We start from the raw sequence: 49,768 nt of genomic DNA, 5'->3' as shown, positions 1-49,768 counted from the left end.
GACGATAGTGGGGAGCGATTTCTCAAGCGAGGCCAGTGCTGTATCGGCTTTTCGCTTCTGGTCGATCGCGGTCTCCTCGCGGAAGCTGCCGTCGCAGGTGACGAACGCGGACGAGTCGACGCGTTGCATCCGCTTGACGAGAGCATCGGGAGCAAACCCCGCGAAGACGACGTTGTGGACTGCCCCAATTCGAGCGCAGGCAAGCATCGTGATCGGCAACTCGGGGAGTTTCGGTAGGTAGATCGTGACGACGTCGTCCGCTTCGATGCCGAGCCCGCGGAGCGCGGCCGCGACGGCCGATACCTCGCGGTGGAGGTCGTAGTACGTATAGGTTCGGCGCTCGCCTCGTTTTCCCTCCCACCGCAGTGCGACCTGATTCTTCCGCTCCTCGAGGTGGCGATCGATGCAGTTTTCCGTGGCGTTCAACCGGCCACCGACGAACCATCGGTAGAATGGCGCATGTTCCTCGTCGAGGATGCGCTCGTAGGTGTCGCTCCACTCGAGCAACGATGCGGCGTCACCCCAGCACGCTGGCCACTCGCGATCAGAGCGGTTACTGGCGGCCAGGTCCGTTGGCGTTCTATCGCGACCGAACGCTTGCGGAGTCCAGCGACGAACCGTTTGGTTCTCGAGGAAAGGATACGCTGGTCTCTCTTCGGTCATCGATTGCCCTTTCGACGTCGATTCTTTTGTAGATTCCGTTTATTGAAGGGTTCCGCGGCCACGATAGGAAGATTAACGAGAATTACGGCGCGTATCCCCGTCCTTGAAAACGCAAAGCGTTTTCAGTTGCAACAAGACGCATAATGAATTAGCTAAGTTCTGGGAATGGGGTCTACCCCACTTATCGGCAGCTGGGGCCTGTAGTGGTACTCCCTCGTACAGCTGTTCCCAATACTTCTCTCGATCATTAAGCGTCTTGCCATGCCCCTGAAGGGCGAGGCTTTGCGCCTGTTTCACGTAACAACCGGCAACTGCCACACATCAGTCGCACAGTCCGTCGTGTGATTGAATGCATTGACTGTCAGTGGCTACGATAGTACCGGTCAGTTTAACAAGGATTCATCACTCTATCTTGCTTAACTATCGATTTTAAATACTGTTAGAGTTCTCGAGGGAATCAGTGTCAAATGAGATCAATGGACTATCCATAGGCCCTGAATCCGATCGGGGCCCGAATCAGGTCAACGCCCGGATCACGTCGCAGGCGACGAAACCATGATCCGACTCAACGGTGGGCAGTATTGGCTGTTCGCCACGGTTGACCCTAACTCGAACAAACCCTATGTACATAGCTTAAACCGACTCGAGCAAAGTAATATTAAGCGTGTTTTTCAGGGACTTGCGTGAGAATCACGATGTCTCAGACGCTGTGTTTCTTATTGGGCGACGAATTACTGAATTATGTCTGTCAACGATACGGCCTCGATTTTAGAGATGAACGACATGGAAATCAAAACAATGTTATAATTATCTATGGTCTGATAATAAGCCGAAGGACCTTCTTTCCAAACTATATGATTCTCATGCCATTGTGCAAGATCCATAGCGCGAATGTAACACACGAGTAAAATTCATTAAACAAGTTAAATCCTGTGTGGAAGCGATAGATTATTGTAATATTACACTTTTCTCAGTAATGACCGATGAGCGACACACATCGACAAGACGTAAACGCTCAATCGCAGGATTCGATAGCGCAGCGGCTGCAAGTGACACTACCCTGGTTCAGGATCCTTTTCGGAGGTCTCGGACTACTGGCTCCACGGCTGTTAGGCCGGTTGTATGGCATTTTTGGTCTCGAGGGCGATGGGCCAAACGAGGTTGCAATTCGCTATGCGTGTATCCGGGCTTTCGCACTTGGGATTGGGGAACTCACTGCCCCACCCGCCCATCAGCGGCAGTGGCAGCGTATTGGTCTGCTGGTAGATACGGCCGACACCATCATGGTATTGCACGCCGGACTGACTGGTCGTATCTCAAAACGGAAGGCGTTGGGGATGCTGAGTGGCACTACATTCGGAATGGTGGTCGGCTTGCTCACCGCATCACAGCGAGAATCACGTTCTGCTCGGCCGCACCGACGCGACGATTGAGAGCCGGTTGATGTGTGTGCAAGCGCCGTCCTTGTGATTCAACCGCTGCCCTATATTGAAGTGCTGAATACAACCTCTATGTTGCACAGTTTTTGGTAAGAACAAATATATTTTGGCTTGCACTAGTATGTGAGTCTGCTGTACTGATAGTTGATTGAATTCACGTGACTAGACTCGATGCACAACGGGTCTAGACCAGGAGCTGGATGTCCGACTCGGCCATGTGCTGGAGCGCGGTTGCTGCGCCGACGCCGGTGGTAACGCCGTCGTAGAAGTCGTCCTCGTCGTAGTCCATCAACTCGACCGTCATCTGGCAAGCCTGCAGATCGACGCCCTGCTCGAGCGAGAGGTCGATCAGTTCCTCGATCGTCGCGGTCCCGTTCTCGTCGATTTTCTTTTCCATCATGCGCGTGGCCATCCGATCCATGCCGGGGAACGCAGCGAGCGCGTTCGGGACCGGCATATTCGGGTTGCCGACGGCGCTCAGCTTGAGGTTCTTCGATTTTTCCTCGTGGAGGATGTCGAGCCCCCAGAACGTGTGGAAGACGACGACATCCCACCCGAAGGCGGCCGCTGTGCTCGCGAGGATCAGCGGCGGGTACGCCATGTCGAAGCTCCCCTGGGTGGCGACGATGGTCATCTTCTTCGGTCCGTCGCCGTCGTCCAAGTCGGCCAGCGACTGCTCGAGTTCGTCGACGCGCTCACGGAGTGCCTGTAGTTCGGCGGCGTCGAGCTCGGGTTCGACTTCGCTGTCATCGGCCGACGTCGCGGGAGTATCTGCACTCATGTTACGCCGCCTTCTTGACGTAGTGTGTGTAGCGGTCGCCATCCTCGACCTGATCGAGGAGTTCGACCCCGTCGGTACCATCCGCCCAGCCCTGAATGTCACTTATGCTGCCTGAATCAGTCGCCACGACTTCCAGCACGTCCCCAGCGTCGAGGTCGTCGATCGCCTGTTTGGTCTTGACGATAGGCATTGGGCAGGACTGTCCTTTCACGTCGAGCGTGTCCGTGATATCGTATTCTGAACTCATAATTGATCTTTGTGCTCTGTATTGGAGCTATCATACAATATCGGAGCCACCAATAAAAGGATGTCGATTATTGTGCTACATACAAACATCCAATAGTTAATCAGACTTCATAGATGCGTCTAGAGGCAGTTTTATGGGCCAATAACAGAGCATAACCAGATATCCTTGAAACCTATATTGTACGAATGAGGAACTACTATACAAATCCTTAAGTGGCCGTACCCAGTACTGGGCAGTGTACAACATGAACGACATGGACTTTCCAACGCCGGACGCGGACATCGAATCGGTGACGCCGGCCGAATTAAAAGGACGTATCGATGCGAGCGAGGACGTCACGCTCCTCGACGCTCGAATGGAGTCGGATTACAATGAGTGGAAAATCAACGGCGAGACCGTTGAATCGATTAACGTCCCGTACTTCAACTTCCTCGACGAGGAGGTCGACGACGATATTCTTGCACAGATACCGGACGATCGCGAAGTCACGGTCCTCTGTGCGAAAGGCGGTGCCAGCGAGTTCGTCGCCGGCTCGCTCAAGGAACGCGGCTACGACGTGAACCACCTCGAGGACGGGATGAACGGGTGGGCGCGAATCTACGAGGCCGTCGAGGTTGAGCGCTACGACGGAAGCGGGACGCTTTACCAGTACCAGCGTCCCTCCTCTGGCTGTCTCGGCTACCTAATCGTCGACGGCGACGAGGCGGCCGTGATCGACCCATTGCGCGCGTTCACCGACCGCTATCTCGAGGACGCCGCAGAACGACGTTCTGCGAGCCCTGCTTCGCAATCCCAGCAGGATGCGAAGGGTCTCGATGTCGAGCTGAAATACGCGATCGACACACACGTCCACGCGGATCACATCTCGGGTGTTCGAACCCTCGCCGAGAAGGGCGTCGAAGGCATCATCCCTGCGACTGCCGTCGACCGCGGAGTCACCTACGACGACGAGGTGACCCGCGCGGAGGACGGCGACGAATTCCAGGTCGGTGACGCCACGATCGAGACGGTCTACACGCCCGGTCACACCTCCGGGATGACCTCGTACCTGATCGACGGCGAGTTACTCGCGACCGGCGACGGACTGTTCGTCGAGAGCGTCGCTCGCCCCGACTTAGAGGAGGGGGATGAGGGCGCCGAAGACGCCGCCAAGCAACTCTACGAGTCGCTCCAGAATCGCGTGCTGACCTTACCCGACGACACCCTGATCGGCGGGGCCCACTTCAGCGACTCGGCCGCGCCCGCCGACGACGGTACCTACACTGCACGAATCGGCCAACTCACGGAGGACATGGCTGCCCTGACGATGGAGAAAGCCGAGTTCGTCGAACTGATCCTCTCGGACATGCCGCCCCGTCCGCCCAACTACGAGGACATTATCGCGATGAACCTCGGCCAGCGGGACGTTGACGACGAGGAAGCGTTCGAACTCGAGCTCGGTCCGAACAACTGCGCCGCCAGCCAGGAATCGCTGGCCGGTGACTAACCCCACCACTTTCCAGTCGAATGGTAACTGAACTCTTCGCACCCGCACTGTACGAGTCGCTGTTCCCGAACGGGATCAGTCGGTACGCCGTCGGGGGACTGCTCGTCGGCCTCGGCGCCGTCGTCATCTACCTCGGCACCGCGATTTCGGCCGGCGCGAGCACGTTCCTCGAGTCGACGCTTTCCTACGTCTCGGACCAGTCGCGGTTTCAGCAGTACCGGGGCTCGCGCGACTGGCGGATCGTCTTCACGCTCGGGATTATTTCCGGCGCGGCAGTCTACGCGCTGACGTTTCAGTCTGGACTGGTCTCGAGCGGCCTCTACGAAGCAGGGACGACCGGCCAGTTGCACGATATCGGCGGATTCACGGTTTGGTTGACGGACGTCCAGCCGTGGCGACTGTTCCTCGGCGGCATCCTCGTCGGGATCGGCACCCGGATCGGCAAGGGGTGTACCTCTGGCCACGGCGTCTGTGGCGTTGGATCGGCCTCGAAAACGTCGATCGTGGGCGTGATCACGTTCCTGATCGTGGCGATCGGGACGGCACAGGTCGTGATGGCACTGGGGGTATCACCATGAGCCAGAGCCGACATCCCCTGTTCATGCCGCTGATCTTCGTCGGCGGCTTGATCTTCGGTTTCGGTCTCGGCTTTAGCCACATGGCTCGTCCCGAAGTCGTACTGAACTTCCTGCAGTTCGAGGACTTTGGGCTGCTGTTCGTCATGGGCGGTGCGGCAGTTATCACCGGCATCGCCTTCGGGCTGGTGCCGCGACTGTTCGACCGCGCGCCGCTAACCGGCGACACCTACGGCCGGCGGCTGAAATCCTTCGACCGCAACGTCCTGATCGGCGGCGCAATCTTCGGCGTCGGCTGGGGTCTGTCGGGGATCTGTCCCGGGGCGGCCTACGCCAGCCTCGGTGTTGGCAACGTCACGATCCTGTGGGCGCTCGCTGGAATGTTCGTCGGGGCCTACCTGCAGGGCTACTGGCGCAGCCAGCATGCCGCGTCCGAGGTCGCGCCCACGAGTGCTGACTGAATTCCTTCGACCGTCTAGTAACTGTTACGGAAGTTCAAGGAGAAAGCCTCATGCTTTAGCGCGCGGATGAATCCGACAACCCCTTCACGAACCTCGTTCGACCTGCTGAACGGATGTTTTAAGGAACCAGATCTTGTACCAACAGGTATCCGAAGCGGTCTATCTGCCCTGCTAATCGGACAATATCTGGATTCCCTGATTCCACGTGGAAAGCACTGTGCTGGAACTCAGGGGTGCAGTCAACAAAAGTATCTCCGAATCCCATGCCGGGATAGGAGTAACGGCTTGTTGGCACGGCGCTGTTCAGATTAGAGTTTGAAGGAGTGAGGCGGTGGAATTCGTGGTTACCATCCCGAATTCAGACGCCTCACGCTACCTAGTAGCGACATTCAGTTAGGATTTGTGGAGCGAGAAGCGACACCGCGCGAGCTGATGCGGCTCAGTATCCACCTTCATCCTGCCGGTCTCTCGCTTTCGGATACTGTTCGTATTTTAGAGAGGTTCGGTGTTCGACCGTGCTCGATCTACCGTTCACAACTGGTGCAAAAAGCGAAGTTACAGCCCGAGAACGGCAAGTCACCGGATCACGTTGCGGTTTACGAGACTGTGATCCAACTCACTGACGAGCGGTACTGGCTATTTGTGGCGGTTGATCCCGAAACGACCGAATGTCTTCATGTTCGGCTGTTCCGACGAGAAACACCGGTCTCACCGAAATCCTTCTCGACGAACTCCGCGAGAAACACAATATCGACGGCGCTGAGTTTCTTGTCGATGGAGATAAGTCGCTGAACTTTGCCTGTCAACGACATGGCCTCGATTTCAGATACGAACGACACGGAAATCGGAACAGTGTCGAACGAATCTTTCGTGAGATAGAACGTCGAACTTTATCTTTCTCAAACTGCTTTAGCAACGCTTACGCAGAAACTGCTGATCAGTGGCTCAGATCGTTCGCCTTCGCATGGAATCCGCTAATCTGAACACTACCTCAGTATCAAGCGAAGCCGGCCGCTTCAGAACGTATACTTCGATACCGCCGTTTCCGCTGCTACCAACGGCTATTCAACCGTTACGACGACTTTCCCCTGATGCTCGCCCGCCTCGAGGTGTCGGTACGCCTCGCGGACCTCGTCGAAGTCGAACGTGCGGTCGATCACCGGTTCCATCTCCGTCGCGGCCATGGCTCGATTCATCCGGTCGAACATCGCGCGGCTGCCGACGCCGATTACGCCCTCGACCGTGAGCGCCTTCTGGAGGATCGGACCAGGGTGGACCTGTCCGTCCTGTCCGGAGAGCACGCCGATGAGGTGAACGTGCCCGTCGACGGCGGCCGCTTCAAGCGACCGCTCGAGCGTTCCCGGCCCGCCGACCTCGACGACGTGATCGACCCCGCCCATCCGTTCCTGTACGGCCTCGCCCCAGTCGGGGGTCTCCTCGTAGTTTAGCGTCCACGCGGCACCGAGGTCGCGGGCGCGCTCGAGTTTGTCGTCACTCGAGGAGGTGACGAACACCTCCGCCCCGTGCATCGTGGCGAACTGGAGCGCGAACGTCGAGACGCCGCCCGTTTCGAGCGCCAGGACGCGTTCGCCCGCGCCGATGGTTCCATCTTCGACGAGCGCTCGCCACGCGGTCAGACCGGCACATGAAAGCGTTGCGCCCTGTTCGTAGGAGAGGTGTTCGGGGAGTATCGCGAGGCTCTCGGCGGGGAACACGGTGTACTCGGCAAGCGCCCCGTCGACGTTCCCTCCGGTCATCCGTCCCATCTTCGCCCGCGTTCCGGGGCCGTCGATCCAGTCGGGCGCGAACGGCGTTGCGACTCGATCGCCTTCCGAAAGCCGCTCGACGTCGTCACCAACTGCAACGACCTCCCCGGCCCCGTCGGAGAGCGGGACGACCGGCAGCGCCGCGCCGGGATAGACGAGATCGTTGTTTGCGATCGCCAGATCGCGATAGTTGAGCGATGCCGCGTGGATGCGGACGAGCGCCTCGTCCGCGCTCGGCGCGGGGCGTTCGCGGTCGATTTGGACGACTCCGTCGTAGTCGGTCGTGGCTTCTTGCACTTCGTAGGCTTTCATCGGGTGAGAACAGGGAGGCTCGAAACTTTGCTCCTTGGACTAACAATCGTATTGCTGGTACTTCCAATAACCGGTAAATCCCGAACACACCGTCTTGTCCGGAGCTTTTTCCCGGAAAACGTCGACGTCGTCGGCAGCATCGTCGTAGGTCCACATAGAAGACATTCCCTGTCGTATGATCGGCGCACGAAGTTCGCTAATACTGTCGAACAGACCTATTTGAAGATCGGTCGTCTCTGAATGCGACGGCCGGAATTTCGCGACCGACTTCCCACTGACTTCTGTCCGACAGTATGAAACAGGAACTGCATCGGGTCGATCGGACGGGAGTTTCTTGTCTCAGGGCGGTAGAAACCCAGAACGGGATCGAAACACGTGGTGGACTATCCGTGTTCGGTTAACAGGCTCTGTTGAAACACTCAGAAGGTGACACATACGGAATACAGCGAACCGGGGACGGAGGACGCTCGTCTGGAGCAAACCCGAAGATCACACGAATCCATGGGTCGAGCGCCACGCTCAGTGGCGATCCAAGCCAGAACTGATGAGTGAATCCGATAGCGGTCGACCGGCTTTGCTCATCAGTCGACGCTTGGATCGGTACTCAGACGGAAATCTGCGCGACTGTCGGCCCCTCTCCGTACAGCGAAGGCAACCAATAACCGATCCGGTCTCGACTCGATAGCGAAGCGTCCCACGGCGGACCAGCCGGTACTCGACTTATACCACCTTTTCGCGGACCTCGGCTCGATCTCGTAGCTGCTAATGCACTCCCGCCGCACGCGCCGAACGAATCGGCTAGCGCGAGAGTTCGATCCGAACCGTCCCGTATTCCGCTCGCAGCGAGCGGTGCGTTCCCCTCCGAGTTCGAAAACGAGCTCCGAACAGTACGTTTATGTTGCTGCACGATAGTAGCTCGCATTTGAGTGTCATACATGAGCAAAGCTTAGTAAATGCGGTACGAGCCGCGGGGTTACCGTCAAGATGTTCAGACCGGTGGACGGTGGCGCGTTCGGCTTCCCGGTCGTTTCCGATGAGTACACGCACTAGATCGAGGAACAACAAGCTTGAACGGAGAGTTGCGCGTTCACCGACCAATCACACCACATGGTCGATATGTGGGTGACAGGTCCGGACGCGCTCGAAGTCTTCGCCGACTACGCCGTCAACGACTTCGAAGCGGGAGAAGCCAAACAGTTGGTCGTCGGTAACCCAGACGGCCACTTCATCGGCGACGAAATCTGTTTCGCCTCACGGCGGACGAACCACCCTCGTCGGTCCACTGCAAGCGCTCAACTCGTGATGACGGTACCTCCTGGATTGTCTTCACGTTTGTAGTTAGTGATAGCGATAACGAGACGCAGACACAGCGCAAGCGAACGGAAGTTCGCGTGGTGCATTCGATATCCACGGTCCTCGTCAAAGAGCTTCTACTCCCGCTTCGGTCGTGTTTAGTTAAGGCTGAAGGATGAGGAGAGACGATCTTTTGAGTGTCTATGACAGAAATCGCTCGCCTCAGTGGCTGTAGCGACTGGATCGACTTGGATTTTGTGGAACAAGAGCGGACACCGAGCAAACTGATGGAGCTCGGTATTCGACTCCATCTGTCAGAACTATCACTTTCAAATGCAGTTATAGAATTATAGAAGTTCGGCGCCAATAGGTCACGGAAAGCCGTTCACGATTGGGTGCAGAAAGCCGATTTACAGCCGGCCAACGACGAGAGTCCGGATTACATTGCACTCGACGAGACGGTGATCCGAATCAATGGTCAGCAGTTCTGGCTGTATGCCGCCGTCAATCCTGAAACGAACAAATTCCTGCATTTACGGCTGTTTAAGACGACTACAACAGCACTCACGCAACACTTTCTCCGGGAACTTCGGAAGAAACACAATGTCTCCGACGCCGTGTTTCTCATCGATCACGCACAGCATTTAGCACCGGCGTTGCAGCAAGCATGGCTCCGATTTCAGCCCATTCGACACGGAAATCGTAACGCCATCGAGTGTATCTTTAGAGAGATAAATCGACGTACTTCCTTCTCAGCACTAGTTTCTGCCATGTCGATCCAGCAACCGCCGAAACGTGGCTGCAAGCCTTCGCCGCCTGGTGGAACTCGCTTAACTAAACACGATGCCCACTTCGCGCCAAAGACTTGTTACTCCGCGTCGGAAACCGCCTGGAATCGGCGTCCATCGGGATCACGGAAGTTGCAAATGGTTCGCCCCGTCTTATCGACGTAGTACGGATCGACCACTGTCTCGACGCCTGATTCACGGAACTCCTCGGCGATGTCCGCGACGTCGTCAACTGTGAAGGCGATGTGGTTGATCCCGGGGACTTCCTCACCCTTGACAGTGTGGACCTCAAAAATTGGTCCGTCGCCGTCCGCAGGTTCGAGTTCATACGACGTGCCGTGATGTTCGGTCTGTCGCACCTCCTCGTAGCCGAGTTTCTTGAGGAACTCTGCCATCTCCTCTGCATTACTCGCTTCTATCTCGATGTGGTCTATTTCACCCAGCACAGGAGGTATTCCAACGTAATATGATAAATACCTTTCGATTGGTATGTCTCATCAGTCGATTGAACAGTTGAGTCAATAGCACAGAGGATTTCTCCTCGATAATCCACCAATCTCCGACTGATAGAAGCCTGCAGGAACTCAGTTGTCGTGAGCCGCCGCTAAATACCCGTTAACGACCGTCTCGCCCCGAAGGGGTGGACGTGTTCTCCGAGAGTGTGTTGATAGCCTCCTCGGAGTTAATTCACGGGGATTTGCTCTTACTGTCCTCGTCAATGCCCTTTTCAGGGGATTGTTCTCACTCGCAGAAATAACGCTCAATCAGATGTCGGAGGTTCCCAAATACTGGGAATACATTGTGGAGAACTAGCATGGTGTTATAATTATAAAATATAAAACAGGAAGAGTATTACAATAATACTATTGTAATTATGGACTGCACCTCATAATTTGATTATTCACCTGACAGTTTGACATAGCGCCATCTATCTTTTATTCTCCACGACTTCCGAAATACTGGGATCCTCAAGGTTGCCCATTAAGTTCTAAGGGTATTTGACCCACGGGAAGTTGAAAGACCCTACTTGCAATCAGTTGTTAATAACTTCATTTGTGATGGGATCCCATGTTATTTGCTGATCGAATTAAATCCCTCGTATTAAATACTTTCTAATCTGTTGAATACCGGTTGAATCAGCCAATACCACTAGAAGGGTGAAGTCGAGAAAGTCGATTTCTTCGAATTCGCTTAACAGTGTCGATACCTAGCCAAACAAGCGCTGGGGAAGCAGGCGGGCGAACCCGCAGTAGAGTATAGTCTAGCGTAAGCTATTGACATCGAGGAATCGGTCGAGCCAAGCAGCAGCAAAGCTGAGTCGTTGTGTTAGATTGAGGAATGCTTCTTCGACAAGAGCGCGGAAGATCCGAGCTCTCGGTCGATACTGGCGAGGGATCATGTTTGAGTTTGCCCCAGATCGGTTCGATTGGCTGGAGATGTGGTGAAGCGACCGGAAGAAACACTAAGACGATTCCGAGTTCAGCGGCTTTCTCGCGTGAGTATTCACAGGATGGGTGAAGAGAAGTTGTCTAAGACGAGCAGAATCCGTCCCCGCGGATTTTGCTCACGAATCGCTTCGAACATCTCCCCAATTCGCTCTTGTTCGAGCGATTCTAGCGATCTGAGAACACTTGTTCCGTTGACAGCGTAGAAGGCAGCAGCAGTGGTTTTGACGTCTGGTATGTCCTTCACCAGCCCTGGAGTGGTGAAGCCTCAGAGTCGATGTCGGCATCAGCCAAGACTCACCGAAAGAATCCCAGGACGGTCTCGCCGGGATCAGCGGCCTCCGATGTATGGTTTGCGTCGATCTCGCCGAGGATCTCTTCAGCGTCGTCCGGTCGGCTTGGCGTCTCTGGGCGGGGAATCGCGTAGGACATCCCGTAGATATGACGAAGCATCCGAGAGACATGGCTCGGATGATAGCTGATGTCAAACTCATCTTCGATGAACTCGACGACTTCGTTAGTCGTCTGCGGCTGACCGTCTTCGAGTAATCGCTGGAGGTCGCACGATTCTTGGTGGGAAAACTTTGGGGGACGCCCGCCCCCCGAAGCGTGGAATCAATCCATCGGGACCATTATCGTTCCAGCGTTCAAGCCACTGGCTACCGATGCTCCTGCTTGCACCGACTCGACTTGTTGCCTCTTTGAGCGTGTTTCCGGCGTAGAGATTGCCAACGAAACAGAGTCGGCGGACGACCTGCTGTCAGTCTCCGCTGACAAAGCCTTCCACAACTGGCAGACCAAGTGCGAATTCTACGCACTCAGTGTCGAACCGCTCATCTTACAACGTGGATCGAGACCACTCAAGGTAGGATACAACGCGCTCATCTGGGCAAAAGGTTACTCGCAGCCTGGATGGCCGAAACTTCCTACTCGACAACGAAGCGCTCGCTCGGCGACGCCGTGCGAGTGCTGGACCGATATCGACAGTTCCGTGAGGTCGTCCTCATGGTCGCTATCTGCAATATAGAACCGCTCTGTGAATCCTTCTAACTGTGGCTCGGCATCTATTCAACGCGACACAACATTTATTATTAGGTAGTCCAATAGGTGGACTGTAGATATGGTACTCAAGTCCAGGCGAAGGTATCTAACAAGCATTGGTGCCGCAGGGGCAATAGGAACAGCTGGTTGTCTGACCAACTTACGTGGAGATGATGGGTTTCCGTCGCAAGACCTACGGTTTATTGTTCCCTTGGGTGAAGGGGGTTCATTCGATTCATATGCGCGAGCGATTGCGCCTGAGTGGGAAGAACGTTTCGACGGAGACGTTGATATCGAAGTCGAAAATGTAACAGGTGCAGGCGGAATTGTCGGAACTGAAGAGTTGTACAATGCAGAGCCTGATGGATATTCCGTAGGATTCCTTAATGTCCCCGGAATTAACTTCAGTGAGGCTTTTAGAGATGTGAATTATGTTGTCGAAGAGTTTGAACCCTTAGCGCGTCTCACGACAGAGAGTTGGGTTTTGAACGCTTCCGCAAACCGAGAGCCAGATACGTGGGAAGACTTAGTTGGGAGCGACATGAGTTGGGGTTCTACTGGTATCGGGGGAACCATGTTTTTCCTGACAGCTATCTTGGCTGATGCAATGGATGCTGAAGCAGATATTATCCCAGGATACGATCCATTGCCGGAAACTCTTACTGCCATTATGCAGGAGGAAATCGATGTTACAATTACTAGCCGTCCGCATCCTCTTGAATTAGTTGAAGACGGAGAGATAGATATCCTCCTTGCATTCGCAGACGATCATGAAGAAGTGATGGAAGGATACGACGGTGCCATCACTGAAGAAATTGAGGAATTTGAGGGCTTTACGGCATTAAACAGTAGCCGCATTATTGGGACGCCACCCGGGACACCGGACGATATCGTATCAACACTTGAAGAGACCCTCTGGGAAACGATTCAGTCGGAGGAAATTCAGGAGTGGTCTGAAGAAAGTGAGTGGCCTATCACTAACCCGGCAGAAGCAAGCGAGTCCGCAGACGCTATCGCCGAATCGAATGAAGCGATTCAGGAGTATTCCGACGTAATTGAACAGTACATGGATGAGCATGAGGAATAAAGCGCTCAGCTTTGATTCAAAACGACAATAAATAATACTGGATAGTTGCTACGCCACGCCGACTTCGACCCGTTCGTTGAGTTGGAAGTCGAGGTCCTCTTGGAGCCACGCGTCGTGTTTCTCGACGTTCTCGCTGGGGTCGTTGACGTGGACGTGGTCGATCCGGTGCAACGCGATGCGATTGGCGATCGACTCGCTGTATACCCGGTTGTAGAACCCGGAGCAATGTCCCCTCGAGACATCCGTTTTCTCGACGTTCTAGTAGAACTCGTAGTTGTGGCCGAACTTCGTGACTCGGACGGCCTCGTCGATGCCCGCCTCCTCGCCGACGTTGACGCGGGTCACGTCCTCACCGTCTTCCTTGAGTTCGGCCGCAATGGCGTCGAGTGTGTCCTGATTGGTCGTCCGAAACGCCATAGTCGACGCCCGTCTGGCCGCTCTCGACGAAATTCAGGTGTGGTGTTCTCAGTTGCGCATCCCGCGCAGTAGGCGATGTCGTTGTCTCGTTCGGTTGTCTGGAGTCCCATCACCTTGTTGAAGAACCAGAGGGATTCCTCGAGGTCGGGTGTGAAGTTAAGGGTGGGAAACACACAATTCTCAAGATAGCTATCGAACGAAACGTCCCGGAATAAAACGACCGGTAGGGACCAATCACAATGCTTTTGTAATGAACATAAATACTCTGTATCGGTCGCTTGATTTGGCTGTGGGCGCCGAACCACAATAGTAATACTTATATACTCTCCTCAAAACAGAGAGTAGTATGTTAGCTGGAATCATGGAGGCAGCAATAGCAGGAATGGCCACTATATTTTCTTGGCCAACTATTTTGTTTGTCCTGGTTGGTACTCTGCTAGGAATGTTTTTTGGTGCGGTCCCTGGTTTAGGGGGGGTGATTATACTCGCGCTGCTTTTGCCGTTTACCACTGGGCTTGATGCGACCATGACCATGGCACTTTTCGGTGGTGCACTAGGGGGGGTTGCATTTGGAGGAAGCATTAGTGCGATTTTGATTAATATTCCAGGAACTGCTCCAAACGCGGCAACATGTCTTGATGGATATCCAATGTCTCGCAACGGAGAAAGTGAAAAGGCAATTGGAGCCAGTGCAACGTCAAGCGCGTTAGGAGCAATTTTCGGGATTGGAGTGTTAATTCTCCTAATACCCGTTGCTCAAGCTATCGTTCTCTCATTTGCTTCACCTGAGTTTTTCATGCTAGCAGTGATGGGTATCTGCGTCATTGCCTTTATTACAAAAGGTAATTTCCTCAAAGGAATTATTGCTGGGTGTCTTGGTATGCTGCTAGCTTTTATTGGATATTCACCACAAACCGGCCACGTAAGATACAACTTTGTTGAATCGGTCGGTCTAAGTCAGTGGAATTTTTTCCTCTTTGATGGTTTAGAGTTGGTCGCTGTTGTCATAGGTATATTCGCACTATCCGAGGCAATGTACTTAATATACTCTCCCCGCGACCAGATTGCAGATCCAGAGCTGACCGGATCTAGTGGACAATTAATTGACGGTGTCAAGGCTGTGTTGAAACGCCCATCTCTATTTTTTCAAAGTTCGTTGGTTGGAGTAATTGTGGGGCTAGTTCCGGGAGTAGGCGGGTCAGTCGCGAATTTTCTTTCTTATATGCGTGCGAGACAATCATCACAAAACCCCGAACAATTTGGCCAAGGAGATGTTCGCGGAGTAATTGCTGCTGAAAGCTCAAACGACGCTAAAGACGGCGGGACACTGTTACCCACACTTGCGTTCGGAATTCCTGGGAGTCCAGTAACCGCTATCGTACTTGGAGCGTTAATTATGCATGGTACAAGACCTGGTCCCAATCTATTAGATCAAGAACTGGAGATCGTTTTTGCGCTGATGATCTCTCTTCTTGTTGCCAATCTTATGACTTCTTCGCTTGGCATGTTACTCGCAAAACCCCTTTCAAAGATAACTGTTATTTCTACCTCATACTTTATACCGGGCATATTGGTTATAAGTACATTTGGTGCATATGCAGTGAATCAATCGGTTGGTGATGTCGTAGTCGCGTACCTATTAGGAGTGGTTGCATTTGGTATGATTCTATACAACTATTCGCGAATAGCATTCCTCCTTGGTTTTATTTTGGCCCCCATAGCGGAAACAAACCTTCACCAATCATTACAAGCCTACGGTGATGGTTACATGATATTTATCACGAGGCCGATCTCGCTTCTACTCCTCTTACTTATCGTATTGATTTTTGTGTCCCCATTCCTCAAAGAATATTCTAGGAAAAAATAGCTATTTAAACGGTTTTGTTGAATCGATGTGAGATTATTGATTTTACTGTCGATACTTCCCGAACGACAATCTGTGAGATATACTGATTTCTGGTGGACGGCTGGCAGCACCGGAATAGAGAACCGACGAAGAAACGGAGCTCACAGCAGGAGGAAATCAGGGTAAATCAACCGAATGACGCGGTAGTTACCGGGTGCTGCTGCTACGAAGAGGAGGGTCCGAGACCGCGGGCTGGCGCCAGCCCGCGGCCGCACCGTATGCGTCTGAGACGCCTACTCCATTCATCTCTAGGTGCCACCTCCAGTCTAACTCCTCCTCTAATGCGTTCCTGATCCAGTCAGAGAAGGTTTTGAACGTGAACTCCTCTGGAAGGTCGCGCTCGCCCAGCGAAGCACAAGCCGGAGGTTCTCCAGCAAGAACCCAACCAAGACGAACGCAAACCGAATGATTGGATCCTGTGTCGTCGTTATCGGTCGTGCTTGGCGAAACACCCGGTAGCTCGTCTCGATCGCTGGTCGCTTTCGGTGGAGTCATTCGACCTGTTTGGACGTGCAATCGCCCAGATCGCACGCCACACACCCTCGGGCAACTTCACCGCTCTTTCCTCGATCTCCTGCGTGGTAGGACACCGTGACCGCGAGCGGGAATTCCAGTTCCTGCTCGCGGCCCTCGTACATCTAATAGGTCGTCATGTACGGGCAGCGCGTCTCTAACTTCTCTTGCATACGATCGCCGTTCTTTTGGACGGGAACAACGGTTGCAGCGATCTCCTGAGACCGACGCAGAATTCGTTCGTTGTAGAAGCCACGATCAGCTATGAGAAGATCCATTTCGAAGTGATAGGCTTCGACGCGGTTAAGGACGCGTTCGACCGCGGCAGTCTCTGATTCGTCGCTGCGGACGTAGGTCATGGTCAAGTCACAGGCTTCTCGTTCGAGACGAGATACGCCGTACAGTAGCGGTGGCACGTGGTTGTGCCACCTTTGGCGTGCATGCGACAGAGTTCGCCTTCTTCGTCGGCGTAGGTTCCGTGATAGGGGTTATCGACGAAGTCGATGGAGACGATTCTCGACCAGTCAGGGTCGAGGATCGTCATCGCTAACTGCCTGAGAAGGAGATTAGCAACGAACTCAAGCCACTCTCGGTCGAGCGTATGTAACCAGTTCATCACGGTATCGTCACAGGGAGTGTCGTCGTTCGGCGTTGTGGGCGTGATCGTAGGGCTTGTTGATGCAATGCTTGATCAACGGTCGGAGGTCAAGGTTCTCACGGAGGTACTCACGCAGCCACGTGCAGTCGTAGCCTTTGTCAGCGGTGAGGATCTGCAACTCGTCCGCCTGCCGGCGGGCGAGTTGCTCGCAGATGTCGGCGTCACTTCCCTCTCTGGTGGTCGTACAGTGCAAATCGAGGATCACGTTTGTCTCTGTATCGACGAGTTTTGTGGCTTTGAGATCCTGTACTTCGTATTTCGTTTTGTTGCAGTACGAGTGGCTCGCAGGCGAGCGCTCGAAGTACGTGGCGTCAATCGCTCCAATCGGTCCAGTGTCGTGAAGCTGCGCAGACTGTTGGAGAAGGGTCCGGCACACCGCCATCTCAATTCTATCGAAGGCGAGACATAACGTAGAAGGATACGGAAGATCTCCGGTTCAAGGCCGATCTCCCGCGATATTTGTGGCATCTCCTTCAGAAGATCGATCGTCATCCGGTAGGTCGTATTGAGGTAAATCCGGAGACAATGGATGGATATCATCGCTGCGTCGGTGAACCCGCCGCCCCCTTCTGAGGCGGCAGGTTCGTCCCAATCATCGGCAACTCTTTTGACTGCGAAGACAATTCGTTCGGTGAAGCGGAAGATTTGCGTGGGCACACTTCGCAGTCTTCCGCTTCAACTCCCTTACTTTGGCGACCTAATCCGACACTGTCTAGCGATTAAACACGGCCCGTCGTTCTCTTTGCACGTTTCTCAGACAGAGGTCTGGTTGACAACTGCAAAAATGACGACAGCCCAGATCTCGCCGGGATCGAGGGGCGAGCACTCGATCCCCGGCAGCGGGAGCTGGCTGATAACGTCCTCCGCTACATCTTTGACATCCGACTCCGAAAGAACACCGTCTGATTGAGGTATAGTGAACATATTCTTTCAACCAGATATTCTCCCAGTCAGAGCAACGCTTTAGCTTCGGCTCTCACACCGATTGGGAAGTACCGACATTTAGTGAAGCGGGATGTTTGGGTCATAAGCAACTGAAGTCTCCCGCTTCAACTCCTTCGATTTACTGACATTCCCCGACGCCATATAGTGATTCAACGCAGCCATTTAAACGCGTTCAAGATTTGTAATTAGTTCACTTACCACTCTCAGCTCAATTCAAAGAAAATTTTTTATACGATGTGCATCCTTCTTCAACTATGGCTCAAGCTAACAGGTCGGTCCCCGGTGAACTAATATTCGATTTTTCTATGATGGGTTTGGTTACCGTATTTATGTTTATGACGCTCTCGTTTCCGAGTGCCGACTCGCTTGTCCCGTATACAATTGGTGTTCCAGCGTTACTCCTCACGGTACTAATGTCAGCTTCGCATTTCTCAACGAAAATAAATAAAACCATCAACTGGTTTGATACGGCTTTGTTTTCCAACGACAATATTCTTGAAGAGGAGGAAAACGAATCGAGGACTGGAATATTCCGCGCCCTAGCATGGCCAGGGTTACTGTTCAGTCTCGCCTTCTTAATTGGCTACTCTTTGACTAGCCTTCTCTTTATATATCTGTTCATTACCAGAGAAGGGGGTCACAGCCGGCGTCGCGCGATCCAGGTTTCAGTATTTATTACAGTAACGTTTGTTGTTCTATTCGAATTCGTGTTAGCGACGCCACTTTATGAGGGGTATCTGGTGATATATGCATTTGATCTGATTGTTGGACAATAATTGTGGTCTATTCCACTTCAGAAAGGTTCGAACTGATGACTCCGTTTCTACGAGGATTTAATTGGTGGGCAGGTTGAACTGTGTTTTGGACATAATGCCCGCATGCCCGCTCAAGAGTACCTCATACCCCCTCAAGTTAGGTGCTGACCGCGGCGCTTTTCGAACGTTCGTTGGTCGTAATACGTCGCTTGCAACGATATCAAGCTAAACAGGCGGTGATGCAGCAGTCCTTATAAGGAAGCGGTAGGACGAATTCGATGTGTCCAGCGCCAATTTCATCCTACCGGATAACCTGCGGTCGAACAAGTCTTCAAAACACTGGAGACAGAAACTACGGCATTGTTCGGACACCTTGGTCTCTCGTTTCTCAAGGACTATCCCGTGTTTGCCCCCGAATCGAGGGGGTGAACACGTCGAACCCGGCGAGAAACTCGAAAAAGAGGTGCTCAAGCAACGCTACCGTCTTCGTCTTCACGACATTGAAGAACGTCTCTACCAATAGGTTCTCTTACAGGTTGCTGGGCTTATCCACCACAGCGTTCATCCTGCTCTTTGGTATGGTAACTGTTCTACGACACCCTCTAACACTACCTAATTACCCCAGGGTTAATTGCAATGAACAACAAGGTAATACTATGACACCAGCTGTAACCTCGGAAGCTGGAACAGAGATCGCCTACGAACGAACGGGGGTACGGACCAGCACTTGTCCTTATCCATGGTACCGCCGGTCACCGCCTCGTCTGGCAGGATGTCATTCCTTCGCTTGCTGAAGAGTTCACAGTATACGCGGTCGAGCGACGTGGAGCAAGCGGTGATGACAACAGCTACGCCATCGAGCGGGAGTATGCAGATATCACGGCGATTGTTGAAGATGCGGCAGCCCGACACGGGTCGGTGATGCTCCTCGGACATTCCTACGGTGCCATCATCTCACTCCACGCGGTTCTGAAAACCGACACCCTCGACCGACTCCTGTTCTATGAACCGCCACTCTGGGATGTGCCACAATCCGAAGAATTTGTCAGCGAGCTTGAGGCAATATTCAATACTGATGGAAACGAGAGAACCCTCGTATCATTCTTGCAGGACTCCGTCGGAATGACAGATGAAGAAATCGAGTCCATTGAGGTGGTGATCTCTGGGAACACTGCGTGGAATCCGCACCAACGATTCCACGCGAAGTCCGCGAGACCCAACGTGACCTTTTTGATCCTAATCAATTTAGTGATGTCAAGCTCCCCGTCACGCTCCTCGTCGGTGAGGAGAGTCCCAAACCGATGCAGGACACAATCGATCAGATCGCGGCAGCATTTGATAAGAGTAGTGTCGTTTCCCTTTCCGAGCAGGAGCATATGGCCATGCTTACCGCCCCACGGTCATTTGGAGATACCGTGATCGATGAAATCTGATAGAGCTACTAACTACGAGTCGAAATTGAGTTATGCTCATCGAGTTCACCGTCGCCGTCGAGGGAAACATCTGTGGTTTGAGTCTCTTGGAGACAATATTTGAGGAGTCCATTCCCAAAACTTTGCTTTGTAGGATCGCTAGCCAGCGCTTGATTTGAGCGATTTCACTGAGCGAGGCACCACGTAGAAACCGAGAGACTGTGGTGGATTCTACGGGTATCTGACCGTTCGACGAAGATTGTAGACGGCACACTTCAGCACCATTTCACGGAATTCGAGGTGCCAGCTTCGCGCACGCACGGCGGAGCCGAGCGTGCGCTTGATTGAGGAGAAGACGGTTTCTACCATCCAGCGGCGGTTGTACCAAAGGCGACTCATTCGGGCATTATGAGCGAGGTCGAGCGACGAGTAGATTCGATGCTTGATCAGTGGGCGTGTGCCGTCTTCGCGGAGTTCGTCGCGGAATGGTTTCCCATCGTAGGCGCGATCAGCAGCTAGTGACCGCAGGTTCTCGGCGTTGCGCCGAGCGACCTGCGGGCCGATCTTCGCGTCGTGTTTTTTGGTAGTCGTGCAGTGAACGTCGAAGACATACAGCGTTTTCACGTCCACGAGAGCAGTGACTTTGAGCGAGCGAACGCGGTAGTGTGCTCGCTGGGCGTAGTACCGCGAGGGCTGGTCGCGGTCGAAGCCAGTGGAGTCGATTGCCGCGTGGCCAGTGCATTTCTCGGCTGTTTCGCCGAGAAACGCACGGTAGGTCGCCATGGGAATCTTCTCGAACCAATCGCGTAGTACCGTGAAGTGAGGAAGACGCGTTAAGCCGAGTTCCTCCAAGATTCCGGGCATCTCGCTCAAAAGATCGATCGTTTGGCGGTAGGACTTGCCCAGCTCGATACGGATTGCTTGGAGCGCAAGCATTACCCATTCGGCGAACCCGCCACCCCCTTCGGGATCGGCGGGTTCGTCTGGGTTCTCGACAACGCTTTTAGCTTTTGCAACCGTTTCTCGGGTGAAGAGACGAAATTCGGAAATCATAACAATCCGTCTCTTCGCTTTCTACAGAGATAACGAGATTGTCGCCTTGCCGTCTAACGATCCTACAGAGCACAAAACTTCTCTCGATCATTACCAGGAGTTCGGAATGTGCACAAGTGAGTACGGTACGCCGGTTAACTACAGCGGTAGCTGAGACGAAAAATTTGTGATGCCGGTTCAACTCACCACTCGAAGATATCTACCATTCATTCCTGTCATACTCTATCCGAAAATAGAGCAGTTGAGTAGAGATATCTCTCATGAGTCGGCGTTCCGCCGCCGCGGAACGCCTACGTCCACCGGCAGGTCCTTGCGGACGATATTCAGGAACGTCCGCGCAGGCACGCGTGGCTTCAGTCGGTAGTCGATGTCGAAGTTGACCTGTACCAGCAGGTCAACCAGTAGCCACATGTCGTAGAGGATGACTGTAAACCCGAAATAGAACACTCGTACGGCCGTGTTCCGTGATGTCGTCCACGTGAGGAAATCCTTGATCGACTTATAGCTGTTCTCTATGCCCCATCTACGGGCGTACCGCCGCATCACGCGGCGAGTACGCCCCCGTGATTTCTCTGTCGCATCGCTTACCCCGAGATTCGTCACAAACGTCACTGTCTCGCCTTCCTTATGGTCCGAGGGAACTCCGACGAGTGTCGGAGTGACCGTCACCGTGTTTCCTGCGATCGTTTTGTCCATCTCGTGGTTCTGCTTCACGGCGACATCGTGGTCCATGCCACGCACGAATCGGTCAACCCGGTTGTCCGATGATTTCCGGATGAGGTAGGAGAAACCGGCGTCATCCACCGAATCCATCACGCCGATACTGTCGAATTCAGCATCGGCATAGAGTGTTCCGATCGAAACGTGCTCGCTCGCAATGTCGAGCAATTGCTCGACGAGAACTCTCCGGAGGATGTGGCCGCGCAGCGGCCGCATCCCCAGCGTGAGCTTTACCTCCTCTCCAACAATCGAGATGGTCGCCATTTTGTAACACCACGAATACGATTTGCTTGATGGCGTACCTGTACTCATCTGGAACTCATCGCGATCACCGTAGTATGCGATGTAGGTGATGTCGATCGCCACATCGACGTGGCGATCGATCGAGTAGTACTTCTTCGCAACGTCCACCATCTCTGCGATCGCCCCGTTAACCATCGAGGCGATGGAGATCGCCTCGAGTTGCTTGATGTAGTGGAGATGCGTGTCACTGTCAGGACCGCCGCTCTCGCGGGTGGTTTCCTCGTTGAAGATCCGACTCCCTTGGTTAGCGGCTGTATCTGTCAATCCGAGGTAGCTCTGGAGTTCGAGAAACGCGGTATCGTCATACCGCGTTCTCTCGTCCGGTCGGTCGAGGTCCATCGCTGGAAAGATGTACTCACAGAGCGCCTGCGTCACTTTCTTCGCCTTATTGTCGATGTACCGGTGTTCGGATCGGCTGGAGACATCGCTCTTGTCCTCAGGTTCGAGAGCACGCAACCCGAGCGGGTTGCCCAGTTCATGGGCAACCGCGAGGATACGCTCAGCAGATGTCTGAATGAACGTCTTGAGCTGGTCGGAAAACCGGTCACGCCATGCGCGACCAAGCGTGGTTCTCCCCGGCGCGGTTTTGTCCGGAGCGAACTGATCGGGATCGAAGCCGAGCGTGCGGGCACGCTCGGCGTCAGTGAGGTACTCGTGAAGTTCTTCAGTCGTAAAACCAGCGAGTTCTTTGCAGTAGAACGCCCGTACCATCGGTTCGTAGCCGTAGCGGGCGTTCCACTCAGTTTCGCCGATGTCGTAGACCTCGGCTGTACTGAGGTCAAATTCACAGACCACCGTTGTGAGGTCGGTGTCTTCATCGATCGATTCTACGGCTTGGCGTTCGAGCCGCCTGATCGCCGGCTCGAACGGGGATGTCTTCTGTGACATCCTCTCGATGTCATCGATCCATCGAAGTTAGGCGTCCGTCTCGTGCACACAATCTGTCGTTCCGAACTCCTGATTACTGGTCGCACGCCCAGTTCATCCTTCACGAACTCGGCGAATACCTCGACTACTCGCCGCCACCGCTACTAGAGTGGTTGATTGAAGACGGATAGAAGATTCACTAGCAACGACCAGTGTTACAAGAGACGCTCGCTACCGCTACACAACCGAAGACCGAGAGTTAGCTAAAGACGAATACAGTTACTTACTTAGATATTTCAGAGATTAATATATTTATGCAACGCGGTCACACCGAAGCCACAGAGTATCTCGGCTTTTCATCGGCTGTCAAATTATCGTCCCGTTCACCGGTTCCCAATTAGTCCTCGTCTGCGGACACGCTCGGATGGTCCGGAAAGACCGAAGTTTGGTTCTCTACCAAGACGTGGGGATGGTAGATTGGCGTGTCCGCATCGACGATACGCCCGTTCCTGAGGGAATACGCGTTCCCGGATCCAAGCGGCACGCCGAGTTCGTGTGCCTCGGCTAGCTCTTCCGCCTCTCGCCATTCGGTTTTGAGTTCACTGAGAGCAGTACAGCTCTCCGCAACTTGCCGGATCTCCTCGACTTCGGCAGGTACAGTATCACCGTTCGATACGTCTATGGGTCGTCTCTCATTTGGATTCTCGTCCATATCGAAGACGAGGTCCGGCCACGATTTAAATCGGACGTACTTGTACCGATCCCCCCGAACCATTCGATAGGCCGCCGTCTCTCCGGTCGTCGGATCGAGATGATCACATACGACGGGTGCACGGTCCGGTTCACGTCCGGTGCGTATCGAGTTCGTGAGGTCGTGACCCTCCACCTCCTCCGGGATAGCGACGTTAGCGAGCGAACACAGCGTCGGGTAGAGGTCGATGAGGCTGACCGGCGTCTCGACGCGCACCGGTTCAAGGTCATCGGAGCGATGTTCGGGGAGCTGTACGGATAACGGGACGCGAGTCGAATCGTCGTGCCACGCTCGCTTGTCCCAAAGGCCGTGTTCGCCTATCATGTCCCCGTGATCGCTGGCGTAGATTATGACCGTGTTCTCTAGGAATCCGTCTCGTTCGAGCGTGTGCAGAAGATCAGCCAGCACCTCGTCGAGGTAGTCGACGCACGCGAAGTAGGACGCCCGTGCGCGCATCGTCTCTTCCTCGGTTATCTCATCGGCCTCATAGTACTCCTCGATGGTCTCCACCATCGGATGCGCCATCGAGTCGTCCCGCCCGATGCTCGGCTCGGGAACTTCGTCCAGCGGGTACCGCTCGATGAACCGCTCCGGCGCCGTGCGCGGCCAGTGCGGTCGACTGAATGAGGCGCAGAGGAACCAGGGTTGATCCGGATTGTGGTGTTCGTGTTCGCGAAGAAACGAGACGGACTCGTCGACGACGTTCCGCTCCTGACGTAAACCCTCGGGCACGTCGGTAACGCCGACGTCGGTGATCAGAGACTCGAACTCGAAGGCACCCGAATGTGGCGGCTCGAATTGATGACCGGTCTGTCCGGTCAAGTCGCCGTACGGTCGCTGATCGAACCCCGCATACTGAAGATCACCGCCGAGATGCATCTTTCCCTGCAGGCACGTCTCGTATCCCTCCCGAGAAAGTGTCCCCGGAAGCGTTGAAAGTTCGGGTCGCAACACGCTTCCGTTCCCCCACGCACCGGCTTCAGGCGCGTTCCGGCCGGTCAAAAAGCAAAACCGTGAGGGTGTACATAACGGCACTGCACAGTACGCGTTCTCGAACGTAGCGCTATTCTGTCGTAGCCGATCCAGCGTCGGTGTGCACACGGACACGTCGTCTTCGTCTCGATCGCTGAAACAACGATAGTTGTGCTGGTCGCTGACGAGGAACAAAATATTCGGTCTTGAGCGCGCCATTGTCATCTGAACTTTGGCTCTAACTGTAATTAGTTTTGCGGGAAAAACAGCAGCGGATCTGGCTACCGATCGAAACTATTGCTAGAATAACATAAGTCGTTGTGGCTCGCTGAGCTCTAACTAGATAACGAGCCAGCCGGAAAGCACAGTTGTGCCAATTAGCCCCGCGTTTGGCTGCTATCCGAACTCGTCTCTCGGGGTATAAGGTCGCTCCTACAGGCACTACGTCTTTCCGAGCGGCGGTAATTCGGTACGTATGGCACGGGGCGACGCGATCTGATCGAACGGACTGCGAACGACTCGAGGGACGTACAGGGGATATCGACGTGGGAGCCGCTCTACCGCCAGAGGTCTACAGTCGATGAGCAGCAGTTCCTTAATTTCGTGGATCGTGGCGCTCTATCCACCCATCGATGTCGTCGGGGGAGGGCCACCATTGCCGAGAATTCGGTGGCTTAGACGGTTCAGGGACCACTATAACCTCGGTCGACCGAATTAAGAGGTCAATGGCCGAACGCCGGCTGAGGAGGTGCTGAACGAAACAGTGCAGTCGAATCCCTCTGAACAATTACGAAAAAATCCCAGATATTGGGAAGAGAGTAGCCGATACTAGAAGGTATTACAAAAGTACAGTTGTAATTGAAGTTTGCTGTCTCCCTCTCAGAACTGGATGACCGACAGAGAATTCTGCAAAGTATAAGAAACGGCCGTCGGCCCCCTTCTCTCCACGCGGGAGCTAATTCACTCGCACAAGAGCTCTTGAACTTAGAACCAGATCCTCGCCATTCGAGTATTGGTTCCTAGATAATGGGAAAATAGAAATAGTGAAGCTCGACCCAACTTCACCAAATTCTTCGTCATGGCTTTGACCTGTTTCGAATAAACAAACATTCGACTGTAGTTCCGCCGACAGCGATTTCGAATTTTAGTTTCGTCGTCTGAGATTCACCGCTGCACTACTCGCCGTAAGATAACGTCGTAACTACGGGACAGTCGATGTTGAGTAGTATTGACTGACCCACGCTGCCGAATAGCGCTTTTCCGGCCGGAGAGCACCTTCGGGGGCCACCACAATGTACCGGGCGACGACTTTCGCTGCGTATCCCACGATTTCGTTTGCGGGCTGTCTAACGAGTTCGACTGATTCGTGAGCGGCGTCGAGGTCGCGAGAAACCCGTTCCGCGTGATTGGCGGCGAACGATTTGATCTCATCGGTATTGGTGAATCACCATACTGCGTTGGGTTGAGCTATTTGAGGGACTGAAATGGAGTCTACTCGCTCTCTTATCATGAAGTCTTCTGAAGTTCTGGTTAGAATTATCAAAATAATGCTCTCAGACCTTTTCCTCGTCCTTAGAAGTCGCCGCCATCCAATGACTCACCAGAGTCGCTGAAAGTGTTGTTTACCTAATTGATCTGCTCACTACTTTCACTCGTTTACTGCACACAATCGACTATACGCCCACTCCTCCCCTGAGATCAGAAGGCGTTGCAGCAACGATTTGAGGGGTGAAATTTTTATATGTCTGGTTAGTACAGGTAGTCTATGGAATCGATAACTTCAGCGGACGGGACGGAGATTGCATATAAGCAAACGGGCGAAGGCCCGCCGGTCGTCCTTGTACACGGATCTACTGGCAACCATCGTGAATGGCGGGAGATTGTGCCGACACTCGCAGAGGAGTACACCGTCTACGCGATCAACCGTCGCGGGCGTGGCATGAGTGGCGATGCAGACGATTATGCCATCGAACGAGAATACGAAGACGTCGCCGCGGTTGTCGATCACGTTGCGTCAGTTCACGAGACGGATCCCGTCTCGCTCGTCGGGCACTCGTATGGCGCAATTTGTGCACTCCACGCCCTTCTCGAAACGGATGCCGTCGATCGACTGGTCATCTACGAGCCACCCCTCGGCGAGGTCCCGCCGCCAGAGGGAGCCGCAGCCGGGCTTGCACAGCAACTTGAAGAAGAAGGCGCGGACGCAACAGTGGCGGCTTTCCTACAAAATTCGGTCGGAATGACACCGGAAGAAGTTGACCAATTTCGCAAAGACGAAATGTGGGACCATCGGTTAGAGGCGATCTCGACGGTTCCAAGAGAGACCCGTGCAATCCAGCGAGGGCTGTTTAAACCGGACGCATTCAGCGATGTTACTGTCCCGACGGCGCTGTTGGTCGGTGGTGAGAGTCTACCTCCTGCTAAGGGCGCCGTACAGATGGTGGCAGACGCACTTAACGACAGTCGCATTCTGACACTTGAGGGAGGAGAACATTTCGCGATTCACAACGTACCGACCGAGTTCACCGAGACGCTTATGAACGCACTGGCGATCGACACTGAGTAGGTGCGTCTTCCGTATTTTGCTTAGAATATTGATGGATAGTTATTGGTACATCCTGCATCTGTACTGCTCGTTAGATGGCTCGGTCAAGATTGTGGACGATACACGCAAGGGTGAGTTGACGAAATTGCTTCCACCAGCGCCGTGAACGGACGAACGCACCGTATTTCCGCTTGAGACAGGAGTTCACTGTTTCGCTCTGACTCCGTTGACTGTAGAGTTCAGTATCCAACCGAGCGCTCCACACTTTCTGAAGTGAGGAGAACTCACGGTATTTGATCAGCGGACGAATCCCATTCTCCGGGCCATCGCTTGAATCTGCTGATCGTCGTCCCCCTCATTTCCAAGAAGCACATCAACTTTAGCCGTGTTACGGCTGATGAGTGAAGGTACAATCTATGTATCGTGTTTTCGGGTCGTTGTAATGTGAAGATCGAGGATTGCGTTTGCTCTCGTATCGACTAAAAGCGTAACTTTCAGCTGCTGAATCGTCAATTTCGCCCGTTTCGTGTAGTGCTTTGAGGCATGACCGCGGTAGAAGCCCGAGGCGCCGATCCCTGTGAAACCGTTAGTCGGAAGCAATGAAACAGAGAGATTGAGAAGCACTCCCCAGACGGCCATTTCGAGCCTATCGAACGCTTTGCACAGCGTTGACGGGGTAGGAAGTTCGGTAAGATTGATTGTACTCCGAATGCGGGGCATCTCGATGAGTTCGTCGAGCAGTGTCCGATAGGTCATGTCCCTCCGAACTTTGAGACACAGGAGAACGATGTGTTGATGGAGCGTGTAGCGTTGTTTCGAGAACTTCGAGGAGTATCGAGCTACAGCACGTTGGGCTAACTGAAATGCTTCCTCGACAAATCGAAGTAACCGAGACTTTGGGAGGGGCTGCATCTACTCAAACTGCGACTGAATCTGTAACTCACTAAGGATTTCAAAGATCTCCTAGGAAGGTAAAAAGTGAGGTCTCGTGAATCGCTATACTGTGGCGGGTTATAGTACCCCGATCTCATTCTGGGACTGCTCAATTAGTTCTTCACAGCCGAATTCCTCGAGGCACCAGCCACTATCGATCTACTCAGACGCCTCAAGCGACGTGATGTCCCCCGGTAAGTCGTCACATTCTAGTGGTTCACCAAAGCCAAAAAGTGAACTCCTTGCGCTGGCCACCAATATGGACGCCACGTGGAACAACAAAGGTCGACATAGTTGAGGTGACCGCTTAACTTTACTCGGAAGAGGAACAGGTGACAATAACCATCAACCAGAATCTCAGTGTCCGAAAGATCGTGTTTCTTAATGAATTCTTGGAGGAACTCAGTTGCTGGATCAGTGCCTCTGCGTTCGAAGAACTCGATGTCAAGGTAGTGATTATACATCCAAGAGATCTCACTGTTGATCCGGATAACGGTCTCGTCAATTGCGACCCACGTTGGATTCGCCGACGGCGGGTCAAGAGCGCTGTCAGCCAGAGTGCATCCATTGCTAAATTCCCCTTTGAGACCGTTATACGCATAGCCATCGAAGGATCGCTGCTGTCTTCCCGAGCGAACACCTAGCCACGTGAAAGCGGACGGCAACATTCGCCAGGGCGTTTGCCGTCCGCTCACGCTCCCAACATTCTACTTCAAGCATTCAATCAACATCCGATAGAGATCAAATGTCGACGGCAATCATATTGAGGAATTGATCTAATCTATGTGTTTGGTAAGATAGATCAGATTGAGATTGGAGCAAGCGATGCCAAAAATATGGCAGAGTTCCAACTAGCCTCCTGCGGTTGAGGGAGTATGGGATTATTCAATTTGGTTGCAACGATTATAACGGGAAAGCCGGATGGAGATGAAATGATAACAACTATATTGTTCACTCAAGTAATGCCTTTATGGTGAAACCAAGTTATTTAGATAGTTTTCGGTCAATAGTACGTCGTTATCCCAATGCCACAGCAGTATCTACGCTTAACGGACGGGAAGTGACATATGAGGAACTTGATGATCGGACTGACGCCCTTGCTACTGCCCTCAATGAACGGCTTGGCGACAGCCGATGTGCTGTGCTCGCTGAGAACCGGATCGCCTCTATCGAATCAATGATTGCGGCTATGAAACGGGGACAGGCAAACACGCAGCTCTTTACTCGCAATTCAATTGGTGACCTGATGACGATGGTGGAGACCAGTCAGACTCAGGGACTTATATTTGACACCCAATCGGCCGGAAAAGCGCTCGAACTCATAGACCGACTTGATATAACGTCGACTATCCACATCCGAACGGACTCCACGAGGATTCAGGATGCGGAGCCATACGAGGAAGTCCTCAGCGAAACCGATTCAGGGACATTTTCAACCACGACCGACGATTCAAAGGAATCAGCGGTGTTCTTTACCAGTGGGACTACTGGTAATCCAAAAGGTGTTCTTGTCGATCAAGAACAGTCTTGGCTCGCGGCTCATCAACCAGCTCTGGAGATGAGCCTTACAGCGCACGATCGTGCCCTCGTGTGCACGCCTTGGTATCATCAAGTCACAGCAAACACGTGGATCCTAGCTCACCTTCTTGTTGGAGCCACACTTATAATCCAACCAACGTTTGAACCGAAAGACACTCTCCAAGCAATTGAAACTCATAACATAACTGGATTACTCGCAGTACCAACCCAGCTAAGAACCCTGAGAGAGGTTCAGAAAGACGTACAATCCGATTTGGGTACCCTCTCCTACATCCGCACCGGAGGTGCGATCGTTCCCAAGCAATTGATCCAAAGTATCCGTGACGAGTTTACAGAGAACGTTTTCAACACTTATGGACAGACTGAGGGAATGGTCAATCTCACTTTTGCCTATCCAGAAGAACAGCTTGATCATCCAGGAACAGTCGGCAAATCATCTTTTTTCTGGGAACTTCGAGTCACTGAGATTCCTGATTCCTCTACGGAATTTGATCCGGAGAATACCGTTGCTCCCGGTGAAATAGGTGAAATCATTGGGAAGAGTCCTGGAATGACGGATGGGTACCTTGGAGAGCCAAAGCAACAAGATGAGACATTTGTTGACGGGTGGCTCCGGACAGGCGACGTTGCACGTGTTGACGAGGATGGTTATCTCGTCATCACTGACCGGGTCGACAATATGATCAATTCTGGTGGAGAGAACATCTATCCAAAGGAAGTTGAGCGAGCACTCTTGGACCATGCGAAAGTCAGTGAAGTTGGGATAGTCGGGATGCCGGACGAGAAATGGGGACAGATCGTCTCGGCAGCGGTCGTCGCAAGCGACGACATTACCGAAGCCGATCTCGGCCGTCATTGCCAGGAACACGACACTTTGCCGAATTTTAAACGTCCACGCCAATACGTCCTCCTTCCCGAAGAAACGTCACTTCCCCGTAGTTCAAGCGGGACACTACAGCGAGAGAAGATTAAAGAGTTATTCTGTCAGTAGAGTATATAATATAAATGATTGACTAGATACACAAATCGGGATAGATGACGTTAATTGCCGCAGATATACCAATGACATACCGTATTTCTGTATATCTGCACATCCAGCCAAATCGAGACGGATCTACCAATACTTTAGCGAGGACATTCAACTGCCGAAGTACCTCTCTGACCGTTCTAAAACCGGTATCCCGACTAGTCTCGTGCGCCACTGATAGCGGAGCTTGGACTGTTGATGGTCAGTTTGCAGTGCAAAAAGCCCACGAGTGTAATTTCCTAGTCCTTAGACAACAATAGTCGCGTCTGAAAAACACAGGAAGTATTTATATCACGTGTTCCTAATCGTTTCTATGGTCATCATTGCTGCCATAGATCGATCCGATCGGGTGTCATCGGTTCTCGAAGAGGCTGAAGTGCTTGCGGAGGCATTTGACGAGACACTACACGTCGTCCACGCCATTTCCCGATCAGAGTTCATCGACCTGGAACAGATGGCATACGAGGAGGAAGGAAAATCCCTCTCGATGGAGGAAATACGTTCCTTTGCGACCGATTATGCGGAAAGGGCGGCTGAGGGGGTCACCATCGAGTACAAGCCAATCGGGCTCGTCGGACAACCCGCCAACGAAATCATCACGTACAGTACTAAAATTGACACCAGATACATCGTAGTAGCTCCCAGAAGGCGATCACCGACTGGGAAAGCCCTGTTCGGGAGCGTGGCACAGTCCGTAATACTGAATGTTGACTGCCCGGTTGTCACGACGGTTTCACAACCTTACCAGACCGACTGAAACTACAGAGAACGAAGCCAGTTCACACGATGCCGATGCTCATCGCCGTCGTAACGCTATGTTTGATTGTGGCGGTACTGATCATATCTCATGTGACCAATATCGATCTAGTATTAGGAGATTTCGATCGATAGAGAACAATGCGAGGAGACGATAAAAACATCTTATTAACACTATTCAGTCGTTCGGTGTGGGATATCAGTAGAGAGAAACACCACTAGTGCCCTCGCAAGTGTGGATAGCCTAGTTCTGCTCTTTCTCCTTGATGGTTGGATAGAGCCGGTGTAGCTTCGTTCGGGCATTATCGGTAGTGAACTGCCAGTCGATCGAGACGGTAGCCTTGTTGCGCTCGGTTTCCCACGCGGCGACCTCCGTTCGGAGTGTCGCCGCGTCAGGAATGCGTCGGCTGAGGCACTGGGTGCTAAGCGCACTCAACTCGATTTCCGCCATGTTGAGCCAGCTCCCGTGTTTCGGCGTGAAGTGAAACTCGAATCGGTCGAGATACTCTCGTGCTTCTTTCGGGTTACAAAACTCGTAGAAGGCAGCCGGATTGTGCGTGTTGAGGTTGTCAAGAACTACCCGGATGCGGTCTGCATCCGGGTAGTGCTCATCCGCGAGTTCTTGCATTTGGTCGACAAACTCGCGCTTGCGTCGTCTCGGTGTAACCGTGATGTGGCGCCAACCGGTGAGCGGTTCGGTGGCGATATGGATTTTTCGCTCACCGTTGCGTTCATAATGAGTGTCCTCGCGTGCGACCGCTCCCGGTCGCACCGGGAGCGGGTCGCTGACGTGCTTGTGAAGCGTCTTGCTGGACTCATCGAAGCAAATGACTGGACGATCTTCATCGTACGGCTCGTGGTAGAGCGCAAGCACGCTTTCCATGCGGTAGACGAACTTAGCGTTCTGTTTCGGTGGAATCAGCCAGTACTTCGAGCGGTGCGGTTTCAGGTCGTTTTTTTAACCGCTGTCGAACGGTCTCTCGGGAGATCGACTCAAGGTCGATCTCCTCGAGAGTGACTAAGCGATCGGCGAGGAGCTGATACGTCCAGCGAGAGTGTCCGTCTGGTGGGTCAGAGCACGCAAGTGAGAGCAAATGAGCCTCACCACGGCCATCGAGCTTTGGCTCGTAGTCGCGGTCGGGCTTGCGGCGATGGAGCGCCGCAAGCCCTCGCTCAGAGTACGCTTTTCGCGTGCGGTACGGTGTAGAGATCGAACAATCGAGGTGCTCACAGATCGCGGGATCTGTGAGCCCTTCGTCAGCCTTTAGAAGGATTCGTGCACGTGTGATGTCCTCTGCTCTGTGTTCACCCGTCGAAATAATCGCCTCAAGTTCGCTTCGTTCCTCGGTGGAGAGGTTGATGATGTGCTTCTTCCGTCCCATTCCTGTAGAGAGGTGCTCAGGAGAGATAAGCTAAGCAGTCGACGCTTGCAAGTGCACTAGTTCCTCTCCAACCTTCAAACGATAACTGCCACAATCTTTCTTCAATGTTTTCTCAATTCACATTCCTCGACATATGAGGGAATTACTACCGAAATAACTGCTATATTCGCTTCTTATTGAAAAACGACGGCGGAACAGGGCATATACAAATACTTGGAGCTGAGATTTAGGAATATGGTGGTTGCTGTTCTCAGTAGCTCACAAAGCATCGCCAGCTAATCCGACCTAAGTCCTCTATTCCGTCGTGACGAGTCGTCAGTAGCGGTTGAGCTACGTTGAATGAAGATGGCGCTGTCGACGGCTGGCGGCCGACAGGCGTGCTTGACCGGTGACTACCGGTGGAACCGGTCGTCAGGTGGCCGGTTTGCGGGGACGACCGACGCACCGCGAGAACCGTCCATGCAGCCCGACGAATCATGTTGACGAACTCCATGCACGCCCACCACCAGAGGCGACGCCCGCCACGGCGGGGCGTCGCCACAAACTCGTAGTGCAGATACCGCCAAATGTTCTGCAACAGCAGACTCACCACGACATGCAGGAGCCTCACCGTCGTATCTCGTGTTGGAGTCGTCGCTATCGCTTGCTCGGACAAGCGATAGCTTGACTCGGTACCGAAGCGTTTCGAGTAATGGCATTGGGCGTCGCGTCGTCTCTCGATAAACGGTACGTAAGCCGCATAGCCGTGACGCGCCACGCCGTGGTCGTCGTACCGCCTGTTTAGGCACATACAGTCGATGTAGACGGAAAACTCGGCGGTCCAGCGGTAACCGTCGAGATTCCCAGTCAGATCGTGCTCGATGCGCGACTCCACCCTTCCGAGAGTTCCTGCTGGATCGCTTCACCCATTGGATGATCGGGACAACGTAGGCGTAGTTGTGCGCCTGTCGCAACGTGAACTTGCTGTCGTAGAAGCCGCGATTGAGGTAGACAAGCTTAACCTCGGAGTCAAGGCCATCAAGAACACCGAGGAACTCAGCGAGGGCGTTGCTGGCGGTGTCACCGTCTTCGAGACGGCGCACCGCCAGCGTGTGGTGTTTGTTTTTCACGCGTGCGTAGAGCGTAGCGTGGAACGAGGTGGTTCCACGCTTTGCTTCCGAATGATAGTGGCCGTCTGTATCGTCTTCATCACCGTAGTAGCGCCGCAGGTGGAGCAGTTCGACGACATCTCGTCGAAGGAGAATGGTAGTGACTCGTTCGAGCCGAAACGGCTCGAACTTCGTCCGCAAATGGTAAAGCACCGTGTTCGCTGGCGGTGAGTTTTTGTTGGAGCGGCAGAGCGTAGAGTCCGAAACCCTTAGCACCGATTTCAGCATTAGCGCCGTGGTCAAGAGCGATTTCCTCGTCGAGTGTATGTGTGTGGCATTGTTCAGGTTAGCTGGTTCCAGCAGTACGCGAAGCTTTGAAGCCATGTTCCGGCCGCTTTCGGACAGGTATTTCTGAAGCAATTTCCAAACTGGCACGTTCGACGTTTTACTTCTTGGAAGACACGTTCGACGCTGTTGCGTCGACCGTGGCGTTCGTACCGAAACTCGTCGCCTCGCCGACGTCGTATTTCTCGCGGAGTTCGTCGAGAAAGATTCCGTGAGACCGGTGTTTCTCGTCGGAAACAGCCGATAATTGAGAAATTCGTTCGTTTCGGAATCAACCGCCACAAACAGCCAGTACCGCTCGTCAGTGAGTTGGATCACAGTCTCGCCAACCGCAGCGTGATCCGGTGACTTACCGTCCTCGGGCTGTAACTCCGTTTTTGCACCCAGTTGTGAACGGTAGATCGAGCACGGTCGACACCGAACCCCTCTAAATCACAAACAGTATCCGAAAGCGAGAGGTCGGCGAGATGAAGGTGGATACTGAGCTCCATCAGCTCGCGCGGTGTCGCTTCTCGTTTCACAAATTCTAATTGAATTTCGGTGCTAGGTGGCGTGAGGCGGCTGAGTTCGGGATGATAACCACAAATTCCACCGCCTCACTCCTTCAAACTCTAATCTGAACAGCGCCGTCCAACTCCCGCTGCTTTTTTAATGCCGACGTGAAAGCTGTGACGATCAGTGTCGTCAGCCTTGGCCGCTGTTCGCCGCGGTTTTGATAGCTCAATCCTGCCTCTTTCAGCGACCGCCGGCAACTTGGGATCGAGTGTTCGATATCATAGATTTCCTCCAAAATACTGCTGTACAAGCGCGTCGAACCCAACTTCTTCAGGAGATTCGTGGACGGTTTCTTCGACTCTTTTTACTTAGCTTCTGAAAGCTTTTACTTTCTCCCAGATCGATATCATCAGCCACGGCCTGCTCAAGCGGCTCGTCAGTATCGAGTCGCTTGAGCCAACTAGATTGTCCGTCGCTGAACGTCGTACCACTCGGCTAGCTCAGTCTGTATGACGCCCCTTTTGCACGCAATTTCCGCTAAGAGCCGTTGTATCGGCTTCTTTCTCTCCACGTTGTCGAGGGCATCTCGCAACTCCCCGACAGAAATCTCGTCGAGATGATCCACGTTTTGGCAAAGTCTTCTGAGTAAAGAGCTCTAACGGCTACTATAGAACTCACCGGACGAGATCATCTCGTCAGCTGTGGAGTTGTAGCTACGTCTGAAGCCAGCAAGTGTTCGGCTTCGCCGCAGGCGAAAGCCGAACGGGAATGCCCAGACGAAGGCAGGAATCTGGAGCTTGCGGTCGCGCTCGACCACGTTGAGTTCCTCGGCGTGTTTTCGAGGAACTCAGAGGGGAAGAGAGTGGTGAGCCGACGCATAATCCGGAAAAGATGCCTCGATAAGCCGCTACTGTCACGTGGTTTTTCGCCTAGCTAAAGACGGATGATTCGTAACTGTATTCAACCATCACCAAATATATAAGAAAGACATGATTTCTAATTGGCCATATGGTTTTAATGTTTGAAAACATATTCCCACTATGACCGACGGCGGGACCAATCTAAGCACAATTGAGGCATCCTTCAGAATCCTAGACGCTATACAAGACGAAGACGGCGTCACCTTGACCGAACTATCCAATGAACTAGGACTTTCCACTAGCACGTTGTATAACTACCTTAATACATTAAATCAGTTAGGGGTTATCGTGAAAGAGGAAGGGGAATATCACCTTGGAATGAAATTGTACGAGTTGGGACAATCCGCCAAACGTTCGTTAGAATTCGTCGATATTATCCTTCCTGTACTGGAAGAGCTCGCAAACGAGACCGAAGAAGTAGCCCACCTGACCGTCGAAGAGCACGGAAAAATAGTATTCATCGACTATGGCATCGGTCAACGGGGCGTTCCCACTCACGCAAAGAAAGGGAGTAAAAGTTTTATGCACTGTCGAGCCGCTGGCAAAGTGATACTGGCGAACTATCCTCAGTCGAAGGTCGAGCGTATTCTCGATCGGCACGGACTACCAAAACGAACGGATAACACAATAACAGATAAAGAAGCCCTATATGACGAATTATCCACAGTAAAAGAGGAGGGAGTTGCGTTTAATTATGAGGAGTCAATAAATGGTCTGCGGGCCGTGGCCGCGCCTATTTTTCAGAACGAGGATGTGATAGCGGCGATCAGTATCCCCGGTCCGGCGAAACGACTGTCCGGCGAATATTTTCAAAAAGAGTTGCCCAAACTATTACTTGATGCGACAAATGAAATAGACCTTAAATTAAAATATTCTGATAGGTGATGTAGTTCAAATGAGGTCGACTTAGTCATTCCGAATAGATTAATACCTCTTCGGCGATTCCCTAGGAGGGGCTAGATGGCCGTCGAGACTTGACGACGGACGTTCTCCTCCAGCATTCGAGTTACGGGTCGCGCCACGATCAACCAATTCGGGCGTTCGACAGCAGATGCGAAGAACACCATTCAAATACGGATCTTAGATTCAGCGAGTTTTGGACGGCGGACGGCTGGGACGACAGCGGTCGCGACGCCGACTACCCCACCGTGCAAAAACAGTCCGCCACAGCCTTGGTCGTATCCGCGGTTTCTGGAACGCCCACGGCATCTGACCTGAGTCAACACCACAGAACGAGGGTCCACAACTATACTGAGACGGCGAAACAGTACCGCTAGAAACGGCGCTTTCGATTGAGAACTCGACTCGAGACGTTCTCGGAAGGGCGAGTCGCCAGCCAAACAAGTGGGTACACAGGACCCGACTCCGGACACGGATTCATTCGAATTAGACCCAGACGAAGATGGGGTTGGCGCCTTTGTCGATCAATTCGTCGTTGAAGAACAAGATAGTACGGTTCCGAAGAAAGCGCTGTATCTCGCCTATGCTTCGTGGGCGAAGGATCACGGCCTCGACTATACGAATGACGTCTGGTTTGGACGAAAGTTGAGTGACCGAATCGCTGTTGAGAGTGATCGGCAACGAAGAGATGGTGAGCGTATCACAGTTCATACAGGTATCGCTTTCAGCGAGTCTGGGGAACGCCTTCTCGAGGAAGCAACAAATCAATTTATATATGGTTAAGACACTGATTTCAAAACGTTGGGTGTCCAGGGTAAAGCCACCAGACGGTAGTACTGTCTATAGTAAAACTGCGTTCGAAATCAACAAGTATTGGATGGGTTCCATCCGCAGAAGTGGGTGTCCAGGGGGCGTATCGATACGGTTTGTTTTATCGTACTTCTGACAGGGGACTGGCGGCGCAAATGAGACCGTCACAGGACGTAGATTACAAATGACTACGAATCAAATAAGTCTGGTCAAGAGGGAACGGATTCCAACGGAATTACAGACTCGAGAACAGTGGGTGTGCTGGCAGCGCAAGGAACGGGGTGAAAGGTAACTAAGGTACCTATTGTTCCTGGTGTAGCTGAGTTTGCTTCGGCAACTGATCCCGAAACGTGGCGGTCGTTCGACGAGCCACTCGAGTTGTCAGTCCCAATTCCTCCTACGGGTCTTTTCAGTCACGCCCGTGCTAGTAAAACCCTTACATTGCTTGTTGATAATCCCTATACAGCGTTCGGAATTCGTGATTTGAGTCGGGTGACGGATCATCCGCATCGAAGCATTTCGGCAGTTGTTGATGATCTCGAAGCGGTTGGATTCGTCAAAATCGAGCACAGTGGGCGGAAGAAGCTCGTTGAGATTACTCGCGCTCGACTCAGTAAGCCTGATGATCCGATCATCCAGATTCCGCAAGCGAGTTACAGCCCGAGGACGGTAAGTCACCGGATCACGTTGCGGTTGACGAGACTGTGATCCAACTCACTGACGAGCGATACTGGCTGTTTGTGGCGGTTGATTCCAAAACGAACGAATTTCTCAATTATCGGCTGTTTCCGACGAGAAACACCGGTCTCACGGAATCTTTCTCGACGAACTCCGCGAGAAATACGACGTCGGCGAGGCGACGAGTTTCGGTACGAACGCCACGGTCGACGCAACAGCGTCGAACGTGTCTTCCAAGAAGTAAAAAGTCTAACGTACCAGCTTGGAAAAATCTTCAGAAACGCCGATCTGAAAACAGCCGAAACATGGCTTCAGACTTCGCGTACTGCTGGAATCAGCTAATCTGAACAATGCCGGTTGGCACAGCCAGTAGCCCTGTCATGCCATTTGGGTTACAAACCGTAAACATCCCAACTCAGCAGTGCGGTACCGTTGGAATTCTCGTCCTCGAAAACGCGTAATGATCAAGAGAAGTATTGGGAACAGCTGTACGAGGGAGTACCACTACAGGCCCCAGCCGCTGATAGGTGGGGTAGACCACATTCCCAGAACTTAGCTAATTCATTAAGCGTTTTCGGGTGCAACGAGACGCTTAAGGAGGTGATCTTCGTGGATTTTACTGTCTGCTTGCTGCTGTTTGATAGACACATTCACAGCAAGCAGACGTTCTAACTAAGCGGCTTTGTGAAGTACTGAGGATTATGGGCTCTCCTCGGAACGAGACCTTATATAATAACTAAAAGCGTCGGAGTAGCTCGGAGGCACAGTGTCAATCTGGGCTGTGCCCGTTTCTTCCTTGATCGTTTTTTCTACTGCCGAGAACGAGTGGTTCTCGAGGAAACCCCGGGATTCCGCACCGACGTAGTAGACATCACCGACGAGTTCGCTGGCGGTTAGCGCGCTGTGCCTATTCTGGAATCGTACTACCGGTGGCAGGTCGTCGATTAGACGGGCTGGAGTACCTACAGCCGTGATCCGACCGTTCGAGAGGAACGCGACTCGGTCGGCGACCTCGATGTCGATCGGATTGTGGCTCGTGATGAGAACGGACCAGTCGTCCTCGATAAGTTCGAGTACGGTCCGGTGCATCTCACCGGCCATCGAGAGATCGATACCCGCGGTCGGTTCGTCGAGGACGTACCCCTTAGCGTCGACGCTCAACGTCATCGCCAGTTCGAGTTTTCGTTTCATCCCTCCGGAATACGTTCGAACTGGATCGTCAAGCGACTCGTCGAGATCGAACCGATCGACGTATGTTTGCCAGCGAGACGTAAACGGGGCATCCAAAGCAGCGTAGAACTGAATGTTCTCGCGCCCAGTGAGATCGTCTATCAGTATCGCGTCCTGCAGCAGTACGGCGAGTCCGTCACTTCGGTGCCGTGGTAATTGCTTCCCGAAGACGCTGATCTCGCTGCTGTCCGGGCGCTCGTTTCCGACTAGACACGAGAGAAACGTCGATTTTCCTGCTCCATTCGGTCCAGCAAGGACAACCGCTTCACCGCTGGACATCGAAAGGGAGAGATCCTCAAGCACCCATTCATCTCCGTACGATTTACTCACGTTCGTCGCTTCGATGGTCTCGTTCGCTGATTCGTCCGAGGACTCTCCCGTTGGCATAGTCTTAGCCGAATTTCCGGTGATTGAAGAGAGGAATCGCTTCATCGTTGATTAGTCCTGTGAAAACGATTTACGAGTAATAATCCGATACCGAACGAACCGATCCCGTACCCCGCCATCAGAAGATGTTCGACTGTTCCGGGTACCCCTGGTTCGGGCATCTGATCGGGGGGAATTGCGATCATGTGATACAACAGGATACGCGCCGAGAGGGAGTTCGGAAAAATGTCCAGCCACGCCGGATCTGGTGCAAAAAATTGTGGATTCCCACCATTGAACCCGGTTAAGAAGAACGCACCGAGCGCGAGACTTATCGAAACGACCGTTACAGTACGAGGATCGGAAATCAGGGTCGCAATCCCCATGCCAATGACGACCCAGACGACGGTCAGGGAGACGATCGTTCCGATGACGACCAGAATCGAGATGTAGGAGCGTAGTTGATACTCCCCGCCGAGAAGGACGGCAAATACGAGCACCACTCCGAACGATCCGAACGCTACTATGATGCTCGCGAGCAACCGACCGCCGAGGTCCGCTGACGGGGTAAGCGATGTCGTGCGGAACTTCAGGTAGTGGCCACGTTCGAGGTCGCCGACGAATTGCTGGCTGAACACGTACAGTGCGACGAACAGGATGCCGAGTACGCCGAATGTTATCGCGACGCTCCCGATGACCGGCGCGCGATTCCCGGATTCCACCGATTCGATGTTGACGAACACGAATAGGTTGAACGCGAAGAACGCGGAGGGAAAAACGAGACACCAGAACAGTGCTGCCCTATTACGTCGGATCTCTCGAATTGTGCGGACGACGAAGGCGCTTACTTGTCTGCCCGTCGTTGAATCGACGACCGCTTCAGTAGGGCTTTCCTTCATGACTTACTACGTGAGAGGTGTATGTATTATATCGTATACTCAACCACTTAACACTATTGGAGAGAATTCTGTTTTGAACTCATCGAGCGATCGTAGCTTGCGTACTCACTTCGGGCGTCCGAAACCTCGCCGAGGAGGTCGAAGGCGTCATCCCAACGCTACCGCCGCCCGCGGCGTCTCCTACGGAAACGGGATGACCCACGCGGAAGACGGCGACGAATTTCAGATCGGTGGGGAAACCACGCCGGCGAGTGCTAACTCAACTCGTTCGACCGCCCAGTAACTGTTACTCTATCGCCAGCTATTCGAACTACGCACGTTGGGGCATCACAGCAATGCGAACCAGGTGTGTAGTGACTCACAGCGGCTACGATCGTTCCGGTGACACCTGACGTCTTCAGTACCCGCTCTCAGTCCGTCTTCGGCTTGGGACCGGCGACGACCGATCGAGCGACGGACACGCGAGTACCGGGACGCGCAATCAACCGCGAGCGTGCGAATTTGTGTTAGCTGTAGAGAGCGAACCCCTTCTCAGGATGGGCTGGGAATACCGGGGACAGCATCACCCGTCGACGCCACCTGTCACCGGGGCGTGCTCCGCAGCCGCTTTCGTTCCTTCACCCGGAACCCCCGCCCGATTCCGTTCCTTCGCCGGGAATCTCTGCTTCCGCCAGCAGCAGGACGCGGCGTTCGGTGTACTCGAGCCCGTTCTTGCGCTGTCGTTTCCGTTTGATCGCGAGCCGGTTCTTCGACAGATCGAGTAACGCGTCGATCGTTCTGGAAACGAGCTTCTTCGCGTAGTCGTCGCTGATTCCCGTCTCCTGGCGACGAATCCAGTGTTTCATATCGCTCGCCGCAACGTACTTGCGGATGTCTGCACTTCCGTTCTGCCACGGGTTGTCGCCGACTCCGGGATCGGTGCGTGCCTTCCAGAGCTTCGCGGCGAGCCGCGAGGGCAGTGATGATGTCGTCGCGTGAAGCATGTCGTCGTCCATCTTCGCGAGTTGCTGGATCGGGAGCAGATCGGCGTGTGCCAGCGCGACGTCGCCACCGCGCTCGAGCGGGTCGTCGCTCTCGGGGAGTCGGAAGTACCGCCTGCCGTCGTCCTTACTGATCCGCTCGAGGCGGTCATCGGAGACGTCGATCCCGCTTTCGTCGACGTTCTCCTCGAGCAGATGCGCTCCCTTCTCGAGTTCGCGGGCCTGAAGTTCGCCGACGCGACCCTTGTTCGCGTCGAGTTTCTTTTCGTGGGCGTCCAGTCGCGCCTCGATCGGCGGTCGGGCGTCCTCGAGTTCGTCGACGCGAGCCTCGAGACGCTCGTTTTCTTCACGGGTGCGTTCGAATTTGCTCTCGAAGCGTTCGTTTTCCGTCCGGGCGCGCTCGAGTCCGGTCTCGAGGCGGTCGAGACGCTCGTTCTTTCGTTCGACGCCGGACTCGAGCGTTGCGATCCGCTCGCGAAGCGACTCGAGTTCGGCAGCCAGCGAGTTGATGCTCGATGCGTTCGATTCGGAGCGTTGGGAATTCGTGTTCATGTCGTCGGGGTTGGGATGGGGTGGTTGGCAAGCCGATACAGCTGGCGCTCGGTGGGCAGACGAACGGTCAGGGGAGAGGAGGCGGGCGACCGCTCCTATGGCGGTCGTTGCAGCCGTTGGGACCTCCGCTCAGCGACGAGCGTGGGAGGCTCTCCCCTCGAGACCGAATGTGGAGGTCGGTACGCACACCCCCGTCCGGGGTAGTACCGCCGTGCGAGGACCTTCGCGGCGTTGTAATCCGCACAGAGCGTCTCGACGTGGCAGTGCGGGTTGGTACAGCGGAACGTCTCGCCGTCCGGTCGGTCGCCGATGACGCCGCAGGCGTGACACTCCTGAGAGGAGTACGCTTCGGGGACCGTCGCAACCTCGAGGCCGCACTCGTCGGCAACCGCTCGAAGGCGCAGGTGGGCCGTCGGGAGCAACCACGCCGTTCCTCGGTGGGCGTTGGGCGCGGTCAGCCACGTCCACAGGTCCGGCTCGTAGTGGCTGTCCTCGGTGACCAGCACGGGGCGGTCGTACGCGCTCGCGTACTCGCAGATCTCCCGTGCGGCCGTGTCGATGTCCTCGAGGAGGCCGTCGCGACAGCGCGTTGCGTGCGCGACGATCGTCTCGCGGTCTGTTCCTTCATAGAACAGCGCGGTAACTCGGTCGCGAAGTTCGTCGAGGCGAGCGCAGATTTCGTCACCGCAGATTATGTGGGCACCGCTCGAGTCCGGCATTTTCACCGGAGACGCAGTGTAGAGGTTGTACTCCCCGAGGTCGACGCCGATCGCGGTTCGGTCGGCGCTACGCATCGGGATCACCTGGTGTGGACTCGAGTTCGAAAAGAATCGCGTCGTCGTCGGCGACAATGATCTCGTCGTAGCGGGCGGTGGTGTGGTGTTTTGGTGTCTTTGCGGGGAACTGTTTTGGCGGGTTGGGAGGGGATGTACTGTCTTTGGTTCGTGTAGTGGGGTGTGGGTGCGTGTTCTGCGTGGTGTCGTCGGAGGTTGTGTGCTGATCGTGGTTGGAATCCGATACGTCTGGCTCGTGAGCCCTACAGTTATGGGCTCGGGGGCTGTCTTTTCGCATGGTCTCTGAGTGGCCTTGATTCGGAGGCCGGATGGAGACCGCCCCGACGTGTGACAGCACGTCGGACCCTTTGTGAGTCCTGTGAGACAATCTCCACGTGACATTCTAGTTGGATGCCTAATAATACTACTGATAGTAGCATCCGAAGGGTATCCTACCAACAGTTCCAAATACAGTGCTATCAACAGTATCATATATGTCCCCCGTTTCGAATTCGATAATGCGGTTGCAGCTTCCAACAGACCGACTAATCCTCGAGGAGCTGCAAGACGGTCGTAATCTTGGCGCAAATATCGCTGATGAGATCGACCGGCACAAGAAGACTGTCACAAAACGGCTCAATCAGCTCGAAGACTACAATATCGTTCGAAATATTGGGCGCGGTGTCTACGAGATCACTCCTCGAGGCGAAATCGCGCTCGCTCATATCGATGAATACGATCGGGACTCAGATCAGCTCGAAGCAATCATCGAATCTGAGATTGAATCAACTGAGTAAAGATGGTTGCTTCCTGTCTACTCAGGACGCAGTTACCTATTGGTGAACACGGACTCTATCTCTCGCACTATCCCGCAATGATATGGCCTTCATTCTATGTACAAACTGGAATGAAGCCATGCTCTGGGTATTTGCGTGGTGGAACCCAGTTATGCACACGATCTGACCTCATTCGTGTGCATATATGCGGAACGGATTTTGTTAGCGTGTGACTCCTGGGAATAGCAGACATCTCTCACCGGTATAAATGATAATCTTGATACTCAAACAGGAACTGGTTTCTCAGAAGTAGTTTAAAAATGAACGAAAATCAGTGTGGTTTCACTATTGATAACCTATCTGATTCTGTAAAATTCAAAATGCGTTTTGATGAGACTATACCTGATGAATCACCTGAGCCATGCCCACGCCCAACATGGAGAGAACACGACTACTGTATTTGGCATGCACCTGTTGACGGCAAGCCAGCTGAAGAACTACAGGATGCAATAAAGGGAGAAGGTATCGTTGGCACACCCCCGTTTGATTTCTTATACCTTTCTAACACCTCGTTAGATGGTGTGGACTTTTCTGGGATAGTTACAAACCATTCTGACTTTTCTTTTTCTGATCTGACTGGTGCAATAGTTACACCAGCAACGTTCAGAAATTGCAACTTCTACCACTCTAACCTTTCATCCAAAAGTTTATTTGATGGTAATTTCACAGGAAGTGATTTTCAACATGCAGATTTAAGCGATTGTAACTTAGATATGACTGACTTTTGCAATAACAATCTAAAAAATGCCGATCTCTCCGAAAGTCATTGCCACCGGACTGATTTTTCAGGTGCAAATTTAGAGGGTGCTATATTAGATAATACAGTAATAACTTCGGCAGATTTCCGGAGTTCGAAAATATTCCACACCTCACTTAATGGAGCAAGCATGACTGACTCTGCAGTCTTCGGTGATAAAGTAATCTATGAGAAAGAAGATGAATGGGGAAAAGCCATTTCTGTTTATCATAACTTAACACGCATCCACCATGAATCTGGATTTTTAGAATCAGCAAGAGACTACTACTACCGGGAAAAAGAAAGTCAACGTAAGAAGTACAGAGAAGGGGATAATAGCAAGAAGTGGCTATTTTCAGAAGCCTCCCGAATTATAACTGGATATGGAGATCGTCCGTGGCGTGTTATTGGTGTCGCGATTAGTATCATTCTCCTTTGGTCCGTCATGTATGCAATAATGGGAGGCGTACAACACAATGGCGAACAACTTCAGATAAATAGTATGTGGGAAGTGATAGATTACATATATTTCAGTACTATAACTTTCACTACACTCGGTTTTGGTGACTTCCAGCCATATGGGCAGGTTGCGCGAGTATTCGCAGGAGTACAAGCTGGTCTCGGTGCCCTAATGCTCGCATTATTAATATTTGTCCTTGGTCGAAGGATAACTTGGTGATCGGTGATTGGTGCTATACCTTCGTTTCAAGTGCTTCAACTGGAGATCCGCTGTGCGGAGGTGGGGCGGGGGCGGTGTATTTTTTCGGCTTTGTCCCCTTGGGGACAGTGCGGAAGCGGAGCGATCGAGTTGCTCAAGGCCTTTATCGAATTACTGACGACGGGGATGCCTTTCTAACGAGGAACTCGATGCAAGCGCACTCGAGCCAGTTGAAAACCCCGAATAACAGTAGTTGGGAATACGGTTTCCGTATTCAGAGTGGGACGTAAAACTCGTGTTCAATATTGGTGGTGCAAGTACCACTCAGTGCTTGACTCACCTCACTACGACTTGCTCAGTTCTCAGGCAGATCCAACTAGACTGTGCCGGCTTCCATTGTCTACCAGTTACGGGATGAGAGAAATTAGTGACTTTTTCACCAGTCTGCGTCCATCTTCTGTAAGTTCGCCTTTTGTCTTTCCGTTCATAATTGACCCTGGTGCGATCGTGTATAGTGCCCATGGCATCAGGTACGACGTGTTGTTGAAGGAGATGCCGTTGAGGTGTTCGTCTTTGAGTTCAGGAGTGGTTTGCTGATATTTTCCGGCGCTTGTCCCGATACACATCACGGTACAATCAGTGGCACTGAACGGGTGCGTATCGTGAGATAAGACGACAATCGGTCTCTGGGGATGGGCATCTGTTGGGTCTTGTGCCCAGCAAACATCTCCTGCAGATAGTTTACTCATCTACCTCTTCTAGACCGTCTTCCAGTTCTGCGAGTTCTGCATCGAGTTCCTCATCAGAACGGCCCTCTCCGATTTGTTTCTCGGGTTCTTCGGGTGTCGCGTCCGAATCACGGTGGTGACCGAACAATCGGTGTACTTGATCGAGGCTAGAGACATACCGTCGAATGTCTTCCCGGTCGCTCAGCGCGTGATAGTAGCCGTCGTCGGTTTTTCCGATGTAGCCGTCGTCATAGAGGCGTTTGAGTGTGGTTGTCGCGGTCCCTCGAGGGATATCGAGGGCTTCCTTCAGGTCCTGCGGGGAGTATCCCCACTCGGGATTCTGGTATAGATACGCCACGATATCTGACTTCGTCGTTCCTGGCCGAAGGGTAAGTTCGGGATCGTGGTCTTCGAGGAGCACCGGCATAGTGTACCCAAATGTAGTCGACTGTGTCATAAAGGTATTTCGGTCAGTTCGCAGGTGTACTTACCGAACAACCCTTTTCAGTGTCAGAACCCTTCTAAATAAAGAACTCATATTATTGATAACTTGAATGAATCTTTGTTCCGGCTATCTACTCAGGACGCAGTTACCTGCTAGTGAACACGGACTCTATATCTCGCGTTATCTCGCAATGATCTAGTCTTACTCCATGTGAAAGATGGAGCAAAGCTACTCTATAGGTAGTTGTATAGTGGATTCCAGTTATGCACACGATCAGTCCTCCTTCGTGTGCAGATATGCGGAACGGATTTTGTCAGCGTGTCACCTCCAGAGTAAACGCGGAATTAGGAGAAAAGTTGTTTTGCCTTTGGCAGATCCTCTAATATCTCATTCCGTAGGGTAACTAAGTACCCGTCAATAAGCCAAAATAAAAAGACGACAATTGGCATGACAATTAAAGTGGTGCAGATGACTATCACCGTAGGATTCTGAATTCCTAACGCTATCACCACTAGAGAAGCTATAATTGAAGGTAGAATTGGTGAAGCAATTATCACAATACACAGTCTAAAATGCTTACCAAATGATGTTTTATCTGTAAGTTCTGATGAGACACGTTCTCTGAGAGAATAGCTAGTTGATTGTGAATATTTTTCCATTTTATCCACCTCTGTAACTGCTAAAACTGGCAGACCAAATAGCGTGAGTATTGTGATGAGAAGAGAGAATAATAGCGCAAGTTCAGGAGGGGTCATCGCAGAGGTATGTCCTGTGTTATCAACAAGAAAATGGAGATAAAGGAATGTGTATACTATTGAAATATGCATGAATGTCAATATCGATATTGCTAAGACATATAACATTGAGAAACGTCCTAATCGTCGGGAAACACGGGTTTCGTTGCTATATCGCAAAGTAATACGCCTCAATTCACAGGATTGTGCACTTCTAATCGCTTGAAACACAATTAGAAATAAAATAGACACAAACAGTAATGTAGTTTGAACTGTCATCATAGCTACCAAGCGCACTTGAGTTTAATAATTTTGATGGAACAACTACCCTGACAACGGAATGGAATCGTCGAAATCAAATTTTCGCGCCCCCTGCGGGGCGGGTAGGGTCGTTTCTGCTCCGCTGGCGCGGAGCGGTGCGGTGTATTTTGATTGGGTGATGTTAATCACACCCCCACCCAATCACGGTTCCACGTGTTCCGACACTTCCTTTTTCCAACACAGCAATCTACACGAGATACCTCGAGTCTCCCCACTCAAACTCCATCGTACCATCAAGGTGGTCGAAGCCTGCCGTACTGCCCGTGAGTCCTCGAGTACGACTGCAACGAGTGCCTTCCCGCCCATCTCCGTAACTCGTTAACTCCCTCGAGAGGGTGTCGTAGAAGTCTTCCCACGATGATGATTACATCCACTTCTACGGTGAATTAGTCGATAAGTAGGTGTGCGAATCTACCGTTGGTATTTACATCATCTATCAGTGACACTGTCAGAACCGTGCTGAATGCACAGCGTAAGTCTTCAATGACCAATCAATGACGTCAGAACTGCCGATATTGTATTAAAATTTTGATGAAGCGCCATACAGCATTAAGTTGAGGCCGTTCAGTAATTCACCAGAGCTATAAATTAGAACGACGACTATTTCGATTCGAAAGCTATTTTAAACCTGATATTTTTTAGTTAAAGGATGAATCATTATTAGTCAATATCATAGGTTGAAACAATAGCCTTGGTGGGTATCTGCTGAAAATACCTACGGAGAGTGGGGCGAGATCCACGATTCATATGGGGTCCGATGAAACACTACTGACTAACCTGATAGGAGAAGAATAAGACAAATACTATCTATGAACGATATCATAAACGAGCACTTCAAACGCTTCGCACTGTCCGCAATCGCGATCGGCATTGTCGGATCGATTATCAACATGATCTTGACGGTCATTTTCTTCCCGCTGGGAATTATCGGTGCGTTCCTAATTCCATTGGCAATCGCATACGTACTCTTTATGAACGTTGCATTCATGGCCGACGAGATTGCAAAGACGGCATAAGGAATACCGACTTCCAGTTTTGGAACCAACGGCTTTGGTGAATCACTATATAGCGCCAGGTTAAGAGTTTTAGAAATATAGGGTAGAGCCCAATCATCCCGTTGTAATGAATTTCACAGGGGTTGTAACTGGAATTCCCTCAAAGTAGTACCTCAACTACAGGATTCTCCCAGGAAATTGAGGGAGTTCGATAGTTTGTCAAACTCTCGAGGTATGTTTGTCCACACAAGCCAACTACTAGGGCTGCATATATCCACTATATTCAGTAGGTGGTTTTGACATATTTTGGATAGATCGATATCCGCTTCAGTACCTGCTTGCCCTGTACTTGTCGAATCTGGGTTCCCACATGGTATAGGTATGAGACCCGTTATATGACACTCTCTCCCTCGAGACACCCCCCAACCCCAATCGCCAGTACATTCATTATTCCCAAAAACATTAGCTAAGGCACACGTCATGGGTACCGCTCACCTCGAGAGGCCGGCTAAAAGACGAATAGCCGAACCCCTTCTCGCCCCCTCGCAGTCCTGTTGGTGGCCGGGGTCGTCACCGAATCCCCGATTCTTTTTGATTCGGCCCTCGAACTGATCTGGCTCCCGGTCGCGATACTCGTTCCCGGACTTCTCGCGCTGTCCGTGCTGGTCGGTGCGCTGGCACACGGTATCCGACTCGGCTCGGCAGTTCTCGGTGCCTGCGATCGGATCCGTCCCGGTGACACGGCTGCGACTCGAGTCCTCGCCTCGGCCGTCCTCGGATCGCTTGCCGCGTTCGTCCTGTGGTGGGTCGGCGCAACCGTGTACGTCCACTCCCTGGCATCCGTCGGCGGGATTCGCTCGCTCGACTGGCCGCCGCTGTTCGGCGGTGTGCTGGGTGTCCTCGCGTTGGGACGGGCCGCGTTCTTTCGGGTGTTCCCCGAAGGCCCGCTGTCCCGGCTGTGTGGCCCGGCTCTCGAGTGAGACGACTGTTCATAATTGGGACGGTCTCCGTCAGTACTGCAATGGAAGTTCAAAATGCTCACATAATTAACGTTGGATACTCCGAGAGTAGACTGGGGTTCGTCGTCACACCGGGCTGCGATGAAGCTCGATATCGTCTTCGAGTTGTACAAGCGATCGCACCGGAGTCCGTAATCCGTTTCGATCGTTGACATCCTCCTCACGCTTCAGCGGCATGACGAGACGCAAAGCGTCTCGTTGCACCCGAAAACGCGAAGCGTTTTCGAGGACGAGGATTCCCGACCGCGGTTGAGATATTGTGGGTTACGCGTTCTCGGTCGGCTCCAACGGAAGACGCTCGGGATCGACATCTTCGTATGCTTTGTCAGAGCTCAAAATGGGATGGCCGCGATTTTCGGCAGTAGCAGCATGGAAGGAATCGAACGCGGTCATTCCGTCCTCGAAATAATTCACAGCCTTGA

Annotated in this window: 37 protein-coding genes and 17 pseudogenes (1 of these 54 running past the window's edge); 23 read left to right on the top strand and 31 right to left on the bottom strand. The window is 52.8% G+C overall.

Features of this window, described 5'->3' with window-relative positions:
• The 3 genes from ACYQ14_RS19870 to ACYQ14_RS19860 form a co-directional block, all read right to left on the bottom strand.
• A partial coding sequence (locus tag ACYQ14_RS19870; protein ID WP_459890719.1) for an AMP-binding protein occupies positions 1-663 on the bottom strand: 663 nt, incomplete at its 3' end.
• 1,623 nt (positions 664-2,286) lie between these two features.
• Positions 2,287-2,883 (bottom strand): DsrE/DsrF/DrsH-like family protein, encoded by a 597-nt coding sequence (locus tag ACYQ14_RS19865; protein ID WP_459890717.1) that lies wholly within the window; start codon positions 2,881-2,883, stop codon positions 2,287-2,289.
• Between the two features lies 1 nt (position 2,884).
• Entirely contained in the window at positions 2,885-3,130 is a 246-nt protein-coding gene (locus ACYQ14_RS19860; protein ID WP_459890715.1) for a sulfurtransferase TusA family protein, read from the bottom strand.
• A 244-nt stretch (positions 3,131-3,374) separates the two neighbouring features.
• Between ACYQ14_RS19860 and ACYQ14_RS19855 the strand changes: the two genes are divergently transcribed.
• The 4 genes and pseudogenes from ACYQ14_RS19855 (at position 3,375) to ACYQ14_RS19840 (ending at position 6,635) form a co-directional block, all read left to right on the top strand.
• Positions 3,375-4,616 carry an MBL fold metallo-hydrolase gene (locus ACYQ14_RS19855; protein WP_459890713.1) on the top strand — a complete coding sequence of 414 codons (1,242 nt, stop codon included), beginning with the start codon at positions 3,375-3,377 and terminating at the stop codon, positions 4,614-4,616.
• 20 nt (positions 4,617-4,636) lie between these two features.
• A complete protein-coding gene (locus tag ACYQ14_RS19850; protein ID WP_283838992.1) occupies positions 4,637-5,194 on the top strand; it encodes a YeeE/YedE family protein in 558 nt (185 codons plus the stop codon).
• On the top strand, positions 5,191-5,652 hold the full coding sequence (locus ACYQ14_RS19845) for a YeeE/YedE family protein (RefSeq protein ID WP_459890711.1): 462 nt from the start codon (positions 5,191-5,193) through the stop codon (positions 5,650-5,652). Before ACYQ14_RS19850 ends, ACYQ14_RS19845 begins: the two co-directional genes overlap by 4 nt.
• A 336-nt stretch (positions 5,653-5,988) precedes the next feature.
• Positions 5,989-6,635, top strand: a pseudogene (locus tag ACYQ14_RS19840) (IS6 family transposase).
• Between the two features lie 78 nt (positions 6,636-6,713).
• Here the strand turns inward: ACYQ14_RS19840 and ACYQ14_RS19835 are convergent.
• The gene (locus ACYQ14_RS19835) at positions 6,714-7,730 is read right to left on the bottom strand and encodes a zinc-dependent alcohol dehydrogenase family protein (RefSeq protein WP_459890709.1); all 1,017 of its coding nucleotides are present in this window, start codon (positions 7,728-7,730) and stop codon (positions 6,714-6,716) included.
• Positions 7,731-8,846: 1,116 nt separating this feature from the next.
• On the opposite strand from ACYQ14_RS19835, the gene ACYQ14_RS22120 reads away from it, so the two are divergent.
• On the top strand, positions 8,847-9,068 hold the full coding sequence (locus tag ACYQ14_RS22120; RefSeq protein ID WP_488193338.1) for a hypothetical protein: 222 nt from the start codon (positions 8,847-8,849) through the stop codon (positions 9,066-9,068).
• A 158-nt stretch (positions 9,069-9,226) separates the two neighbouring features.
• Positions 9,227-9,861 (top strand): annotated as a pseudogene (locus ACYQ14_RS19825) (IS6 family transposase).
• Between the two features lie 30 nt (positions 9,862-9,891).
• On the opposite strand, the gene ACYQ14_RS19820 reads toward ACYQ14_RS19825, so the two are convergent.
• The 3 genes and pseudogenes from ACYQ14_RS19820 to ACYQ14_RS19810 form a co-directional block, all read right to left on the bottom strand.
• On the bottom strand, positions 9,892-10,257 hold the full coding sequence (locus ACYQ14_RS19820) for a VOC family protein (protein ID WP_459890707.1): 366 nt from the start codon (positions 10,255-10,257) through the stop codon (positions 9,892-9,894).
• A gap of 1,296 nt (positions 10,258-11,553) precedes the next feature.
• Positions 11,554-11,769, bottom strand: a pseudogene (locus tag ACYQ14_RS19815) (winged helix-turn-helix domain-containing protein); the annotation flags it as partial.
• 4 nt (positions 11,770-11,773) lie between these two features.
• Positions 11,774-11,965, bottom strand: a pseudogene (locus ACYQ14_RS19810) (helix-turn-helix domain-containing protein); the annotation flags it as partial.
• 33 nt (positions 11,966-11,998) lie between these two features.
• On the opposite strand from ACYQ14_RS19810, the pseudogene ACYQ14_RS19805 reads away from it, so the two are divergent.
• Both ACYQ14_RS19805 and ACYQ14_RS19800 read left to right on the top strand, forming a co-directional pair.
• Positions 11,999-12,306, top strand: a pseudogene (locus ACYQ14_RS19805) (IS5/IS1182 family transposase); the annotation flags it as partial.
• Between the two features lie 70 nt (positions 12,307-12,376).
• Positions 12,377-13,384, top strand: a complete 1,008-nt coding sequence (locus ACYQ14_RS19800) for a Bug family tripartite tricarboxylate transporter substrate binding protein (RefSeq protein ID WP_459890705.1) — start codon at positions 12,377-12,379, stop codon at positions 13,382-13,384.
• Positions 13,385-13,432: 48 nt separating this feature from the next.
• Here the strand turns inward: ACYQ14_RS19800 and ACYQ14_RS19795 are convergent, their stop codons facing one another.
• Complete coding sequence (locus ACYQ14_RS19795) at positions 13,433-13,555, bottom strand: hypothetical protein (protein WP_459890703.1); 123 nt, start codon at positions 13,553-13,555, stop codon at positions 13,433-13,435.
• Positions 13,556-13,642: 87 nt separating this feature from the next.
• Entirely contained in the window at positions 13,643-13,801 is a 159-nt protein-coding gene (locus ACYQ14_RS19790; protein WP_459890701.1) for a VOC family protein, read from the bottom strand.
• A gap of 346 nt (positions 13,802-14,147) precedes the next feature.
• On the opposite strand from ACYQ14_RS19790, the gene ACYQ14_RS19785 reads away from it, so the two are divergent.
• Positions 14,148-15,668, top strand: a complete 1,521-nt coding sequence (locus ACYQ14_RS19785; protein ID WP_459890699.1) for a tripartite tricarboxylate transporter permease — start codon at positions 14,148-14,150, stop codon at positions 15,666-15,668.
• Between the two features lie 186 nt (positions 15,669-15,854).
• Here the strand turns inward: ACYQ14_RS19785 and ACYQ14_RS19780 are convergent.
• The 3 pseudogenes from ACYQ14_RS19780 to ACYQ14_RS19770 all read right to left on the bottom strand — a co-directional run.
• Positions 15,855-16,866 (bottom strand): annotated as a pseudogene (locus tag ACYQ14_RS19780) (ISH3 family transposase); the annotation flags it as partial.
• Between the two features lies 1 nt (position 16,867).
• A pseudogene (locus ACYQ14_RS19775) lies at positions 16,868-17,535 on the bottom strand (IS5 family transposase); the annotation flags it as partial.
• Positions 17,536-17,634: 99 nt separating this feature from the next.
• A pseudogene (locus tag ACYQ14_RS19770) lies at positions 17,635-17,802 on the bottom strand (ISH3 family transposase); the annotation flags it as partial.
• 275 nt (positions 17,803-18,077) lie between these two features.
• On the opposite strand from ACYQ14_RS19770, the gene ACYQ14_RS19765 reads away from it, so the two are divergent.
• Entirely contained in the window at positions 18,078-18,599 is a 522-nt protein-coding gene (locus tag ACYQ14_RS19765; protein WP_459890697.1) for a hypothetical protein, read from the top strand.
• A 376-nt stretch (positions 18,600-18,975) separates the two neighbouring features.
• Here the strand turns inward: ACYQ14_RS19765 and ACYQ14_RS19760 are convergent.
• Positions 18,976-19,098: pseudogene (locus ACYQ14_RS19760) on the bottom strand (IS5/IS1182 family transposase); the annotation flags it as partial.
• A gap of 161 nt (positions 19,099-19,259) precedes the next feature.
• Between ACYQ14_RS19760 and ACYQ14_RS19755 the strand changes: the two are divergent.
• Together ACYQ14_RS19755 and ACYQ14_RS19750 are read left to right on the top strand one after the other, a co-directional pair.
• Positions 19,260-19,616: pseudogene (locus tag ACYQ14_RS19755) on the top strand (alpha/beta fold hydrolase); the annotation flags it as partial.
• Between the two features lie 137 nt (positions 19,617-19,753).
• Complete coding sequence (locus tag ACYQ14_RS19750) at positions 19,754-20,011, top strand: alpha/beta fold hydrolase (protein ID WP_459890695.1); 258 nt, start codon at positions 19,754-19,756, stop codon at positions 20,009-20,011.
• Positions 20,012-20,221: 210 nt separating this feature from the next.
• On the opposite strand, the gene ACYQ14_RS19745 is transcribed toward ACYQ14_RS19750, so the two are convergent.
• From ACYQ14_RS19745 to ACYQ14_RS19735, 3 genes are all read right to left on the bottom strand, one after another.
• Positions 20,222-21,043, bottom strand: coding sequence for an IS5 family transposase (locus ACYQ14_RS19745; RefSeq protein WP_459890693.1), 822 nt, complete (start codon positions 21,041-21,043; stop codon positions 20,222-20,224).
• Between the two features lie 258 nt (positions 21,044-21,301).
• The gene (locus ACYQ14_RS19740) at positions 21,302-22,954 is read right to left on the bottom strand and encodes a transposase (protein WP_459890691.1); all 1,653 of its coding nucleotides are present in this window, start codon (positions 22,952-22,954) and stop codon (positions 21,302-21,304) included.
• Positions 22,955-23,330: 376 nt separating this feature from the next.
• A complete protein-coding gene (locus ACYQ14_RS19735; RefSeq protein ID WP_459890689.1) occupies positions 23,331-24,875 on the bottom strand; it encodes a sulfatase-like hydrolase/transferase in 1,545 nt (514 codons plus the stop codon).
• Between the two features lie 1,546 nt (positions 24,876-26,421).
• Here ACYQ14_RS19735 and ACYQ14_RS19730 point away from each other — a divergent pair.
• Positions 26,422-27,222, top strand: a complete 801-nt coding sequence (locus tag ACYQ14_RS19730; protein ID WP_459890687.1) for an alpha/beta fold hydrolase — start codon at positions 26,422-26,424, stop codon at positions 27,220-27,222.
• 70 nt (positions 27,223-27,292) lie between these two features.
• Here ACYQ14_RS19730 and ACYQ14_RS19725 read toward each other — a convergent pair.
• Positions 27,293-28,113: pseudogene (locus tag ACYQ14_RS19725) on the bottom strand (IS5 family transposase).
• 991 nt (positions 28,114-29,104) lie between these two features.
• Between ACYQ14_RS19725 and ACYQ14_RS19720 the strand changes: the two are divergent.
• Positions 29,105-30,664, top strand: coding sequence for a class I adenylate-forming enzyme family protein (locus ACYQ14_RS19720; protein ID WP_459890685.1), 1,560 nt, complete (start codon positions 29,105-29,107; stop codon positions 30,662-30,664).
• 349 nt (positions 30,665-31,013) lie between these two features.
• Positions 31,014-31,457 (top strand): universal stress protein, encoded by a 444-nt coding sequence (locus tag ACYQ14_RS19715; protein ID WP_459890683.1) that lies wholly within the window; start codon positions 31,014-31,016, stop codon positions 31,455-31,457.
• Between the two features lie 243 nt (positions 31,458-31,700).
• Here ACYQ14_RS19715 and ACYQ14_RS19710 read toward each other — a convergent pair whose 3' ends face one another.
• The 6 genes and pseudogenes from ACYQ14_RS19710 to ACYQ14_RS19685 form a co-directional block, all read right to left on the bottom strand.
• Positions 31,701-32,375: an IS630 family transposase gene (locus tag ACYQ14_RS19710; protein WP_459890738.1), complete on the bottom strand. Its 675-nt coding sequence runs from the start codon at positions 32,373-32,375 to the stop codon at positions 31,701-31,703.
• Positions 32,353-32,838 carry a helix-turn-helix domain-containing protein gene (locus tag ACYQ14_RS19705; RefSeq protein ID WP_459884700.1) on the bottom strand — a complete coding sequence of 162 codons (486 nt, stop codon included), beginning with the start codon at positions 32,836-32,838 and terminating at the stop codon, positions 32,353-32,355. The genes ACYQ14_RS19710 and ACYQ14_RS19705 overlap by 23 nt, the downstream gene beginning before the upstream one ends.
• Positions 32,839-33,230: 392 nt before the next feature.
• Positions 33,231-34,248: pseudogene (locus ACYQ14_RS19700) on the bottom strand (ISH3 family transposase); the annotation flags it as partial.
• Between the two features lie 19 nt (positions 34,249-34,267).
• A pseudogene (locus ACYQ14_RS19695) lies at positions 34,268-34,858 on the bottom strand (transposase domain-containing protein).
• A gap of 57 nt (positions 34,859-34,915) precedes the next feature.
• A pseudogene (locus tag ACYQ14_RS19690) lies at positions 34,916-35,391 on the bottom strand (winged helix-turn-helix domain-containing protein); the annotation flags it as partial.
• 42 nt (positions 35,392-35,433) lie between these two features.
• Positions 35,434-35,645 (bottom strand): annotated as a pseudogene (locus tag ACYQ14_RS19685) (IS4 family transposase); the annotation flags it as partial.
• 161 nt (positions 35,646-35,806) lie between these two features.
• Between ACYQ14_RS19685 and ACYQ14_RS19680 the strand changes: the two are divergent.
• From ACYQ14_RS19680 to ACYQ14_RS19665, 4 genes and pseudogenes are all read left to right on the top strand, one after another.
• Positions 35,807-36,571: an IclR family transcriptional regulator gene (locus tag ACYQ14_RS19680; RefSeq protein ID WP_459890681.1), complete on the top strand. Its 765-nt coding sequence runs from the start codon at positions 35,807-35,809 to the stop codon at positions 36,569-36,571.
• Between the two features lie 197 nt (positions 36,572-36,768).
• A pseudogene (locus tag ACYQ14_RS19675) lies at positions 36,769-36,896 on the top strand (DUF6610 family protein); the annotation flags it as partial.
• A 134-nt stretch (positions 36,897-37,030) separates the two neighbouring features.
• Positions 37,031-37,369, top strand: a complete 339-nt coding sequence (locus ACYQ14_RS19670; RefSeq protein WP_459890679.1) for a primase-like DNA-binding domain-containing protein — start codon at positions 37,031-37,033, stop codon at positions 37,367-37,369.
• 674 nt (positions 37,370-38,043) lie between these two features.
• Positions 38,044-38,421, top strand: a pseudogene (locus ACYQ14_RS19665) (DDE-type integrase/transposase/recombinase); the annotation flags it as partial.
• 352 nt (positions 38,422-38,773) lie between these two features.
• Here ACYQ14_RS19665 and ACYQ14_RS19660 read toward each other — a convergent pair.
• The 4 genes from ACYQ14_RS19660 to ACYQ14_RS19645 form a co-directional block, all read right to left on the bottom strand.
• Positions 38,774-39,691 carry an ABC transporter ATP-binding protein gene (locus tag ACYQ14_RS19660; protein WP_459890677.1) on the bottom strand — a complete coding sequence of 306 codons (918 nt, stop codon included), beginning with the start codon at positions 39,689-39,691 and terminating at the stop codon, positions 38,774-38,776.
• 41 nt (positions 39,692-39,732) lie between these two features.
• Complete coding sequence (locus ACYQ14_RS19655) at positions 39,733-40,569, bottom strand: ABC transporter permease (RefSeq protein WP_459890675.1); 837 nt, start codon at positions 40,567-40,569, stop codon at positions 39,733-39,735.
• 617 nt (positions 40,570-41,186) lie between these two features.
• Entirely contained in the window at positions 41,187-42,101 is a 915-nt protein-coding gene (locus tag ACYQ14_RS19650) for a DUF8008 family protein (RefSeq protein ID WP_459890673.1), read from the bottom strand.
• A gap of 95 nt (positions 42,102-42,196) precedes the next feature.
• Positions 42,197-42,895: a zinc ribbon domain-containing protein gene (locus tag ACYQ14_RS19645; RefSeq protein WP_459890671.1), complete on the bottom strand. Its 699-nt coding sequence runs from the start codon at positions 42,893-42,895 to the stop codon at positions 42,197-42,199.
• A gap of 497 nt (positions 42,896-43,392) precedes the next feature.
• Here ACYQ14_RS19645 and ACYQ14_RS19640 point away from each other — a divergent pair, with 497 nt between their 5' ends.
• Together ACYQ14_RS19640 and ACYQ14_RS19635 are read left to right on the top strand one after the other, a co-directional pair.
• The gene (locus ACYQ14_RS19640) at positions 43,393-43,671 is read left to right on the top strand and encodes a hypothetical protein (protein WP_459890669.1); all 279 of its coding nucleotides are present in this window, start codon (positions 43,393-43,395) and stop codon (positions 43,669-43,671) included.
• A gap of 299 nt (positions 43,672-43,970) precedes the next feature.
• Positions 43,971-45,125 carry a pentapeptide repeat-containing protein gene (locus ACYQ14_RS19635; protein ID WP_459890667.1) on the top strand — a complete coding sequence of 385 codons (1,155 nt, stop codon included), beginning with the start codon at positions 43,971-43,973 and terminating at the stop codon, positions 45,123-45,125.
• A 386-nt stretch (positions 45,126-45,511) separates the two neighbouring features.
• Here the strand turns inward: ACYQ14_RS19635 and ACYQ14_RS19630 are convergent, their stop codons facing one another.
• The 3 genes from ACYQ14_RS19630 to ACYQ14_RS19620 form a co-directional block, all read right to left on the bottom strand.
• The gene (locus ACYQ14_RS19630) at positions 45,512-45,853 is read right to left on the bottom strand and encodes a type II toxin-antitoxin system PemK/MazF family toxin (protein ID WP_459890665.1); all 342 of its coding nucleotides are present in this window, start codon (positions 45,851-45,853) and stop codon (positions 45,512-45,514) included.
• Complete coding sequence (locus tag ACYQ14_RS19625) at positions 45,846-46,259, bottom strand: MarR family transcriptional regulator (protein ID WP_459890664.1); 414 nt, start codon at positions 46,257-46,259, stop codon at positions 45,846-45,848. The genes ACYQ14_RS19630 and ACYQ14_RS19625 overlap by 8 nt, the downstream gene beginning before the upstream one ends.
• A 362-nt stretch (positions 46,260-46,621) precedes the next feature.
• Entirely contained in the window at positions 46,622-47,032 is a 411-nt protein-coding gene (locus tag ACYQ14_RS19620) for a hypothetical protein (protein WP_459890662.1), read from the bottom strand.
• Positions 47,033-48,141: 1,109 nt separating this feature from the next.
• On the opposite strand from ACYQ14_RS19620, the gene ACYQ14_RS19615 reads away from it, so the two are divergent.
• Both ACYQ14_RS19615 and ACYQ14_RS19610 read left to right on the top strand, forming a co-directional pair.
• Positions 48,142-48,348, top strand: coding sequence for a hypothetical protein (locus ACYQ14_RS19615; RefSeq protein WP_459890660.1), 207 nt, complete (start codon positions 48,142-48,144; stop codon positions 48,346-48,348).
• A gap of 536 nt (positions 48,349-48,884) precedes the next feature.
• Positions 48,885-49,307 carry a hypothetical protein gene (locus tag ACYQ14_RS19610; RefSeq protein ID WP_459890658.1) on the top strand — a complete coding sequence of 141 codons (423 nt, stop codon included), beginning with the start codon at positions 48,885-48,887 and terminating at the stop codon, positions 49,305-49,307.
• 303 nt (positions 49,308-49,610) lie between these two features.
• On the opposite strand, the gene ACYQ14_RS19605 is transcribed toward ACYQ14_RS19610, so the two are convergent.
• Positions 49,611-49,768 carry the 3' portion of a PIN domain-containing protein gene (locus ACYQ14_RS19605; protein WP_283838982.1) on the bottom strand. Its footprint extends 229 nt past the window's final position, so only the last 158 of its 387 coding nucleotides appear in the window; its start codon lies beyond the right edge, outside the window — the gene reads right to left on this strand; its stop codon occupies positions 49,611-49,613.

Source organism: Halostagnicola bangensis (assembly GCF_054653435.1).
Note: the sequence above shows the minus strand (reverse complement) of the source record. Positions and strands in the feature narration are given on the sequence as shown.

Coding starts and splice junctions, on each gene's coding strand:
- ACYQ14_RS19865 (WP_459890717.1), bottom strand. CDS start 2,883: ATGAGTGCAGATACTCCCGCGACGTCGGCCGATGACAGCGAAGTCGAA.
- ACYQ14_RS19860 (WP_459890715.1), bottom strand. CDS start 3,130: ATGAGTTCAGAATACGATATCACGGACACGCTCGACGTGAAAGGACAG.
- ACYQ14_RS19855 (WP_459890713.1), top strand. CDS start 3,375: ATGAACGACATGGACTTTCCAACGCCGGACGCGGACATCGAATCGGTG.
- ACYQ14_RS19850 (WP_283838992.1), top strand. CDS start 4,637: ATGGTAACTGAACTCTTCGCACCCGCACTGTACGAGTCGCTGTTCCCG.
- ACYQ14_RS19845 (WP_459890711.1), top strand. CDS start 5,191: ATGAGCCAGAGCCGACATCCCCTGTTCATGCCGCTGATCTTCGTCGGC.
- ACYQ14_RS19835 (WP_459890709.1), bottom strand. CDS start 7,730: ATGAAAGCCTACGAAGTGCAAGAAGCCACGACCGACTACGACGGAGTC.
- ACYQ14_RS22120 (WP_488193338.1), top strand. CDS start 8,847: ATGTGGGTGACAGGTCCGGACGCGCTCGAAGTCTTCGCCGACTACGCC.
- ACYQ14_RS19800 (WP_459890705.1), top strand. CDS start 12,377: ATGGTACTCAAGTCCAGGCGAAGGTATCTAACAAGCATTGGTGCCGCA.
- ACYQ14_RS19790 (WP_459890701.1), bottom strand. CDS start 13,801: ATGGCGTTTCGGACGACCAATCAGGACACACTCGACGCCATTGCGGCC.
- ACYQ14_RS19785 (WP_459890699.1), top strand. CDS start 14,148: ATGTTAGCTGGAATCATGGAGGCAGCAATAGCAGGAATGGCCACTATA.
- ACYQ14_RS19765 (WP_459890697.1), top strand. CDS start 18,078: ATGGCTCAAGCTAACAGGTCGGTCCCCGGTGAACTAATATTCGATTTT.
- ACYQ14_RS19745 (WP_459890693.1), bottom strand. CDS start 21,043: ATGATTTCCGAATTTCGTCTCTTCACCCGAGAAACGGTTGCAAAAGCT.
- ACYQ14_RS19740 (WP_459890691.1), bottom strand. CDS start 22,954: ATGTCACAGAAGACATCCCCGTTCGAGCCGGCGATCAGGCGGCTCGAA.
- ACYQ14_RS19735 (WP_459890689.1), bottom strand. CDS start 24,875: ATGGCGCGCTCAAGACCGAATATTTTGTTCCTCGTCAGCGACCAGCAC.
- ACYQ14_RS19730 (WP_459890687.1), top strand. CDS start 26,422: ATGGAATCGATAACTTCAGCGGACGGGACGGAGATTGCATATAAGCAA.
- ACYQ14_RS19720 (WP_459890685.1), top strand. CDS start 29,105: ATGGTGAAACCAAGTTATTTAGATAGTTTTCGGTCAATAGTACGTCGT.
- ACYQ14_RS19715 (WP_459890683.1), top strand. CDS start 31,014: ATGGTCATCATTGCTGCCATAGATCGATCCGATCGGGTGTCATCGGTT.
- ACYQ14_RS19705 (WP_459884700.1), bottom strand. CDS start 32,838: ATGGGACGGAAGAAGCACATCATCAACCTCTCCACCGAGGAACGAAGC.
- ACYQ14_RS19680 (WP_459890681.1), top strand. CDS start 35,807: ATGACCGACGGCGGGACCAATCTAAGCACAATTGAGGCATCCTTCAGA.
- ACYQ14_RS19660 (WP_459890677.1), bottom strand. CDS start 39,691: ATGCCAACGGGAGAGTCCTCGGACGAATCAGCGAACGAGACCATCGAA.
- ACYQ14_RS19655 (WP_459890675.1), bottom strand. CDS start 40,569: ATGAAGGAAAGCCCTACTGAAGCGGTCGTCGATTCAACGACGGGCAGA.
- ACYQ14_RS19650 (WP_459890673.1), bottom strand. CDS start 42,101: ATGAACACGAATTCCCAACGCTCCGAATCGAACGCATCGAGCATCAAC.
- ACYQ14_RS19645 (WP_459890671.1), bottom strand. CDS start 42,895: ATGCGTAGCGCCGACCGAACCGCGATCGGCGTCGACCTCGGGGAGTAC.
- ACYQ14_RS19640 (WP_459890669.1), top strand. CDS start 43,393: ATGCGGTTGCAGCTTCCAACAGACCGACTAATCCTCGAGGAGCTGCAA.
- ACYQ14_RS19635 (WP_459890667.1), top strand. CDS start 43,971: ATGAACGAAAATCAGTGTGGTTTCACTATTGATAACCTATCTGATTCT.
- ACYQ14_RS19630 (WP_459890665.1), bottom strand. CDS start 45,853: ATGAGTAAACTATCTGCAGGAGATGTTTGCTGGGCACAAGACCCAACA.
- ACYQ14_RS19625 (WP_459890664.1), bottom strand. CDS start 46,259: ATGCCGGTGCTCCTCGAAGACCACGATCCCGAACTTACCCTTCGGCCA.
- ACYQ14_RS19620 (WP_459890662.1), bottom strand. CDS start 47,032: ATGACCCCTCCTGAACTTGCGCTATTATTCTCTCTTCTCATCACAATA.
- ACYQ14_RS19615 (WP_459890660.1), top strand. CDS start 48,142: ATGAACGATATCATAAACGAGCACTTCAAACGCTTCGCACTGTCCGCA.